Consider the following 52452-nt stretch of genomic DNA (forward strand, 5'->3'; position numbering starts at 1 on the left):
TGGCCCCAGAGCGCCAGATCGAGGCTTGCCTTGGCGAGGTCGGCGCCGGCCCAGTGGACCGGGAGGGTTGGAGCGGATGTTCCTCGAGTCATGAGACCTCCCATTCCAGCGGGAAAGGCCTATGCTGCAAACGTGCGCGCCTGACCATTCTTGCGCATTCGGCTCGAAACCGAGGTTGTCACCGGTCCTACGGCGCGGCACGGGAGGAGGGATGGGCTGAACCTTTGTGACGGCGATTCTCTCAGCGCCTCAACACAAACCAGCACCATCCCTCCGTTTGCCACACTGCCTCCGCTGGAGAATCTCCCCATCGACTAGACAGGGGGCGAGGGAAACATACAAGGACACGAAGGTGCCCTTCCGGGCACGAAAGGGCGCGAATGGGTCTCGACCCACCGGCACATCCCTTTGCGGGCGGCGGGCATGGCGGCCCTTGGAAGCCGCCCGGGGCCGCCGCCCGCAAAGCCGGTCGCGCGACGCGCGCCCGGGGGCCGAAGGCCCGGATGTCCTGGGCCGGATGCCGGGCCTGCCTTCGTGGCCTTGACCTGTTCCTTCGTGTCCTTCGTGGAGGCTTTTGAAGCCCCCGATCAAGCTGAGGCCCTCCGCTCTGAGACCTAACCGCGCCGCCGGGCTACGATCTCCAGCACCATGGGCGTGATCATGAGGGTCCTGGGGTCCGCTTCGGCGGTCCGCAGGGCTTGGCGCACGCGCTGGGTCCAGGCTTCGTCCACGCGGCCCAGTTCCAGCAGCCGCTGGAGGTTGATCTCCACGAACTCCGAGGGCCACTTCCAGATGAAGTCCGTGGGCGGGACGACGAAGACCTTGGGCTCGAGGTGTGTCACGGTGAGGCCCGCGTCTTCCAGCAGCGCGGGCAGGGAGAGGGCGATGTCCGGCTCGCCGCCGGAGGCCCGCCAGCTGGCCATGACCTCCGAGACGAAGGCCTCCAGGGGCGGGCAGGGGGGCGCCAGGCGCCAGGTCCGGTAGTCCAGGTACTCGTGGAAGATGGCCGCCCCGCCGGGCTTCAGGGCCCGGGCCACGGCACCCGCCAGCTTCGCGGGATCCGACACGAAGGAGGCCACCCAGCGGCACCAGGCGGCGTCCATGTGCGCCACCTCCAGAGGGCCTGCCATGAGGTCCTGCTCATGGAAGCGGACGTTCGCGAGGCCGCGCGCCTCGCAGGCTCTCCGCGCATGTTCGAGGAAGTTCCCCGAGCGCTCGACGGCGTGGACCTCGCCCGTCGGGCCCACGACCTCCGCCAGATCCAGGGTGGCGTAGCCGGGGCCGGCGCCGACATCCAGGACCCGGGAGCCCACGGTGATCCCCGCCCGGCGCCAGCACTCCAGCACCTGGGGGCGCCAGACGCGGTGCTGCAGCCCCAACCGCTCGATCTCCTCCCGATGCGTCCCCAGGACATAGTCGCGCTCGCCCGATCCGGCCACCCCAGCCTCCATGCCTGTCATGACGCCAGTCTAGCTGAGAGACCGGGAATTCCCGGAAAGTGGACTTGCAGGATTGATTGATGGATTCGAAATAAATCGTCAATTTACAATTGATTTTGTGTCTCATGGGCGTAATTTGAACGGATCATTCCAACGCGCCTCAGCCATGGGGCCCACCCCGGAGCACGGACATGGCCACCGATTCGCGCCCCGTGGCGCTCGTCCCACCCCACCGCCTCTACACCGTCGCCGCCTGGGCGGTGGCGGCCGTCGTGGTGCTGGGTTTTGCGAAGACCTACTACCTCAAGGCTGTCTTCGGCACGCCCACCCTGTCTCCCCTGCTGCACCTGCACGGGCTGGTGATGAGCCTCTGGTTCGGCCTGTTCGTGGTGCAGACGCGGCTGGTGGCGGTCCGCCGGCTGGACCTGCACCGGCAGCTCGGCCTGCTCGGCGCCTTCCTCGCCGCGGCGGTGCTGGTGCTCGGCACGGTGACGGCCATCACCGCCGCGCGCCTGGGGCGCTCTCCGGGGCCGCCGCCCCTGATCTTCCTGGTGGTGCCCCTGGGCGATATGGTGGTGTTCGGCAGCCTGGTGGGCACGGGGCTCGGCCTCCGCGCCCGGGGGGACTACCACAAGCGGCTCATGCTGCTCTCCTGCGTGGGGATCCTCGCGGCGGCCATCGCGCGGATCCCCCTGGACGCCATCGCCAAGGCCGGTCCCCTGGCCTACTTCGGGCTGACGGACCTGGCGGTGATCGGCTGCGCCCTCTACGACCGTCGCCGCACGGGCCGCCTGCATCCCGCCTTCCTGTGGGGCGGGCTGTTCGTCATCCTATCGCACTGGCTGCGCCTGGCCCTGGCCGGCACGGGGCTCTGGATGGCCTTCGCCACCTGGGTGACGCGGTAGCTCAGCTTGCGTTGGGGTGCCGTTCCAGCAGCTGGCGGAGGGGCGCGTTGCGCTTCACGGCGTCTTGGCGGCGCAGGTGGGCGATGAGCTGGGGCGGCGTGGCGCTCCAGCGGCCCAGGTTCTGGATGAGCAGGGTGGAGACGTAGGTGCGCCGGCAGAGCAGGGCGGTGGCGTGGCCGTCCAGCGTGAGACCCACCAGGGTCGCGAGGCACCGGCCCTCCGTGGAGAGGATGAGCTCGGCCTTCTCCTCGCCGGTGCGCTGGGTGAAGCTGGCGCGCAGCAGGTCCCGGGCCATGGCCCGCACCTGTTCCGGAGCCTCGCGGGAGATGGCCACCAGGTACTGCTCCGCCAGGCGCCGGGAGGACCAGAGCCGGCGGTAGAGGCTGGCCGGGAGCAGGGGATTCTGGAGGAGGGCCCGGCGCACGCCGGCGTCATTCGTGAAGGCCGCGCGGCCGCCCAGGGCCTCCAGGCCCGCGCTGGTGCGGTGGTGGGCGGCGATGAGGCGCGCCTGGACCGGCCCCACCCGCGGGTTCTCCAGCAGGGCGCGGATCACCTCTGCCGCGGGGTCGAAGCAGTAGGCGCTCAGCTCCGGCTCGACGGCCAGCCGGGCCTGCGCCGCCCGCTCGTCCTCGGGCCGGGCGTGCAGCTGGTGCTCGAAGAGCTGGCGGTGGGTTGCGGCGCGGGCAGCCGCCGCGGGGGCGTCTGCCGCGGAGGCATCGGCTTCGTCTCCGGCATTCTCCGCCGGAGGCTCCGGAGCGGAAGGGTCCGGCTCCACCGCCCCCAGGGCCACCAGGTCCCTCAGCATCCCCTCCAGTTCCGGCTCCTCCAGGCCCGTCAGCGAGGCGAGGGCCGGAATGTCCAGGGTGCCGTCCAGCCGGGACAGCAGGAAGCCCTGGCGGGCGTCGAGGGGGAGGGAGGCGTGGCCCTCACTTTCCCGGGGGCGGGGTCTCCAGGTCATAGAACGAGCCTACGTGCATCCGGGGCCGGAGGCACCTGGAGAATCCCTCCTTCCACTGGGCTCAAGGGGAAGGAGATGCGGTGCCGCCCGCCGGAGCCCCGTCCTGGCGACCCACCAGCCAGGGCGCCCAGCGCTTGAAGGCGGGCGTCCAGTAGGACCAGTCGTGCCCGCCCGGGCTGAGTTCCAGGCGCATGGGCCGGTGCCGCTCCGCGCAGACCCGCGCGAAGGTGCGGCAAGCCTCCGCCAGGCCATGGCCATCCTTGGTGCCGCAGCCGACGATGAGCTCCGCGGACCCGCCGAGGTGTTTCCAAGGATTCCAGGGGGCGAAGGCCGCGGGGTCCCGCGGGAAGACCTTCACCAGGCTGCGGCGGATGAACCAGTTCAATCCTTCGAAGGGCGCCTCCACCAGGGCCGGGGAAAGGGCCAGGCAGCGGGAGAAGGCGCCGGTCCGGGCGGCGAGGTTGAGGGCGCCGAAGCCGCCCATGCTGAGCCCCGTGACGGCCCTGGCTTGAGGACTGCCTCCGAAGCCCGGATGCTTTGCCTCCAGCAGCGGGATCAGCTCCTCCATGAGAAACCGTTCGTAGGGGAAGCTGCCGTCGGCGCGATCTGCGTACCAGCTCCGGTAATGGGTCACCGCCACCCAGAGGCTGGGCGGGAGCCGCTCCTGGGCCTCCTGCTCCGAGAGGAACGCATCCAGGCCCTCCCGGAGGAAGTCCCTGGGCCCGTCGTAGGCCCCCGGCAGGAACAGGACCAGGGTCATGGACCCGGGATGGGTGGCGGTCCAGCGCTGCACCACCGCAGGGGCTGGCACATGGAGCGCCACGGGCACATCGCGATGGAGGCGTTCCGAATGGATGGTTTCCGGCGCGCGGCCAAGGCCCGGGAGCGCCAAGGCCAGGCTGAAGGCGAGGAACCACCGTCGCTTCACACCGCCTCCGAAGGGTTGCTTCCTTGGATGCCCTCTGCAAGCGGGGCGTGCCCGGGAAGGGCGGCGCCTATTCCTCCACCACGCCCTTCAGCCAGGCCTTGCCGCGTAGGCGCTCGACGCTGGTCTCGGGGAACAGCTCCAGAGGGCTCCTGCCTTCCAGACCCAGGCGGGGCACGGCGGCGCAGGCGAAGCCCAGGCGGGCGCCCTCCTGCAGGCGCAGGGGGAGCTGGGCCACGGGGCGCACCTCCCCGGTCAGGCCCACCTCGCCCATGAACAGGCCCTTCTCGGCCAGCAGGCGGCCGGTGGCACTGCTGCACAGGGCGGCGATGACCGCCAGGTCCGCGGCGGGATCCTCGATCTCCAGACCCCCGGCGACGTTCACGTAGACGTCCCGGTCGTGGAGCTGCACGCCGCCGCGCCGCTCGGCCACGGCGCAGAGCATGGAGAGGCGCTGCCCGTCGATGCCGAGGGCCGTGCGGCGGGGGATGCCCAGGCCCGCGGCGGCCACCAGCGCCTGGATCTCCACCACCATGGGCCGGGTGCCGCTGAGCACCACGGTGGCGGCGCAGCCGGGCCGGGGCTCGGCATCGAGGAAGAAGGGGTTGCCCTCGGCGGGCACCAGGCCCTTCTCGGTCATGGCGAAGACGCCCAGCTCGAAGGCGGCGCCGAAGCGGTTCTTGAGGGCCCGCAGCAGGCGGTGGTGGTGGTGCCGGTCGCCCTCGAAGGCCAGCACCGTGTCCACCAGGTGCTCCAGCACCTTGGGGCCGGCCAGGCCGCCATCCTTGGTGACGTGGCCCACCAACACCAGAGGCGTGCCCGTGGTCTTGGCCCAGCGGGTGAGCATGGCGGCGCAGCCGCGCACCTGGCTCACGCTGCCGGCGCTGCTCTCGAAGTCCGGATCGAAGAGGGTCTGGATGCTGTCCACCAGCAGCAGGCCCGGCTTCATGCGCTCGGCCTCCTCGATGATGCGGCGCACGTCCGTCTCCGCCAGCAGGTGGATGGCGGGGTTCTCGGCGCCCAGGCGCTGGGCCCGCAGCTTGATCTGGCGCTCGCTCTCCTCGCCGCTGGCGTAGAGGACCGTGCCTTCAGTGGTCGCGGCGGCCCACTGGAGCAGGAGGGTGGATTTGCCGATGCCGGGCTCGCCGCCCAGCAGGGCCACCATGCCCGGCACCACGCCGCCGCCCAGCACGCGGTCCAGCTCGCTCAGTCCCGTGGGGCTGCGCTGGGTGTCGGTGACTTCCACGTCGGGCAGGGCCACGGGGCCCGTGTAATGGCTCTGGGAGTAGGCCGACCCGGCGCGCTGGAGGTCCCGCTTCAGGGACCCGCGCACCTCCTGCACGGTGTCCCAGGCGCCGCAGGCCGTGCACTTGCCCAGGGCCTTGGGATGGCGGGCGCCGCAGGCGGTGCACTCGTAGAGCGGGCTGGTCTTGGCCATCAGTCGCGGATTTCCTTCCGGATGAAGGCCACCACGTCGTCGGTGTTGGTGCCCGGCTGGAAGATCTCGCGGATGCCCAGGGCCTTGAGGCCGGCAATGTCCTCATCGGGAATGATGCCGCCGGCGAAGACCAGCACATCCTCGGCGCCCTGCTCCTTCAGCAGCCGCATGACCTCGGGGAAGATCTGGTTGTGGGCGCCGCTGAGGATGCTCAGGCCCAGCACCCGTGCATCCTCCTGCACCACCGCCGCCGCGATCTGCTGGGGCGTCTGGCGCAGGCCGGTGTAGATCACCTCCATGCCCGCGTCCCGCAGGGCCCGGGCCACGACCTTGGCGCCGCGGTCGTGTCCATCCAGACCGGGCTTGGCGATGACGACGCGGATCGGCGCTTGGCTCATAGGAACTCCGGATGGATTACCAGTTCTCAGTCTGCCTCAGCGCCTCGTAAAGGCCAATGGCCGCGGCCTGGGCCAGGTTCAGGCTGCGGTGGTGGTCGCCCAGCATGGGGATGCGCACCAGTTGGTCCTTGTGGGCGGCCAGCAGGTCGTCGGGCAGGCCCACGGTCTCCCGGCCGAACACCAGGCCATCCCCGTAGGCCCAGGGGATCTGGGTATGGCGCTTGGCCCCCTTGGTGCTGAAGAACCAGAGGCGCATGGCGGGGTTCCGGGCCTGGAAGTCCTCCCAGCTCTCGTAGTGGGTGGGCTCCAGCTTCTCCCAGTAGTCCAGGCCCGCCCGGCGCAGGTAGTAGTCGCTGGTGTCGAAGCCCAGGGGATGGATCAGGTGGAGCTTCGCCCCGTTGTTCACGCAGAGGCGCCCGATGCTTCCGGTATTCTGCGGGATCTCGGGCTGGTGGAGAATGAGGTTGAACATGGGAGGTCCTGGATGAGCGAGTGCCTGTTCTGCAAGATCGCGCGGAAGGAGATCCCCGCAGCCCTAGTGTACGAAGATGACAGCCTGCTCGCCTTCAAAGACATCGCGCCCCAGGCGCCGGTGCACCTGCTGATCATCCCGAAGGCGCACTGCGAAGGCCTGGCGGACATGACGCCGGAGATCGCCGCGGCCGTGGGCGGCCTCCCCCGGGTGGCCGCCCGCCTCGCCCAGGAGCAGGGCGTGGCCGCCAGCGGCTGGCGGCTCCTGAGCAACTGCGGCCCGGATTCGGGGCAGAGCGTGTACCACCTCCACTTCCACCTCCTGGGCGGCAAGCCCCTGGGAGGCCGGCTCTGCCTGTAGAAGCCTGAACATAGCAGGCAGGCACCCCAGCCACACGGTCCAGCGGAAATGGGATTGTCCGGGGTCCCCATTGATGCCATGGTCTTGGGCCATGAAGCTCCAGAGGTGGCCCCATGGATGCACGGAACGGAAGTCCTGATGCCGCCGGGGCCTATCGGGGCACGGACTGCCTCATCCTGGGCATCGTCCTGGCCGTCATCACCTTCTGGCTCTTCGCCCAGACGACCTTGAACGTCGCGCCCGCCATGCGGTCCGAGCTGCGCATCTCCGAGGGGATGAGCAACCTGGCCGTCAGCATCACGGCCCTCTTCTCCGGGATCTTCATCGTGGTGGCGGGCGGCCTGGCCGACCGCCTGGGCCGCGTGCGGCTGACCTGCGCGGGTCTGGCCCTCAGCATCGCCGGCTCGGCGCTGATCGCCCTGTCGCCCGCGGGGACCGCGGCCTTCCTCATGGCCGGGCGCGTCATCCAGGGCATGTCCGCCGCCTGCATCATGCCGGCGACCCTGGCCCTGATGAAGGCGTACTTCGAGGGCAGGGACCGCCAGCGGGCCCTGAGCTACTGGTCCATCGGATCCTGGGGCGGCTCGGGCCTCTGCGCGCTCTTCGGCGGGCTGGTGGCCTCCACCCTGGGGTGGCGGTGGATCTTCTGGATGTCGATCCTGGTGGCCGCGGCCGCCTTCCTCAAGGTCGAGACCAGCGGCGCGAACAGCTTCGTGGACCTGCGGCTCTTCGACAACCGGACCTACACCGGCGCCACCCTGTCCAACTTCCTCCTCAACGGCGCGGCGGGAACGCTGCTCGTGGCCCTCTCGCTCGTCCAGCAGGAGGCCGGGCTCTCCTCCCTGCAATCCGGGCTGATGACCACCGGGTACCTGGTCGCCATCCTCTCGACCATCCGGGTGGGCGAGAAGCTCCTCCAGCGCTGGGGCCCCCGGAAGCCCATGCTGCTCGGCTGCTGGATCACCACGGCGGGCATCCTGCTGACGACCTCCACCTTCCTGCTGGCGCGCACCTACGTCGCCACGGCCTTCGTGGGGTTCACCCTGTTCGGCATCGGCCTGGGGCTCTATGCGACGCCGTCCACAGACGCCGCCCTGTCCAACGTGCCCCAGGACAAGGCCGGATCCGCCTCGGGCATCTACAAGATGGCCTCGTCCCTGGGCGCCGCCTTCGGCGTGGCCCTGTCCGCGGCGATCTTCACGGGCCTGGGCCGCTCCGAAGGGCTGGTGCCCATGGCCGGCCTCTTCATGGGCCGCACGGACAACCTCGAAGCCCGCTTCGCCGCCGGCATGGCCCTGATGTTCAACGCCTTCATGGTCCTCGTCGCCATCGTCGCCATCCTGTGGACCGTCCCGAAGCGGGAGGCGGCCCCGTCGGGACTTTGATACGACCTCTAAGGCTCCGGTCCCCCGGAGGCCCGGTCGGGGTGCGGAGGCGGGCGGCCTACTTCAGCGCGGCAAGGAGCGTCTCGACGGGCAGGCGCTTCCTGTAGTCCGCGTCCACGTGCGAGAGGAGGACCGTCCCGTCGGGGCCGATGAGGTAGGTGCCCGGAATGGGCAGCTCGTGGCGCGTGTCTCCGTTGTGTTTCTCCAGATCGATGCCGAACTGCCTGTAGATCGGGACCACCTCATCCGGGACCTGGAACACCAACCCATATTCCCGTGCGACCTTGCCACCCACGTCGCTCAGGACGGGAAAGGTGAGCGCGTCCTTTTCCGCTGTCGAAAGGGTGTATTCAGGGATCTGGGGCGAGACGGCCACCAGTTCGGCCCCTTTTGCCCGGATCTCCGCCAGGTGGGCCTGGTAGCTCCTGAGCTGGAGGTTGCAGTAGGGGCACCAGCCACCCCGGTAGAAAGTGAGGATGACGGGCCCTTTCTTCAAGAGGCCGGACAGACGGACGACCTGGCCCTTGGCATCGGGCAACGTGAAGTCAGGGGCCTTCTGGCCCCGGTGGACGGCCCGTTCGGCTTGGCCTGACCTCATGAGGTCTTCGGTGGCCTTGGCGAGGACCGCCTTGGGGTCGGTGGCCTGAGCCCCGAGGGGGGCCGCGAGGATGGCCAGGGTCAAGGCAAGAAGGGGGATACGGGTCGAGCGCATGGGCATCTCCGGGTGAAGGGACTGCGCTTTGGTGTCGGGTGCCCCGTCCCTGTGACAGGCGATTGGGGATCAGGTCCAGTGAAATGGCGCGGGATCCGGCGATTCCGATTCGATGGAACGGACCGGGGACGGAATTCATCCATCCAGATACCGGCCCGCTGGGGGCCCACCGGATGGCAGCGGGTGACCTGAGGTCCCCGATCGACTCCGGGACGCCCCCTTCTCCGGGTCCACCGTTCCACCCAGGCCCCCCCCCGGGGGCTTATCCGCGGCGGATGCCGCATGGAGGTTTCATGATCAGCAAGATGACCCAGCTCGCCACGCTGTTCGCAGCCGGCTCTGTCCTGGCGGCCACCGCCACTCCGCTCGGGGCGAGCCCTTTGCGCACCGCGGCGGCCGCCGGCACCACCGCCGCCTTCGAGGCGTCGGGCTCCTGCGGCGCCGGCTCCTGCGGCGGCAAGGCCGAGAAGAAAGACGAGAAGAAGCCGGCCGACGCCAAGAAGGCCAAGAAGGCGAAGGCTGAGAAGGACGGCTCCTGCGGCGCCGGTTCCTGCGGGGGCAAGGCCGACAAGAAGGACGAGAAGAAGGCCGAAGAGGCCGAGAAGAAGTAGCCGTTCCATTCCGTGCCCGGGGGGCCACCCGGCTCCCCGGAGTTTCCAGGGGGAGGACCGCCATGTCTCCTGCCGTTCCGGATGCCGAAGAGGGGGAAGGGGCCGTGGCCGGGTCCTATTTCTCCGTCCAGATGCACCTGCTGCACGAGTGCAACCTGAAGTGCGCCCACTGCTACGACGCGCACCATCCGGCCCTCGGCATGCCGTCCACCACCGAGATCAAGCGGCGGCTGGACGCCATCTACGCCTTCGGGGCGGCCGAAGGGGTCGTCCCCGACATGCACCTGTCCGGGGGCGAGCCCACAGTGCGGAAGGACCTCGTGGAGATCGTGGACCACATCTTCGGTCCCAAGGGGGGAGACGCCCTCCTGTTCACCAACGGGACGCGATGGACGAAGCGCCTGGCCGCGGACCTCTACCTGGCCGGGCTCCGCTTCGTCCAGGTCAGCCTCGAAGGGCCGAGGGCGTTCACGGACGGCATCCGGGGAGCGGGCGTCTACGACCGGGCCATGGACACGCTCGGCATGCTCCGGGGCATGGGGTTCCGCCTCACGGTGAGTACCACGGTCACGGCCCTGAACTACCCCGTTCTCCAGGCCTTCGTGGAGGAACTCGACCCCCTGGGGATCCACTTCCATCTCCGCGAGGTCTTCCCCGTGGGAGCTGGCGCGGACCTCCTCCAGATCACCGCCGACCAGAGGCGGGCCTTCTCGCGCTGGGCGATCGCCTACGACGGGGCCTCCAGCATCGGAATCGAGGACCCGGTCCACTGTTCGGTGGACCCCCGCTACGCCGCGGACCGGCGGGGCTGCGTGGCGGCCCGGAACCACTTCGCCGTGGACGTGGACGGCTCGATCTTCCCCTGCCGGGTGCTGGCCCACCGGGTGGGCCACGTGAACTACCTGCGGGCGGCCTGGTACCACCCGGACATGGTCCGCATCCGGAACCGTGAGTTCACCGGACAGTGCGGACGCTGCGAGCTGAAGGCGAATTGCGGCGGCTGCCGGGTCCACGCCCGCCTGAACGGCGACCTCTTCGGCGAGGACACGAGGTGCTTCGCCCAGGAACAGGGACTGATCGGAGCGGAGGCGTCATGAGCGGCAAGGGCCTTTTCGGCGTGGGGCTGGGGCTCCGGCGCCCCCACATCCTGGAAGCCGCGGAGCGGGCGGACCTGCCCGTCCCCTTCTGGGAGGTCGCGCCCGAGAACATCATCGGAGAGGGCGGGAGGATCCACCGGGCCGCCATGGAGGTGCTGGCGCGCGATCCCGCCCTCAGCCACGGCCTGAGCCTTTCGCCGGGAGGGTACGACGGTTGGGACCTGGACTACCTCCGGGACCTGGGGGCCTTCCTCCAGGACATCCGGGCCCCCTGGCACTCCGAGCACCTCTGCTTCACCGTCGCGGGCGGCGTGAACACCCACGAGCTGCTGCCCATCCCCTTCACCCGGGCCGCGGCGGCGCATACGGTCCAGCGGGTGCGCGCGCTCCAGGACGCGCTGCCCGTTCCGCTCATCCTCGAGAACATCACCTACTACGCGGAGCTGGGCGCCGCCGAGATGGAGGAGGCGGACTTCATCACGGCGGTCCTGGAAGGCGCCGATTGCGGCTGGCTGCTGGACGTGAGCAACGTCTACGTGAACAGCCTCAACTTCGGGTTCGATCCCAGGGCCTGGATCGCGCGGATGCCGCTGGAGCGGGTCCGCCAGATCCACGTGGGGGGCTATGAACAGTCCGGCGAGGTGGTCATCGACACCCACGGCGCCACCATCTCTGATCCCGTGATCGCCCTGCTGCAGTGGACCCTGGCGCGGCTCGGGAGGAACGTCCCGGTCCTTCTGGAGCGGGACCACCAGCTGCCGGACCTGGACGTCCTCCTTGTGGAACGGACGAAGCTGCAGGACGCCTGTGACGAGGCCCTCCTTTCCGCTGGCACAGGGGGCTCCCATGCCTAGTGCGGTCCCCACCCAGGAACAGCGGCTCCAGGCTGCCTTGCTGGATCTCCTGCTGGAACCGGAGGCGGGCGTGGCCTTCGATGCGGACGCGGCGGGATTCGGGCGGGAGCGCGGCATCCTCCCCCCCCACGATGCCGCCCTGAATCGGTTCAAGGACCGCCTCCAGATCTACCGGAACGCGGCCAGGAACGACGTCCAGGACCTCCTGGAGACCTTCTTCCCCGTCACCGGGGCCCTGCTGGGGGCGCCCGCCTGGGAATCCTGCGTCTCGGAGTTCATCGCCAGCCGCGGCATCACGACCCCCTACTTCCGAGACATCATCCCCGGGTTCGTCGGCTGGCTGTCCACCTCGGGCTGGGGCCATGCGCCATGGCCCACCCTGCTGGCCGTGGCGCACTTCGAGCTGCTCGAGTTCCTGGTGGAGCGATGGCCCGATGCCCCCCGGCCGTCCGGGCTGGCGGCCCATCCGGCCCCGGGTGACCGGATCGTGCTGGACCCGGCGACCCGGATCGTCCAGTACGCCTGCGCCGCCCACCGCGCCACGATCGAACGGCCGCTGCCCGAGCCGGAGCCGGCCCACCTGCTGGCCTTCCGGGACGAAGAAGGGGCATTCCAGGCGCTCGAGCTCACGGCGGCCACCGCGGCCCTCCTGGTGATGGGGCAGGAAACCCCCCTCGAAGAGGCCGCCGCAGCGCTGCACCTCGACGGCCTGTCCGAGGCTCTGGCCCTCCTCCAGGACCTGTACGACCAGGGGGCCCTCTGGGGCTTCGAGCGGGCCAGGGCCTGACGCCGGGAGATGGGCAATCTCCTGGACGGGATTCCCTGGAACGGATCCTCCGTGAGGCACACCCCAGTCCCCATGCATCGCGCAGCGCCGCCAGGGCCGTTCGACTGGCCTCCGGCGGCCCTTCCAAGGAGATCGACCATGCGTCTGCCCGCCCTCTTCCTGTCCGCCCTCGTGCTCCTCTCGCCCTTGGCCGCAGGAACCAAGACCTTCGTGCCCGACACGAACCACTCCCTCTTCGGGTTCCGGGCCTCGACCCTCCTCTTCGAGGTTCCGGGGCGGTTCCAGAAGTACAAGCTGGACATCGCGGGCGATCCAGCGGACCTGTCCACCGTCAGCATCCGGGTTGAACTCGAGGCGAGGTCCATCAACACCGAGAACAAGATGCGGGACGACCATCTTCGTACCGCTGATTTCTTCGATGTCGCCCGGTATCCGAAGATCGTCTTCACATCCCGGAAGGCCTGGCGCGAGGGGGACAAGGTCCAGGTCCAGGGCCTCCTGACCATCCGCGGGATCGAGAAGCCCCTCCAGATCACCTTCACGGAAGCCACCGGCCTCAATGGGGCGGGGACCCAGACCTGGTCCTACAAGGCGACCCTGCCCATCAACCGGAAGGATTACGGGATCGGCGCCGACAGCGTGGCCGCGAAGATCAGCCTGAAGGATGACGTCGAGCTGAACCTGCTCCTCGTGGGGTTCTTCCATGATGCGCCGGCGGCGCCCGCCGCGAAGGCCGCCAGGAAGAAGTGATCGCATCGGACGCGGCCCGGGCCTGGGAGTTCTGGGCTTCAGGGATTGAACGGCGAAGCTTCCTGGAAGGTCCATCGGGGACTCCCTTCAGCGGGAGGTGTCGAGGACCAGCGTTCCAGATGGAACTCCAGGAAGCGTCCCGTGCCTCCGGTGCGGCCTTCAAGGTCTTCGGCGCCCCATAGGACGCGGGCGGTGCCGGACAGGTGGAGCAGGATTCCCGTGGTGAACGAGGGTATGAGGATGCCCATGCGGGCGTCCACGGCCAGGTTGCCGAAGGACTGGAAGAAGCTGTTGCCAGGGTAATCCGGCAGGCGCAAGGTGGTGCCGTCCAGCACCTCCAGGAAGCCCGGCTTGCCTCCTCGGTGGGAAGCGTCCGCACCCCGCTCCGGGTGCAGGGTGGCCAGGAAAAGGGTATCCGCCGCCTGGATCCAGGCTCGTTCCTCATCTCCGAGGGCTCGGCCCCGCCGGGGTTCGAGACCTGTGGCGGGCGCTTCCTGCACGCCGAGGAATGTACGCTTCTGGATGAACTTCGGGCAGTTGGGGAAGGACTCCCGCACAGCGAGCTGGAGCCTGTCCCTGGAGACGTCATCCACCTTGCCGTTGACCCGTAGCCTCTTTCGGCTGGCCAAGTCGATGAACAACCCACCCAGGGCCCCCCCGGGGGCAAGCGTGGCGAACAGCGGATTGGCCGGATGCACGGGGGCGCGGCGCAGATCGAAACGCACCGTCGCGCCGTCGGGATCCGGGTCGATGAACCCGCTTTCGCCGACCAAGGCCGAACACCACAACGCCCCTTCGGCATCGAGACCACCGAGAATGGCCCAGGGTTGTTTCGCCACGAAGGGCAAGGCCTGAGGCATGATCCACGGGGTGATCAGACGGCTGTTGAGGATGGCGTTGTGGCTCTCGCCCGCACGGTGCTGGACCGCGAGTTCGCCCTCGTGGAAGGCACTGGGGTCAGACATGGGGCCTCCGCATTCGAAAATTCATCCACCCGGCGGATCAGATCCGCCGGGTAGGAGCCTAGAAAGTGACGAGGGAATAGCCCTTGGCCAGGTAGTCGCCCAGACTGATGACGCCGTTGGTACCCGGAATCTTCAAGTCGCGGCCCACGGGGAGGCCAGTGGCCTCGACGTCGCTGGCGGAGCCGAACACATCCGCGCAGCCACCGCACACGCCCACCACCTTGTCCTGTACGGCGCGGAAAAGGGGGGCGGCAGGGTGATCGGCCTTGACGAGCTCGGTGGCCCAGCGGATGCCGGTCCCCTGGAAGATGAGGGCGACCTCCTCCTTGCGCTCCTTCAGGTCGTAGGTGAGGAACAGCGCGTTGAAGAGGCGTCCCAGGGCCTCCTCTGATCCTGCCTTGGGATCGGAGAAGAGGACGATGGCGGTCTTGCTCATGGTGAGGCTCCTCGTCTAGACCGAACGATCGGTCTAGACAAGGCTACGCCTTCCCCCGCTTGGGTCAACCTTTTTTAGACCGATCGTTCGGTGTATGGTCTGCCTATGGATGGAGAACGGTCGACTCGCGAAGGGCTTTTGGCGCCATTGCTTGAGGCATTCCGAACCTATGGGTTCGATGGAGTCTCCCTGAGCCGCCTCTCCAAGGAGACCGGGCTGGGGAAGGCGAGCCTCTACCACCACTTTCCGGGCGGCAAAGGAGAGATGGCCATGGCGGTCATGGCCCTCTCGAGCGCCTGGCTGGAGACGGAGGTTTTCAGCGTCCTCGAAGGCGCGGGCGACCCGGCCGCGCGCCTGGACCAGGTGTTGGAAGCCTTCCAGAGCTTCTACCAACGGGGGGGGAAGTCCTGTCTCCTGGATGTCATGCCCATCGGCGGTGGTCCAGACGTCCGGGCCATGGTGAAGGCCCTGATGCAGCGCTTGATCGCCGGATTCGAGCGGCTGGCCCTGGACGCAGGGATGGAACCCACGGAGGCGGTGTCCCGCGCGGAGTTGGCCCTCGTCTGCCTCCAAGGCAGCCTGGTGGTGTCGCGGGGACTGGGAGACGCCGCCCCCTTCCGCCATCAGATCGAATCACTGCGAAAGGGATTCCTCTCCGCCGAGGGCAACGGGAGGGCACCCAGGGAGTCCGGGCATTTCAGGCCCGGCTCGGGCCGGCGCGGCGGTTCCTGAGCCACGCCCGGGGGGAGGCGCCCACAAGGTCCCGGAAGGCGCGGGAGAGGGCCGTGGGACTGCCGTAACCCACCTCGAAGGCGGCCACCTTCAGGGGGACCCCGCGTACCAGGCGCTCCTGGGTCATGGCGATCCGGAGGCCCGCCAGATGCTCCCCCGGCGTCATGCCGAGCGTGTCCTTGAACAGCTTGGCGAAGCCGCTTCTCGACAGGCCCGCGGCGGCGGCCAGGTCATCCAGGGTCCAGCCGCGGGCAGGCTCCGCATGCATGGTCGTGATGGCCTTCCGGAGCTGAGGGTGCGCCAGGCCGGCCAGCAGGCCGGGCTCGGTCTGGCCCGCTGCCAGCGCCTGTCGGAGGAAGTGCACGAACACCACCTCGGACAGTCTGTCGATGACGGCCTGCCGCCCTTCAGCGGTCCCGAAGGCCTCCTGGAAGAGCAGCTCGGCCAGGGGACCGACCGCTGTGATGTCCAGCTGCATCATCTCCGGCAGCGCCATGGCGAGCTGGCGGCCGACGCCGCTTCCGAAGGTGAGGCTTGTGCAGACCACGTCCAGTCCAGGAGGCCCCTCGGGAACCAGGTAGTGGGGAAGGCCCTGCGGATAGAAGAGCAGGCAGGGGCCCTGGATCCGCAGGGAAGGGCGTCCATCCTGATAGCGGATCTCGCCCCGACCCTGGCGCACGAGGTGGAGATCCCCCTGGCCCTTGGGCTGGTCGAACCCGGCGACTGCGCACAGATTCCCGGCGAAGAAAGTCCGGGCCCGGAGGTGGACATGCTCGAACAGGGGCTGGAGGGTGTCACCGGCCATGCTGGACTCCGCGTCTGCTCATTCGGACTCCCGGTCACCTTCGAATGGGCCCGGGGTGCCACATTCAGACGATGCGCCGAGGCCTGCTCCATGCCCGGCCAGGCTGGACGGGCCCGTCCGAACGCCGCTCTCCTCCATCTTCTCATCGAAAGGAAACCGAATGCTGTCCGAATACAAGCTGACGCTGGCACCGAAGACCATCGAGAACGCCGATCCCAAGGCCCGCCCATTCCTGGAGAAGGCGCAGGCGCAGATGGGATTCGTGCCGAACATGTATCTGGGCATGGCCAATGCGCCGGGCCTGCTCGACACCTACCTGCATGGCTACGCGCTGTTCCGCCAGGGTTCCGGTTTCTCCGCCGTGGAGCAGGAGGTCGTGTTCCTCGTGATCAGCCGCCAGAACGGCTGCGAGTATTGCATGGCCGCGCACAGCCTCGTGGCGGATGCGATGTCCAAGGTCCCCGTGGAGGTCACGGATGCCATCCGTGACGGCCGGGCGATCCCCGATGCCAAGCTCGCCGCCCTGGCCGCCTTCGTGGCCGTGATGGTCGAGCGTCGTGGCCTACCCCGGCGCGCCGAGGTCGAGGCCTTCCTCGGCGCCGGCTATACGGAGCGCCAGATTCTCGAGGTGGTCCTGGCCCTGGCCGTGAAGACGATCAGCAACTATTCGAACCACCTGCTGCACACTCCCGTGGATGCGGCGTTCGCCGGGCGCGCCTGGAAGGGGTGACGCGGGCGGACCTGCCCAAGCGAAGGCCGAGGAACTAGAGGAAAGGAGCCGGGCGCGCCCGGCTCCTTCCATAACTGAGGCCCGGATGGGCCACCCCGGCATCCCCGGACCACTCAGCTTGGTGGAATCTCCTGGGCCTGGCGGGCCACGACCCGCTTCAGGTGATCGACCACCAGCGCGATCCGCGGAAGGCGGAGCCGGCCCCTGGGGCTCAGCACCCAGACTGGGACAGGATCGAACGCCCAGGAGGGCAGGGCTCGCTCAAGCTGGCCGGTCCGTTCCGCGTGCCTCACCTCGCTCGCTGGCCGGGCGCCGATCCCGTATCCCGCATAAAGCATGTCCCGCTGAAGCCGTGAGTCACTGCATTCGAAGGATCCGCCGATGAAAGCCTCGCAGCGGCATCCCTGACGGTCGGAGAGGACCCATACCCGCTCTGGCTCGCCTCCCAGCTTCCGGATACAGCGGTGGCGGGCCAGATCCGCTGGAGCCTTCGGACGCCCGAGCGTGTCCAAGTAGGCCGGGGTGGCTGCCAGGACGATGGGGATGGCCCCCAGGCGTGTGGCCACGAAAGAGCTGTCCTGGAGGGGGCCCACCTGCATCAGCAGATCGAATCCGCCTGCCAGGAGGTCCGCTCCTTCATCCATCACGGTCACCTGGAGGTTGAGCCCTGGAGCCGACTGCATCAGCTGTGAAAGCTCGGCGCCGAGTCCGAGCCCCACCACCGCGGACCGGACCACCATCCGGACCCGCCCCTCCCGGGCGCGGATGGACGCGACCGATGACTCGCAGCGGTCCGCAGCCTCCAGAAGGGCCTCCGCCGAGGCGAGGAAGCGCTCCCCTTCCTCGGTGAGCCGGAAGGTCCGGGTGGTGCGGATCGCCAGGCGCACACCCAGATCCTGCTCCAGCGCCGCAAGCCGCTGGCTGATCCGGTTCTTGCTGTCGCGCATGGCTCGGGCCGCCGCGCTGATGCCGCCGGAGGCCACCACTTGGCGGAAGAGCCTCACATCGTCCAGGGAATTGATCGCCATGCAGGATTGTACTTATTTTTAGTACAGTTCACACATAATCGCACGACTTATCGCGACAATCGTGATGCCCCACCTTTGGATCTGCGCCGTGTGGCGCAAGCCATCCATGAGGCAAACCATGACTGCTCCCCGTCAACCAGGGCTCCAGGCGCCGCCGGTCGGCCCCCTCCAGATCGAGCTCAGGTTCCTGCTGCACCTTCCGGCCGAGGAGGTCTTCGACCTCGTCGCCTTCCGCCTCCCCGAGTGGTTCGGGGAGATCCACGCCGTCGCCTGGGACCATGCACGATCCACCGCAGGCCCAGGACGGGCCGGCACATGCTCCGAGCGGGTGTGCCGCCTCGGAAGCAAGTCCCTGCGCGAGGAGATCATGAGCTTCGAGGCGGGGCGCCGGTACACCTATCGTGCCGACATGGCCCGGTCGGACATGAAGATGCCCCTGAGCGACCATCTCGGTTCCTTCGAGATCGAGACCACGGGCGATGGCAGCCGGGTCATCTGGCGGCAGCACTTCCGGCCGCGCTGGTTCATGCCCGGGTTCCTCCTCCGATGGCAGATGCGGGACCGGATGATGCGCCCTGCGGTCGACGCCTTGATCGCCCGGCATGGCGGGAAGTGGCTGGCGATCCGTCCCGCCGGGGCCTGAATGGCATCTCCGGGCATCCAGAGGGGAACGTCACAGTTGACAGAATATGCATATACATTAACTTGGTCCCATGGCCTCCCGGAAAGCTACCCCCGCACAGGTCCCGCATACCGCCGTCAGGGGGCCCAAGCAGATGCCCTGCTATTGCGCCTCCCTGCGGCAGGCCACCCGAGTCATCACGCAGATCTATGACGGCGCCCTCCGCCCGGCGGGACTCACCAGCACCCAGTTCAACCTGCTTGAGGCCGTGGAACTCGCTCCGGAGGCCCGGACCGGGGAGATCGCCCTGGCCCTGGCCATGGACTCCACCACGGTGACCAGATCATTAAGGTTGATCGAGGAGGCCGGACTGATCCGGCCCATCGGTGTCGAGGACCGCCGCGAGCGCAGGTGGAGCCTCACCGCCCGGGGGAGGGCGAGGCTCACCCAGGCCAGGCCCCTCTGGCAATCGGCCCAGGACCGGGTCGAGCAGGCCCTCGGGTCCGCGGACGCGGCCCGCCTTCAGGCATTGGGGTTCAAGCTGGTGCTGAACGTGGGAACCTGAATTTTTTTGGAACGAAAAATGTATATGCATCTATCTAACCCCATGGCCGAACCGATTCATTCCGATCCCCAGCCGAGGAGGCGACCTTGACCCATCCATCCATGCTTGTCGCGAACGCCAACGGGAAGATCGGCTTCCATTCAGCCCTGCTCCTGGCCCATGAAGGATTCAAGATCAGGGCGCTCGTCGGCCATCCTTCGGGACGGAGCCGCATCCTTGAGCAGGCGGGCGTGGAGGTCCTGGTGGGGTCTCTGGAGGATGTCGCCTTCCTCGACCGGGCCTTCGACGGGATCCAGCGCGCGTTCTTCTGCACCCCCTGGTCTCCGAGGGCCCTCAGCGTCAGCGCCCTGTTCGCCGCGATGGCCCAGGAACACCGGCTCGAGGTGGTGGTGACGCTGAGCCAGTGGCTCGCGGATCCCGCGAACCCCTCGAGCCACACCCGGGACACCTGGCTCGCGGACCGGGTCTTCTCCTGGATGCCGGATGTTGGGGCTGTGATCGTGAATCCGGGCTTCTTCGCTGACAACTACTTGGCAGGGATCGAGCCCATCGCCCAGTTCGGGATGTTCCTGATGCCCCTCGGCGAAGGGCTGAACGCTCCGCCCTCGAACGAGGATATTGCGCGGGTCGTGGCCGGAATCCTCCGGAACCCGAGGCCCCACCTGGGAAAGACCTACCGGCCCACGGGCCCGGCGCTTCTCTCGCCGCATGACCTCGCCAGTGTCTTCGCGAAGGTGCTCGAACGGCGGGTGATCTACAAGGATGTGCCGTGGTACCTGCTGGCGAAAGTCGGGAAGGCCATCGGCCTGCCGGCTTATCAGCTTGAGCAGCTTCGCTGGTACGTGAGGGAATATCAGCAGAACGCCTTCGCAGTCGGAGGCCCCACCGATGCGGTGGAGACCATCGGGGGCCGCCCTCCCGAGGACTTCGAGACCATCCTCCGCCGCCATATTCTCCAGTCCCCCTACGTGCGGCGAACTCCGTCGTCCATGCTCCGGGCCATGGCGGGTCTGGCCCGGGCCATGCTGACGCCCCTGGTGGATCTGGAGGGTCAGGCCCGCGTCCTTCAGCTTCCGACCTTGCCGGAGGCGCCCTTGGCGGTCCAATCTCCCCGGTGGCTGCGGGGCCATGGACCATCGGCGAAGGTGGCGGCGGAGGTTCCCCCGGCTCTGGAACGGAGACAGGCATGATGCCGGCGATCAGCCCCCTTTCCCCTCCGGCAGCCTCTCCGCTGGTCACCTACGGCATCGGCGGGCTGGCTGTGGGGATGGCGCTCGCGATGAGCGGCCTGGCCTCGTGGATCTCCAGGCGCTCCGGGATCCGGTTGGGAATCGCGGTCGCCCTGGTCATGGCCGCGCAGTTCGGGCTGGCACACTCCGGCGTCCTCCAGGCCTGGTCGAAGGTCCCGCCCCCCTTCATGCTGATGCTCGTCCCCACCCTGGTCCTGACCACCCGGCTGGCGTTCTCGGGCCTGGGAACCTCCCTCGCCCGGAGGCTCCCCTGGGCCATGCTGATCGGGCTCCAGGCCTTCAGGCTGCCGCTGGAGCTGCTGATGCACCGCGCGGTCCGCGAAGGCGTGATGCCGGTCCAGTTGTCCTACTCAGGCTGGAATTTCGACATCCTTACGGGGGCCAGCGCCCTGGTCGTGGCGTTCCTCTCCCTCAAGGGAAAGGTGGGCCGGCCTCTCGTCACCGCCTGGAACCTGATGGGCTCCCTCTTTCTGGCCACCGTGGTCGGGATCGCCCTGGTCTCCATGCCCATCCTGCAGGCCTTCGGGCCGGATCGGATGAACACCTGGATCACCTTCCCGCCGTTCGTCTGGCTGCCCGGCGTCCTGGTGCCCACGGCGCTCTTCCTGCATCTGGTGGCGTGGCGGAAGCTCCGGATCCCTCCCGGAGGTGAAGGGACGGCAGGGACCGATCGAAGCCCGGGCCACCCAGGAAAGGGGATGAAGCGATGAACCTGGTCGGATCGGATCGGGCCGGAGCCATCGCTGTGGAGGCCCTGCGGGAGGCCTGCCTGAGCGCGGGTGCGGACGACGCGGGGTTCGCCACCATCGACAGCCCCCAGCTCGGCGGGGAAGGGCGGGAGATCCTGAATCGCTTCCCCTTCGCCCGCACGCTCATCAGCCTGGTGTTCAAGCTGAACCGGGAGAACATCCGCACGCCCCACCGCTCCATCGCCAACCTGGAGTTCCATCAGACGACGGAGCGCGCCAACGAGACCGCCCGGCACCTCGTCCGGCATCTGGAAAGCCAGGGCTTCCGGGCGGTCAATCCCGCTGCGGGATTCCCGATGGAGATGGAGGCCTGGCCGGGGCGCCTTTGGACGGTCTCCCACAAGCCTGTGGCCGTGGCGGCGGGCATGGGGCGGATGGGGCTGAACCGTCTGGTACTCCATCCGGTGCACGGCGCCTTCATCACCCTGGCGACGATCGTCACCGATGCTCTCGTGGCTGAGTACGGCCGTTCCCTGGACCATGATCCCTGCCTGGAATGCAAACTCTGCGTCGCGGCGTGCCCGACGGGAGCCATCTCCGGGGATGGCGCCTTCGATTTCAGCGCCTGCTACACCCACAACTACCGCGAGTTCATGGGCGGTTTCGTGGATTGGGCCGAGACAGTGGCCACCAGCGGGAGCGCCCGCAAGCTCCGGGCAAAGATCAGCGATGCTGAATCGGTCTCGATGTGGCAGAGCCTTTCCTTCGGCCCCAACTACAAGGCGGCCTACTGCATGTCCGTCTGTCCGGCGGGTGAGGATGTGATCGGCGCGTACCGGGACCATCGAGGCGAGTTCGTGAAGGAGGTGGTGAAGCCGCTCACGGAGAAAGTGGAGACGCTGTACGTCATCAAGGGCTCGGATGCCGAGCGGCACGCGGCCAAGCGGTTCCCGCACAAGCGGCGGAAGACGGTGCGGAACACCCTGCGTCCAAACTCGATCCAGAGCTTCCTGACGGGGCTTCCCCGGACTTTTCAGCGAGGTGCTTCCGAAGGCCTCGCGGCCGTCTACCACTTCGAGTTCCGTGGAGAGGAGACCGAACGGGCCACCGTCACCATCTCGGGCGGAAAGCTGGACGTGAAACCGGGGCTCGTGGGCCGTCCGGACCTGGTACTGCGGGCTGATTCGAAAACCTGGATCCGGTTCCTCGCCAAGGAGATCTGGCTCCCTTGGGCCCTGCTGCGAGGCGGGATCCGCCTCCAGGGCGACCCGAGGCTGCTGGTGGCCTTCGGCCGGTGCTTCCCCGGGTGATCTCTCTCGGGCCTACCCCGCCGCAGGCCCTTCCGCCCCTGTATTCCCTTGGAGGATGAGCCATGATTCCTGGAAATCTCCGATCTGTCGTCCTTGATCAGGCCACACCCGGAAGGCTGAAACACATCCGACCCGTGGGACGGAAGGAAGCCCGGGGGCTGGTCTCCCTGGTGTATCGGCAAGTCGAAGCCGAGTACCAGCTCGTTCCGCCCTTGACGCTCCACTCCGCCGTGCCCGAGCTCATGGCCGCGGTTTGGGGCGTCACACGCGAATCCTTCCTGGCCGGGGACACGAGCCGGGTGGCCCGGGAGGCTGTGGCGGCAGCCGTGTCCAGCCGAAACGCATGCCCATTCTGCGTGGAGGCGCATGCCATGAGCCTTCATGGGGCGGGAAGGCACGATCTGGCCGATGCGCTGGCCTCCGGGCGTCCGGTGTCCGACCCTGCCCTCCAGCCACTCCTCCAATGGGCGGCGGCCACCCGCGATCCCGGTTCACCCCTGCTCAAAGCGCTGCCCTGCGAACCTTCGGACCGGCCCCGCTTCATCGGGACCGCCCTTCTGTTCCACTACATCAACCGCATGGTGCACGTCTTCCTGGGAGATTCACCCCTTCCCGGGCTTCCGGGAATGGGTCTGGCGCGAGACGCGGTCCGGAGAGCCGCAGGGAAGCTGTTCATGAGCGGCCTGGCATCCCGGCCTGTGAAGCCAGGCCTGGCCGAAGGGCTCCGGCTCCCGGTGCGCCAGGATGGGCCCGGACCGGAAGCCATCGCCTGGGCTGCGGGTGATCCTCATGTCCACCGGGCCTGGTGGAATTTCCACCGGATCGCGCTGGGCCTGGGCGAGCGCCATGTGCCGGTCCAGACCCGGATCCTGATCGCCGACGCGCTGGAGGCGTGGACCGGAGGGGATATGGGGCTCAGCCGGGGATGGGCCTTCGAGGCCACGCGCAGCCTGCCGCAGGAGCAGCAGCCCCTCGCCCGGTTCGCCCTGCTGGTGGCGCTGGCCTCATATCAGGTCGATGACCAGGTGGTCCGGGATTTCCTTGCCGTTGAAGGCGCTGGACAGCGGCTGGTCCCGGCGGCGGCATGGGCAAGCGCCATGGCTACCTTCCGAATCGCCAGATGGCTTTCTCATCATCCGGAGGAGGGTTTCCCGGGGGGAATTTAGGGCTCGTAACAAAACCCCACGGCCGCATCGTCGTGTTGTCTTGTGAGCTCTTAGGCAGAGACCATTCATCATAAGTGGTGATGATAGTTACCAGATTAGTGCCGATTGTGGGAGAGTCGCCTGGATGCCAGATTGATCGCATCAGGCTTCCCACGGGGATACCATGCGATTCTCCACACCGGCGGCGGTCTTTGCTTCTCCGCCGGATACAGATGCCATTCCCATCGTGGACCTCCATTTCGGGAGCTGGAGGCTTGTTCTAGAACGGAAGCCGCTGTCCCGGAAGGGGCTGGCGCGCGCGTATTCCCGGGTGGCCCCTCGCTGGGACCGCATGCTCTCGCGGATCGGCTTCGAGGCGGGCTACCGGGCCTTGCTGCGCGCACATCGCATCAAAGGCGAGCGGGTGCTTGAGGCGGGTGCAGGCACGGGCGCGTTCGCCGCGGCACTGGCCGCGCTATGGGGACCGTGCTTCGCGGTGGATGGGGCCGATATCTCGGAAGCCATGTTGCGCAGGGCCGTGGAGCGATGGCATGGCCTCGGGTTGAATGCTTCGGGAAGGCTCACGGATATCCGCGCACTGCCCTTTCCGGATCAGACCTTCGATCTCGTGTTGGCAGGGCATGTTCTCGAGCACCTCTCCGACCCGAAAGAAGCCATTCTGGAACTTTGGCGAGTGCTCCGGCCCGGAGGCGTTCTGGTGGCGGTTGTCACGCGGAAGAGCCCACTCGGCCGGTACATTCAATGGCGTTGGCGCGTTCGCTGTTTCGATGCCGACGACTTGAGATCGCTATTCTCCTTCGGGGATGAAGTCGAGGTCGTCCCACTCCCAGGCCCCATGCTTTGTGGGTGGATGAGCCTGGCATGCCTGGTGCGGCGGCTCTGAGCGGCACCTTTCCCCTACCCCGTACCCGCATAGGCTGAGGGCGCCGGCCCCAGTACAAGGCGTGCTGGGGCAACGGAAGCGCAGGTTCCTCCCCGCACAGGAGGGAAGCCAAAAAACATTTGGAACGATCGTTTCATAATCATCACCCCAGTCCCTGCGCCTCCGTCATGGCGCTGGGAGGGATCATGACCCGCTTCACCATCCACACCCTCGAATCGGCTCCCGAGGGTTCCAGGGACATCCTGGAAAAGGCCAGGAAAGGCATGGGCTTCCTGCCGAACCTGTACGGCATCCTGGCCGAGTCGCCCGCCGCCCTCAGGGCCTACACCTCGTTCGCGGAAGTCCTTCAGGGCACGGATTTCACCCTGGCGGAGCGCAACCTGATCTGGCTCACCGTGTCGAGGGCGAACGGCTGCGCCTACTGCGTGGCCGCCCACTCGGCCGCGTCGGCCATGGGCAAGGTGCCGGAGGCGGACATCCAGGCCATCCGGGACGGCCTTCCGCTGGTGGATCCCAGGCTCCAGGCCCTCCGCCACTTCACGGAAGTTCTGGTCGAGCGCCAGGGCAGGGCGCCCGAATCCGAGGTCGAGGCCTTCCGCGCGGCGGGGTACAGCCCGCGCCAGATCATCGAGGTCGTGGCGTTCGTCTCCCACAAGACCCTCAGCAACTACCTGAACCACCTCGCGGAAACGCCGCTGGACGCGGCCTTCGCCCCCCTGGCCTGGACCGGCGCGGTCCGGGCCTGATTCCCCCAACCCCTTCAAGGAGACCCCATGAAGATCCTCCGCATCCTCGCACTGCCCCTGTTCGCCCTGGCCCTCCAGGCTGGAACGCCGGGAGGCGCCATCACCCTCACCGAGCACAACGGCTACTTCTCGGCCAAGGAGACTCTGGCGGGTCTGTCGGCCGGCGAGTTCTCCGTCACCGTGGAGAACAAGTCCGGGAAGCTGGCGGGCTTCCAGCTCCAGTCCGTAGCCACGGGCAAGACCCTGGAGAAGTTCCCGCTCAAGCCGGGCGAGCGCCGGACCATCAAGCTCGCGCTGGAACCCGGCGACTACCGCTACCGCTGCCCCATCAATCCCACACCCTGGTATGAATTCAGCGTCGAATAGGCGCGGCTAGGATGGACATGAGCCCCCGGCGCGATCCGTCGCGCCCGGGGGCGTCTGGAACAGCCATGGCCCGCGAACTCCAATTCGACCGTGAAACGGCCCTCGACCTGGCCCTGGACCAGTTCTGGAGCCACGGATTCAACGATACGTCCATGCGAGACCTGGCGGCGCGGCTGGGGGTCTCCCTCAGCAGCCTCTACAACACCTTCGGGGACAAGCGGACGATGTTCCTGGCCGCCCTGGAGCGGTACGACACGCAGATCCTCGGCCGCCGCCTCGATGACCTCGAGCGGAACCACCCGCCCTTGGAGGCGGTCCGGTGCCTCTTCGAATCCATGGCTGCGGATTGTGCGGCGGATCCCGTCCGCCGGGGCTGTTTCCTCGTCAACACTGCGCTGGAGATGAGCCCCCATGACCCCGACATCGAGCGGGAGGTACGGGCCAAGCTGGGCTCCATCGAGCAGTTCTTTCTCCGGACTCTGGGAACCGCCCTGTCCCGGGGGGACCTGTCCCGGGATCGTGACCCCAAGGTGATGGCGGCCCAGCTGCTGGCTGCCCTGCTCGGGATCCGCGTCCTCGCCCGGGCCAACCCCGACCCGGAGACCCTCGACCAGGTCGTCCGGGGAGCGTTGGCGCTTCTGTGACAGCCACCGGCAGAGGGCCTGGAACGGCCCCCCGCCGGTGGATGATCCGAGCCTAGTGGTTGAACGGATCGAGCGGATGTTTGAAGACGTAGTCGGCGCCGATGGTCGACGTCTTGGCGAGGGAATGGCAGCCGTTGCACATGCCGCTCATGAGATCCGCGCCCCGGGCCATGATGCCGGTGGTGGCGGGATCGAGCGTGAACCATTCCCAGCCGTTGTTGGCGCTGTTGAAGGTCCCGCCGCGCTTCACCATGGCGGTGATCTCCGTGACGGCGCCGTTCTGCTGGATCTCCTTGACGACGATCGTGCCGACGGGATAGCCCGCCTGGGCGGTGTCCGGGTTGGCAAGGAGCTGCTTCTTGTAGATCCGCCGGACGGCGGTCGAGTCCGAGCTCTTGTGGGCGCCGCCCAGGTAGGGGCTCACGGTGGTGGTGTCCTGGATGAGGCTCCAGTTCCGGTAATTGGCGAAATCCGTGGCGGCGGCCGCGTACTCGAAGGGGTGGGGGAACACGAAATCCGAGCCCCCGGTCTGGGCCGCGGCCGAGGTATGGCAGGCATTGCACATGCCGCTCATCATGTCCGCCCCGCCCCGGGCCATGATCTGGGATCCGTCGTTCGACAGCGCGAGCCACTCCCAGCCGCCCCCCTGTGGGTTGAAGGTCCCGCCGCGCTTGGCCATGGCGAAGACGCCCCCCGTGGCCGGGAAGGTCTTCACGCCGTTCTGCCAGGTGAAGGTCTCCTTGACGAGGATGCTCCCCACGGGATACCCGGAGCTGGAAGGCACCGCGGAGGCGCTCTTGAAGATCCGCCGCGAGAAGGCATTGTCGGGTCCCATGTGGGCGCTGCCCAGCGCGGGATTCGTGCCCCCGATGCTGTAGTCCACCGCGCTCCAAGTGCCGTACTTGGCCACGTCCTGGGCGGAGGCGATGAATTCGGTCCCGCTGTTGGTTCCACCTCCACCGGTATTTCCGGCGGGGCTGGCAGGCGCGCTGCCGCTCCCTCCTCCGCACGCCACGAGGGCCATCATCCCGAACGCGAGCGCGACCGGGGGAAGCGGAGGCTTGGTCGATAAAAGTCCGTGCAAGGCCATGGGCCCTCCTTTGCTGATGGGAACGCCGTTCCCGGGTTGGATGCCCAGACCGGTCCCAGGCCCCAGGAGGTCTAGGCCGCTGAGGCTGCGGTGGTCAGGTATGGATGGAGGTGGCCGGCGGCACGGACGTATGCCATCGAATCACGGCGCGGCGCCCAGCTTTGATCTGCGTCAAAACTTCCATCCTGGTGTGACGCCGCAGGGAGCGCCGCGGAGGGATCACCTCGAGCCCCGCGGCCCGCATGGCCCGATGGTCTGGTGAAGCCGCTCGCGAAGGGTTTCTCCCGGGATCTGGGGTGGCCCGGTTCCTCCCGCCGTGACATGGGATTGGACGGAATCCTTCCGGGGCTCCGAGGCCGGGGTTCCCTGCCTGGCCTCGCGCCGCCTGTCGCGGGGCCCGGAAAGCGGGAAGGGACGAGCCCCGCGTCGGCGGGCCCGGATCGCCCTGTCACGCGGCGGGCCGTGGGCGCGCGCATCCAAATTCCATCGCATTCGCCCAGGAGGCCCCATGACGACATCCGTGCCGTGGCACCGCTCGCTTGCCACCCGGTTCTTCCTGCGGACGGCCCTCACCGTGCTGGGGCTCGTGGGCGTGGTGCTCTGGGTGGCCCGCTCACAGAGCCGCAAACAGGCCCTGGAGAGCGCGGAGAGCGGCATCATGGTCAGCGCCCAGATCATGGAGGGCAGCTTCGAGAACCGAGGGCGGATCCTGGAGGCCGGCCTGGATGTGTTCACGGCCTACAACCGGAACATGACCGGGATCGAGCACCAGGACTTCGCCACGGTCCGGGAGAGCCTGCTGAGCAACCTGGCCATCCTGAAGTCCGACGTGGCCATGGTCATCCGGCCCACGGGGGCCCTGCTGAGCTGCACCACGGACGGGTTCAAGCAGGACTACACGGACGTGGGGATCGTGGAGAAGGCCATGCACGCCGAGGAGGTTCCCGGCCGCGACCGGGAGAGCCAGACCTACCGGGGCTTCTTCAAGATCGATGGGGGCTCCTATCAGGGCTCGTACCTGGGGGTCGCCCGCCGGCTCAGGGGCCATGACGGCGAGTTCCTCGGCGTCATGGTGGTGGCCAACCGGCTGGATGACCAGGCCGCCACCCTGCTGCAGCGGCAGTCCATGGTGCGCCTTCGCCCCTCGGATCCCGCCTCCCACGCGACCTTGATCGCCGGTGGGGAGATCGTGGGCACCACGGCGCCTCCTGGAGCCCAGAAGGAGGCCCTGGCCGCCTGGCTCCACGGGGCCGCAGGCCAATCGGCCCTGCGGGCGGGCCTTGCCGAAGGGCGTTCCAGGCCCATCCCGCTGATGCTGGAGGGCAGGCCGCAGCTCGCCATGGTCGTGGGAATGAAGGGGATCGGCGCGGACGCCCTGGGGGTGGCCAAGCTCATCATCATTCCCCTCGATCCTTTCCTCCGGCCCTTCCAGAACCTGCAACGCGTCATCCTGGCCGTCGGTCTCGCCGCCCTGGCCATGGCCCTCCTGCTGACCCTGAGCACGGCGCGCAGCGTGACTGCTCCGCTGGCCCGGCTGACCGCGGCGGTGGGAACGCTTGCGGAGGGGGGGCGTCCGGACCTCCCCCATCCCGTGCGCCAGGATGAAGTCGGCGCGTTGGCCAAGGGTTTCCGGGTGCTCCTGTCCGAGCTCAAGGCGAAGGAAGACTTGCTCTCAGCCCTGGAGGGGCTGCGCAAGACCCAATCCAGCCAGGGTGTTCTCGGCTCCACGGAGGCGACCCCGACCGGACAGGACGCCACGGAGCAGATCCGGCGTGCTCCAGGGGGTGAAACGGGTCCCTTGAAGCGACCGGCCGGGTCCAGGAAGCTCGACCTCCAGGTCGGGGATACGCTCTCGAACCGGTACCGCATCGACCGGATCGTCGCCGCCGGCGGCATGGGCCTGGTGATGAAGGCCCATGACATGGATCTGGATGAGGATGTCGCCTTGAAGGTCATCCGCCCCGAGCTTGTGGGCGACCCCGCGTTCCTGGAACAGCTCAAACGGGAGATCAAGCTGGCGCGGCGGATCAGCCACAGGCACGTCCTCCGGACCCATGATTTCGGAGAGTCCGAGGGGATCCCCTTCGTGACCATGGAGTACCTGAAGGGCACCACGCTCCGCCAGCTCCTGGATGACCGGAAGCGCCTCCCCCTGTCCCTGGTCCTTCGCATCGGCCGCCAGGCCGCCGAAGGCCTCCAGGCCGCCCATGCCGAGGGAGTGGTCCACCGCGACATCAAGCCCTCCAACATCATGTTCGACGCCCAGGGCGAGGTGAAGCTCATGGACTTCGGTCTCGCCGCTCCGGTGAGCGGCCGGGGGACCGACGCGGAGGGGCAGATCTTCGGAACCCCAGGCTACATGGCTCCTGAGCAGGTGCTGGGGGATCAGGTGGATCCGAGAACGGATCTGTATGCGCTGGGTGTGGTGATGTACGAACTCGCCACGGGCATGGCCCCCTTCCAGGCGGAGGACCGGATCGGCCTGCTCCGCCTTCACATGGAGATGGACCCCCCGGATGCGAGGGAGGCCAACCCCCGCCTGCCGGCTGAGTTCGCGGTCCTGGTCCGGGCCCTGATGGCGAGGGCGAAGGAGAGCAGGCCGGCGACCGCTCAAGAGGTGATCTCACTGCTTCATCAAGTCGCCGCCCATGCCTGACCGGCCCCCGGGGAGATCCCATCTCGCCCGCCCGGGGACCCGCGGTCATGCTGGAACCCCAGGGCGGGCAGCCCCGGGAGCAGGGAGGATCCCATGAGTCCATCCTCGGCCTTTCAGGGCGTGTCTGCGTGCGTGTTCGACGCCTACGGAACCCTGTTCGAGGTGGACAGCGTGGCGCGGGGCGCCCAGGCGGCCCTCGGGGAGCGCTGGCGGGCGCTCTCGGACCTCTGGCGCACCAAGCAGCTGCAGTACACCTGGCTGCGCGGACTCGCTGGGCATCATGCGGATTTCTGGCAGGTCACCGGCGAGGCGCTGGACTATGCCATGGCCACCCTGGGCATCGGGGACGAGGGGCTCCATCAGCGCCTGATGGACCTCTACCTGGGCATCTCGGCCTACCCGGAAGTGCCCGCCACGCTGGCCCGGCTCAAAGCGAAGGGCCTGAAGCTCGCCATCCTTTCCAACGGCACCCCGTCCATGCTGGCCGCGGCGACGGCCAACGCGGGGATCGGGGCCTATTTCGACGCGGTGTTGTCCGTGGAGGAAGTCGGGGTCTATAAACCTCATCCGAAGGTCTATGGCCTGGCCTGCGACCGCCTGGGGGTTCCTGCCCGGGCGATCTGCTTCCTGTCCTCCAACAGCTGGGACGCCTGGTCTGCCAAGGCCTTCGGGCTCACCACCCTCTGGTGCAACCGGTTCGGCCAGCCCCCGGAGCGCATCCCCATGCCGCCGGATGGCGAGATCCGCGATCTGTCCTCCCTGCCGGACCTCCTCGGAATCTGACAGGAAGGCGCCCCGGCGGGCGGAACTCCGACCGCCGCCCGACAACCCTCAGCCAGAAGCGCGCCATCTGAGGCATACTTGCCCCATCATGGCCGAACAGCAAACCATCGAGGGATCGGAGACCCTTATCCAGAGGGCTGCGGGCGGGGACCATGCAGCCTTCCATGACCTCGTGGCTCCCCACCTGTCCATGTTCCATTTCGCCATCCTCAGGATCGTCAAGGACCCGGCGGACACGCAGGATGCCCTCCAGGACGGGCTGCTGTCCATCTACCAGGACCTGCCCCGGTTCGAGGGGCGCAGCCAGTTCAGTTCCTGGGCCTACCGGATCTGCGTGAACGCCGCGCTCCAGACCCTCCGGACCCGGCGGCGGCTGCGGGAGCAGTTCATGGAGGATATGGTGTCACAAGGGGAGGACAATGGTCGCCCCATGGATGCGGAGGCCCTTCCGGAATGGAGCGTGGAGCCGGACGCGCCGCTGCAACTCGAGCGGGAAGAGATCCGCGCGCGCATGACGAGGACCCTTGACCTGCTGCCAGACACGCTCAGGGTGGTATTTGTGCTGAAAGACATCGAAGACATGGATACGCAGGACATCGCCGCCCTGCTCGAAATCACTCCCACGGTGGTCCGCCAGCGGCTCCACCGGGCGCGCATGTTCTTGCAGGCCCGCCTCAAGCCCGTGCTCACCGGGAGGGTCTCATGATGGGCCTTCCCACCTGCGCTGAAGTCGCCTCCTCCATGACGGACTACATGGAGGGGACCCTCCCGTACCGGAAGCGCCTGGGCATCCGGGTCCACATGGCCATGTGCGACGCCTGCACGGGGCTGCATCAGCGCCTGCTGAAGCTGTCCAGGTTGGCGAAAGAACTGATCGCCCCCCCGGCTGCGGCCCCTCCCGAGGCCCGGGCGGCCCTGGATCACGTGCTGACGGCCCTCAAAAAGGACCAGGGCCCGGATCGCTGAACCCGTCGATCCAGGGGAAGAGGCGGGTTCCATAGGCCGGAAAGCCCCGGGGAGATGCTGGGGCGAAAGGCCGTGGCAGCAGTGCCTTCTATCGGAATGGCCCCCTACGCCTCGATTCGGGACCTCTTCATGGACTGTCTTCGTCTGGCCGATTCTGGCGCGTGAATCTCTGCACGGCCATGGTGAAGGCTCAAGAGAGGGGATGGGATCCCCTCCCTTGAGCCTTGGAGCCCTCTCGATCGAGTGGATCCGGAGGTCAGGTCTTGGACCCGGAGGCCGCGAACTGGCGCAGGATCGGGAGGAAGACTCCGGGATCTGGGCGGACACGGTAATTGTCCGTCTGATCGAGCCAGCGGATGGTCCCCTTCGGGTCCAGAACGATGGCTGTGGGGAATACCGTATCCGGCCCGTAGCCAAGGAGGCCCATGCCCATGGGGAGCCCATTCTTCATCTCGATGTCGAGCGCCTGGGCGACGCGGTTGCCTTCATCGGTCAGGAACTCGAAGGGGACCTCGAACCGTCTGGCCAATGCCCGGGTGTTCTCATGCGGCTGGGGGCTGATGAGGACCACCCTGGCGCCTGTGGCGGCGATCGCCTTGTACTGCTGCACGACCTCGTTGATCTGAGCCATGCAGAGAGGGCACCAGTTCCCCCTGAAGAAAAAGATCAGGGCAGGGTCGCCAAGCAGTTCACGGGTGTGGAAAGTCGAACCATCGGTTTTTCTCAATCCGAAATCCGGGAACACGTTCCCGACTTGGAATTTGCGGGTTGGTTTCCGGCCAAGCCGGGAATACCAGAGACTGTACAAGGCGAAGGTGGCGGCCCCGATGCTGGCGAGGAACAGGGGAACGAACCGCTCATCCGATCCGCTCCTCCAGCCGGAGTAGCCGGCCAACAGGACGCCGAGGAGCGCGAGAGCGTTGTATCCCGGGAACGTTCCACTGGTCCGGGCGACATTCTTGAACATCATGATCCGGGAAAGGAATGCCATGAAAGGCAAGGTGGTCATCAGGGGCCCGGTCCACAGGAGGGCCTCCCCGGTGTGATAGGCCTTCCATCCGGCATAGCCGGCGATTCCCATGGCCGCCATCGGGTAGATCCCGATGAACATCGACTTCAAGCGGTTCACTGCGCCTCCTTCCTGGGGATGGCGAAGTACATCGAGGTCTCGGCCATGTTGTGGATCCGGTCCCGGTACGGTACCAGCGCCTGGTAATCCGGATCCTGCATCACCTTCCCAAGGGACTCGGGAGACGTGAGCGACCAGATATTCACGCTCAAAGAGCTCTCGGAGCCCGGACCAAGCTGCTTGAGCACCCGATAGGCCTTGATCAGCTTCATCCCGTGCCGGGAAGTGATGGCCTCGAGGGTCTTCTCGTAGCTGGCGTGGTCGGCGAAATCGAAGCCGGGATTCATCGCGATGATCCCCACGAGGACCACTCCGCCCTTGGCTGGCGTCGACGCGACGTACTCCTCTTTGACGAGGTACATCTTGCTCGCCTGCATGTCATGGAGACGGTCCCGGAGAGGAACCTCCGCGGCGTAGCCGGCGTCCGACATGACCGCCGGCAGGCTGGCGGGTGTTTCCAGGGACCACACCCCGAAGGTGGATGCCTTGGCCGGTCCGCTCCCGCCCAGGAACTTCTCGAGGGTGAACGCCCCTTCCCGGAGCATGCCGTGGGACGCAGCGATCGGGGCGATCCGGCGCTCGTAGCCGTCATGGTCCGCCGGCCCGAAGCCGGAATTCATCGACAGGAAGGCCACCAGCTTGGTATCCCCCGCAGGAGCCGGGATGGAACCCTGCGGTGCGAGGGTGGGAGCCGTGGCGGCCAGGGGGCCCGCCAGGGCGGACAGGAAAGCGGCCAAAGCGGTGGCTGCCAGCCTTGGGGTTCGGGTGAGGGTAGAGCGCATGTGCGGCCTCCTTGGGCTCGTGTGAAGTCCAAAGTCTGGGTTTGCGTTATTGCCATTACAATCGTTGGCAATTGTTAAATACTCATCATCAAATTTGGTGGATCATATGGCCCTCTCCAACTTCGAAGAACTCCTGACCTATGTGACGATCGTCGAATCGGGCAGTCTGGCCGCGGCTGCGGCACGCCTCGGCCTGACGCCGAACGCCATCAGCCGGCGGCTGGCCGTCTTGGAAGCTCGCTTGGGGCGGCGGCTGATCCACCGCACCACCCGGCGCCTGTCGGTGACCGATGAAGGGCACCTGTTCCATACCCGGTGCCGCCGCATCCTCGATGAGCTGGAAGAGGCGGAGCGCGAGCTTTCCGGCGAGGACGATTTCGCCGGGACGCTGCGGATCGCCATCCACCACGACATGGTCTGTCCCAGGTTGATCGAGCTGCTTCAAGGCATGCTGTCAGATCATCTCGGCCTGCGGCTCCAGCTGCGGGTGGCTGACGGGTTCCTCGATCCGGTCCGATGGAACCTGGACTTCGCCGTCTTCCTCGGCGACCCGCCGGCCAGCACCCTGGTGTCGGTCCCGCTGGGGCCCCTCCGCTGGGGGTTGGCCGCCGCTCCCAGCTACCTGGAGCGGCATGGGCGCCCGCAGGTTCCCGAGGACCTGGTCCACCATGAGTGCCTCCGGGTCCTGCGCGACAGGCCGGAAACCCACTGGGCCTTGCAGAGGTCCGGAGGCAGGCCGAAGCGGTACCCCATCGGGGGCCGGTTTGAAACCAGCGATAGCAGCGTCCTGGTCCAAGCCACCTTCGCCGGAGCCGGCATCGGCATCCAGTTGATGTCAGCGCTCAGCGCCGCTGTCCAATCTGGAACCCTCGAACGGGTGCTTCCTGGCTGGCATTGGGGATCCACTCCCATCCACGCCCTGCTCCCCAAGGGCCGCAACCGGATTCCAAGGGTCAAAGCCGCCCTGGACATCATCCGCAAGGCCATGGCGAGCCTGGGCTGACGGTTCGCCCCTGCTTCCCGGGAGAAGAGTGGCCTCACCGAGCCTGTGGCCCCAGCGATCAGGCGGCCAGGCTCTGCGTGCCGACGGCCCTCAAAAAGGACAAGGGCCCGGATCGCTGAACCCGTCGATCCAGGGGAAGAGGCGCCGGTGGAAGGCCAGATCCTCCAGTGTGTCCAGATCCCGGAGCGGAGGCAGCAGCGCGCTTTCCAGCCCCAGCCGCGAAGCCGATTCCAGGAGGCGGGCCCCGGTGAGGGGGCTGCTCCAGGGCAGGGCCGGCAACCGGGGCAGCAGGGCACGGGCTTCTGGGGTCAGGGTGAGCGCGTAGAAACCGCCGTCATCCGCGGGCCCCAGGGCCAAGGGGCGGCTCCGGCAGGCCTCGAAGCCTTGGGCCAGGTGCCTCATCGAAAGCCCTGGGCAGTCGGAACCGATCACGGTGACGGCCTTGGCCCCGGAATCCAGCGCGAATCCGCAGCCCTCTGCGATCCTGTCTCCCAGGTTCCCGGCGGCCTGGGGAAGGTAGGCGTCCGCCCGCGGGAGCCAGGCTCGCATCGCCACGGCACTCCCGGGAGGGTCGAATGCGAGGCCGAGGCGGAACCCTTCCTCTGCCTTGGCCGTGAGCAGCATGGTCCACAACCGCTCGGCCATCCGCCGGTAGATCCGCGTGGCCGCAGCCTCGCCCACCTGAGAGGCCAGCCGGGTCTTGACCCGGCCATGAACCGGGGCCTTGGCGAACACGATCACCCAGCGGGACTGCGGCACGGGATCCCTCCACGACTGGGATGCCCGGTCCGGATTTGATGTAACACCTTTCTTCCAGCCGTCACCCCATCTCGATCCAAGGAGATCCGGATGAACACTCCCGCGCTCGGCAGCCTCGAGGTGGAAGATTCCGTCAAACAGCGCTACAGCGCGGGCGCGCAGGCGCGGGAAGAGGCCCTCTGCTGCCCCGTGGACTACGACCCCACCTTCCTGAAGGTCATCCCGCAGGAGGTGCTCGATCGGGACTACGGGTGCGGCGATCCCTCGCGCCATGTGCGTGAAGGCGAGGTCGTGCTGGATCTCGGCTCGGGCGGAGGGAAGATCGCCTTCATCGCCGCGCAGATCGTGGGCGCTTCCGGCCACGTCATCGGCATCGACATGAACGACGACATGCTGGCCCTGGCGCGCCAGGCCCAGGGCGAGGTCGCCGGCGCCATCGGATACGCGAATGTCGAGTTCCGCAAGGGGCGGATCCAGGACCTTGAGCTCGATCTGACGGAAGTCGAGGCCTGGCTTGCCGCGCATCCCGTGCGGGGCCTCAACTCCCTCGAGCGCTTCCACGAAGAAGTGCGGCGCCTGCGGCGGGAGCGCCCCCTCGTCGCCTCTGAATCCGTGGATGTGGTGGTGTCGAACTGCGTGCTGAACCTGGTGGGCCAGGGCGAGAAAGCGAAGCTGTTCGAAGAAATCCATCGGGTGCTCAAGCGGGGTGGCCGGGCGGTCATCTCGGACATCGTCTCCAGCCGGGAGGTGCCCGAGACCCTGCGTCGGGATCCCGAGCTCTGGAGCGGCTGCATCTCCGGCGCCTTCCAGGAGGAGGCCTTCCTCGCCGCCTTCGAGCGGGCCGGGTTCCACGGGATCACCCTGGAGAAGCGGGACGCCACCCCCTGGCGGGAGGTGGATGGCATCGAGTTCCGCTCCGTCACGGTCATCGCCCACAAGGGCAAGAGCGGGCCTTGCCGGGACGAGGGGCAGGCCCTGATCTACCGCGGCCCTTTCAGGCAGATCACCGATGACGATGGGCATGTGTTCGACCGGGGCGTGCCCACCGCGGTCTGTGGCAAGACCTTCCGGCTCCTGACCCGGGCCCCCTACCAGGACGCCTTCCACCGCCTGGAGCCGGTCGAAACGATCGATCCCGAGACGGCCCCGCCCTTCGCCTGTCATGGCGGCTCCACCCGCCGGAGCGCAGAGGGACTCGTGGGGTCCGGTTCCGACCCTTGCGCTTCCGGTTGCTGCTGAGGAGGCTCCCGTGTCCCACACCCTGATGAACCCCTCCTTCGAGGGGCGGCTGGAGGCTGCCGGTCTTTCCGGACTCCGGCGCGACCGCCTCGAGACCGCCCAGATCAACCTGGGCCGCTATTGCAACCAGGCCTGCCTGCACTGCCATGTGGAGGCCGGGCCCCTCCGCACCGAGCGGATGGAGCCTCGGACGGCGGAGCGCATCCTGGAGCTGCTGGCGCAGAGCCCGGCCATCCGCGCCGTGGATCTCACCGGGGGCGCCCCGGAGCTGCACGAGGTCTTCCGGCCCCTGGTGCTCGGGGCCAGGTCCCTGGGCCTCGAGGTGATCGATCGCTGCAACCTGACCTGCCTCTTCGTGGCGGGGCAGGAGGATCTTGCGGACTTCCTCCGCGACCACCAGGTCCGCGTGGTCGCCTCGCTCCCCTGCTACACCCAGGCGAACGTGGACCGGCAGCGGGGCACGGGCGTCTTTGACCAGAGCCTTCGCGGCCTGTTCATGCTCAACGCCCTGGGCTACGGGCAGGAGGGCTCCGGGCTGGAACTGGATCTGGTCTTCAACCCGCTGGGGCCCTCCCTGCCGCCGCCCCAGGCCGCCCTGGAGGCGGAGTACAAGCGCCGCCTGAAGGACGACTTCGGCATCGAGTTCAACCGTCTGCTGACGGTGACCAACATGCCGATCAAGCGGTTCAGCGAGCAGCTCCGCCGCGTCGGCCGAGAGGAGACCTACTGGACGCTCCTGGAGGATGCCTTCAACCCGGAGGCGGTGCCGCACCTCATGTGCCAGAACCTGGTGAGCATCGGCTACGACGGGCGGATCTACGACTGCGACTTCAACCAGATGCTGGACCTCCCGGCCGAAGGCGCGCCGGATGTCTGGTCCATCCGGAGCTTCGAAGACCTCGCCAAGGCCCGGATCACGACGGGCCGCCACTGCTTCGGCTGCACCGCGGGGTGCGGGTCGAGCTGCGGCGGGAGCCTGCTATGAGTCTTCTGCTCGGATTCCTGTTCGTGGGTGGCGCAGGCCTGGCCATCGCGAATGGCGCGAACGACAACGGGAAGCCCGTGGCCACCCTGATCGGCAGCGGCGTGCTCACCCAGCGTCAGGGGCTTGGCCTGGCCTTCTGGACCACCCTGGCGGGAGCCCTGGCGGCGGCCCTGTGGAGCGGGGCGCTCCTGCGCGCCTTCAGCGGCCAGGGGCTCGTCAGCGCCCAGGTGACGGCCCATCCGGCCTTCCTGCCCGCGGTGGGCATGGCCGCCCTGGGCACGGTGGCCTTGGCCACCCGGCTACGGCTCCCGGTCTCCACCACGCACGCGCTGGTGGGTGCGCTGGTGGGAGCAGGGCTCGTCCTGGGCCATGGAACCCTCATGTGGAAGGTCCTGGCCATCAAGCTGGCGGGCCCCATGCTGCTGAGTCCGGTGGTGGCCATGGGGGCGGCGTGGCTCCTGGCCCACCTGTCCCGGGCGATGGTCCCCGCCAGGACCTCAGAGACCTGCGTCTGCGCGCAGCCAGGCGTCGAACTCGGCGCCGGCGGCGAGGCGGCCCTGGGCCAGGCCGCCCTCCAGACGGGAACGGTCGAGAGGTGCGAGGGGAGCGGAAGCGTCGTCCTGGCCTCGTCCACGAAGCTGCTTCGGGGCCTTCATCTGGTCTCGGCGGGGGCGGTGAGCTTCTCGCGGGGTCTGAACGACACCCCGAAGATCGCGGCCCTGCTCCTGCCGCTCTCCCTGCTCACGGGGTCGGCGCCGGTGGTGGTGGTCGCCCTGGCCATGGCTCTGGGCGGATGGTTCCTCGCCCAGGGCGTGACCCGGACCATGAGCCAGGAGATCGTGGATCTGGACCACCGGGAGCCGGAGGCCGCGGGCGGCAACCTCACGACGGCCTTTCTGGTCCTGTTGGCCTCCCGCTGGGGGCTTCCCGTCTCCACGACCCATGTAGCCACCGGCGCCATGGTGGGTGCGGGATTGAGCCATGGCGAGTTCCGCCTGGCCACCCTGCGGAACATCCTCCTCGCCTGGACCGCCACCTTGCCGTTGGCCGCGCTGCTGGCTGCGGCCGCCGTCCTGGCGATGAAGGCCCTGGCATGAAGCGGTCGAAGGTCCTCCTCGCCCTGGCGGTGGGTCTGCTGGTGCTCCTGGCCGGGCGGATCCTCCCGATCACCGAGTGGCTGAGGGCCTTCACGCACTGGGTCCAGGGCGCGGGGTGGCTGGGGGCGGCGGCTTTTGGGCTGCTCTATGTGCTGGTGACGATCCTGGGCCTTCCCGCGCTTCCCCTGACCCTCGCCGCCGGCGTGGTGTACGGTCCGCTGGGCGGGACGCTCCTGGTGTCGCCCGCGAGCGTGGCGGGGGCGTCCCTTGCCTTCATTCTGGGGCGCACCCTGCTGCGGGGCTGGGTGCGGACCCGGACGGAGGGGAGCGCCCGATTCCGGGCCCTGGACCAGGCCATCGGGAGTGAAGGCTGGCGGCTCGTGGCGCTGCTGCGGCTGTCACCGGTCTTTCCCTTCAGCCTGCTCAACTACGCCCTGGGGGCCACGGGCATCGGGCTGGGGCCCTACGCGCTGGCCTCCTGGCTCGCCATGCTGCCGGGGACCTTCCTGTATGTCAGTGCCGGCGCCGCGGCCGGTGCCGCCGCCGGGCTCGCGCCTGGACAATCGGTGGCGCCCTGGCTGCTGTACCTCGGCCTCGCGGCGACCCTGCTGGTCACGCTGCGCGTCAGCTGGATCGCCCGCCGGGCGTTGGCGGCGTCCCTTCCGGTTCCAGTGGAAGCCCACCCCATCTCAGAGGAACCCCATGAGCTTTGAAGGCCTGCTTCCCGACAGCGTCCATGACCAGGCCTTGCGGAAGCTCGTGGCGCCGCCGGACTGGGTGAACCCCGCACCCAAGGCCAAGTACGACCTGGTGGTCCTGGGGGGCGGTCCCGCCGGCCTGGTGGCCGCGGCCGGGGCCGCGGGACTGGGCGCGCGGGTGGCCCTCGTCGAGAAGGGCCTGCTGGGGGGTGACTGCCTCAATGCGGGCTGTGTGCCCAGCAAGGCGCTGCTCGCGGCCGCCTCCCGGGTCCGGCAGATTCACGAATCGGCCTCCCTGGGCGTCCAGGGCCAGGCCACCGTGGACTTCCCGCGGCTGATGGCGCGCATGCGGGAGAAGCGCGCGTCCCTGGCCCACCATGATTCGGCCGAGCGGTTCCGGGACCTGGGCGTGGATGTGTTCCTCGGCACAGGCGCCTTCCACGGGCCGGAGGCGATCCAGGTGGGGGAGACGATCCTCCGCTTCCGGAAGGCGCTCATCACCACCGGGGCCCGGGCCGTCGTGCCGCCCATCCCCGGGCTCCGCGAGGCCGGGTTTCACACCAACGAAACGATCTTCTCGCTGATGGAGCTGCCCCGGCGTCTGCTGGTCATCGGCGGCGGTCCCATCGGCTGTGAGCTGGCCCAGGCCTTCCGGCAGTTTGGCGCGGAGGTGAGCGTGGTGGACCAGGGCGTCCTGGCCCCGCGGGACGAGGACGCCGCGCGGGAGGCCCTGCGCGCCGCCTTCCAGCGCGACGGCATCCAGGTCCACGAACGGGCGAGGATCCTCCAGGTGTCCCGGCGCGGGGAGGAGCGGATCATCGCCCTGGAAGACGGCCGTGGCGCCGTCGAGCTGCGCGGGGACGCGATCCTGGTGGCGGCCGGACGGGCCCTCAACCTGGAGGGCCTGGGCCTGGAGGCCGCCGGCATCCGGATGGAGGGCCGGCGGCTGGAGGTGGATGCCCGGCTCCGCACGACGAACCCCCGGGTCTTCGTGGCGGGGGATGCGGCGGGGGGGCCCCAGTTCACGCACACCGCGGATGCCCAGGCACGCCTGGTCCTGCGCAACGCCTTCTTCTTCGGGCACGGGAAGGTCGCCGATCAGGTGGTCCCCTGGTGCACCTATACCCATCCGGAGCTCGCCCAGGTCGGGCTGACGGAGGCCATGGCCCGGGAGCAGGGCATCGAGACCGAAGCCTTGAAGGTCGAGTTCTCCGATCTGGATCGCGGAGTGCTCGGAGACGAAGCGGGCTTCGTCCAGGCCCGTGTGTTGAAGGGTACCGACCGGGTGGTGGGGATCACGGTGGTCGGTTCCCATGCGGGCGACCTCCTGGGCGAGGCGGCCCTTCTGCTCGGCACCACCCGGCGCCTGTCCACGCTCTCGACCATCATCCACCCCTATCCGACGCTGGGAGAGGCCTTCAAGCGGTTGGGCGACCTCGCCCTCAAGCGGCGGTTCACGCCGAGGGCACAGCAGCTCTTCCGGCTCTGGTTCCGGCTATGGCGCTGATCTCGGTCATCATCCCCACGCTCGACGAAGCGACGCAGATCGGCCCCTGCCTGGACCAGTTCGCCGCGCAGCTCGGGGACTGGGAACTGGTCGTGGTGGACGGTGGCAGCCGGGACGGCACCGTCGCCCTGGCGGAGGCGCGCGGGGCGAGGGTGATCCAGGCCTCCGGTGGCCGGGGGCCCCAGATGAACGCGGGCGCCGCGGCGGCGGAAGGGTGGATCCTCCTCTTCCTCCACGCCGATGGCCGGCTTCCCCCCCATGCGAGCCGGCTCATCCACCGGATCCTGGCCTGTCCCGGAATCGCGGCGGGGGCCTTCCGGGTCCGCCACCAGCCCCATCGCTGGACGGGCACCTGGAAGGCCCGGCTCCTGCGGCTGGCGGACCTCCGCTCCCGCTACACCCGCCGGCCCTACGGGGACCAGGGCCTGTTCATGAACCGGAGCATCTTCCAGGCGGCCGGTGGGTTCCCGCCCCGTCCCCTGATGGAGGACCTGGCCATGGCCCGCCGTCTGGCCAGGCTGGGGCGGGTCCACACGGTCCGCGAGGAGGTCCGCACCTCGGGCCGCCGGTTCGAATCCGCCCCGATCCGGGCCTTCCTATGCATGAACACCTTTCCCGTCTTGGATCGCCTGGGGGTCTCCCCGGAGCGGCTGAAGCGCTGGTACGGAAATCCGCGGTGAATGGAGGAGGCCCCATGTCCCGTCCCATCGGCATCATCGGCGGCAGTGGGCTGTACGCCATGGAGGGGCTCCAGGTCACGGAGCGCTCAGAGCTGGCGACGCCCTTCGGGCCTCCGAGCGGCCCCCTGGTGCTCGGTGCCATGGAGGGTGTTCCCGTGGCCTTCCTGGCCCGCCACGGGGAGGGGCACCGGCTCCTGCCCCACGAGGTGCCCTACCGGGCGAACCTCTGGGCGCTGAAGCAGGCAGGGGCCAAGGCGGTGATCTCCTTCAGCGCCGTGGGCAGCCTGCAGGCGACCCATCCGCCCGGCAGCCTGAGGCTTCCGGACCAGTTCGTGGATCGGACCACCCGGCGCGAGGCCACCTTCTTCGGCGGCGGGATCGTGGCCCACGTCGGGTTTGCCGATCCCACCAGCGCCTGGCTGAGGGGCCACCTCCTGGCGGCGGGCCGGGAGCTGGGCCTGCCCATCGGGGATGGCGGCACCTACCTCACCATGGAGGGTCCCCAGTTTTCCACCCGCGCCGAGAGCCGGATGCACCAGGCCCTGGGCCTGGACTTCGTGGGCATGACCCAGGGGACCGAGGCCAAGCTGGCCCGGGAGGCGGAGCTGGCCTACGCCACCGTGGCCCTGGTGACGGACTATGACGCCTGGCGCGACCGGGAGCCGGGCGCTGATGCGCAGGACATCCTGATCACGCTGGCGACCCACATCGAATCCTCCCATCACCTGCTCCGGCGGGTCCTCGGCCGGATCGCCGAGGGCCCGCCGCCAGAGGAGCCCGCCCTGACGGCGCTGAAATCGGCCGTGGTCACGCCCCCGGAGCGAGTCCCGGAAGACACCAAGATCAAGCTCAGGCTGCTCATCGGGAAGTACGGGTATTGACTGGGAGGCGCCGTGGCCGAGATGGACAAGCAGAAGGGCGGATGGTTCCAGGGGCTCACCGCGCCGGGCATCCTCTGGAACGCCGTCAAGGTGAGCCTGGTGGTGGGAACGGTCCTGAACCTGGTCAACCAGGGCCCGCAGCTCCTGGCGGGGCAGGGGCTCCAGGTCGGCCGGGCCCTGCTCAACCACCTGGTGCCCTTCTGCGTGGCAGCCTACAGCGGGGCCCGGGCCGTGACCGTGCGTGGTCCCTCGGGCAGGGATGTTCCCGGGGATGAGAACCTCGAGACCCGGGCGTCCGTCAGTGACCGGGTCCGTTCCAGCGGTTGAGGGTCGAGGGGTTGCAGGAGCATGGCCAGGAGCGAGTGCTCCTGGTTGTCCCCCAACCCAATGGCCAAGGGACCTTCATCCGCTGATGGAGCCCGGTACGTGCAGAACATTCGGTCCCACGCGGAGAGGAAGAAGCCGTAGTTGGATCGCTGGTCATGAACGTGCACGGAGTGGTGGATGGCATGGATCCGCGGCGTCACCAGCACCCATCGCAGGATCTGATCGACCGAGGCCGGCAGGCGGATGTTGGCGTGCTCGAAGAGGTTTCCGGCCTGGAGCAGCGCCTCGAACACCAGCACGCCGATCGTCGGCCCGCCCAGCAGCAGCACCGCGAAGGCCTTCCAGACCAGCGACACACCCAGCTCCATGGGGTGGAACCGGAAGGCCGTACTCAGGTCCAAGGCCCGATCGCCGTGATGGACCCGGTGGAGGCGCCAGAGCCAGGGCCACGAGTGACTGGCCCGGTGCTGCGCCCAGACGGCCAGATCCAGGACCGGCACCATGAGGACTGCGGCCCAAGGCGAGGGCAGGCCGGACAGGAGACCGATTCCCCGGGATCTGCCCCAGGCGGACGCCGCGAGGAGCGTCGCCCCCGGGATGGCGTGTGTGAACAGGATGCCGATGCCACCCACCGCGACGTTCCGGGTCCAGCGTCGCAGCACGCCCGTGGGTCGTCTGTGGTCAGGGGCCAAGGCCTCCCAGACCGAGAGCAGGGACAGGACCACGAGGGAGATCACGGCTTGCGCCTCGCCGGTCGAAGTGCCCACGAAATGAATTCCTCCCCTGCAATCCGGTGGCGCGGACGAGGGGAGTGTTCCATCGCTTTGTTGGAATACCTGGGTGCCTTCTGGACCCGAATCCAAGAACCCATCACCACCTGGGAGCGCCCATGAACCCACCAGGGAAGGCCCGGCCGATGATCACCTGGCTTCTGGTCCTCACGTTGCAGGCGGTGGGCCAGGCGGCCCCGCAGGCCCGCGGCAAGGGGGGCGCGACTCGGGCCTGGTCCATCCACATCCTGAGGGACACCTTCCATGTGACGGCGGACACGCCGTCCGAGGTTCCCCTGGAGCGGCTCGTCCAGGGCTGCCCGCGGCGGGACTGCATCCCATCCATCGACCGGCCCCGGTTCGTGGCCGCCGCCGAGGCCACCTATCTGAAAGACACCGACCAGGTGCTGGCCTTGTCCGTGGAAGGCGTGCACCGCGCCTATCCCACGTCGATCCTGGCACGCCACGAGATCGTGAACGACACCCTGGGAACGCAGCCGGTGGCGATCACCTTCTGTCCTCTGTGCGGCTCGGGCATGGCCTACTCCCGCGTGGTGGAGGGGAAGGTGACGACCTTCGGCGTGTCGGGGCTGCTGTACGACAGCGACCTGGTGATGTACGACCGGGCCACCGAGACCCTGTGGCCCCAGATCCTGGGACGGGGCATCCTGGGGCGCCTGAAGGGGCGGACGCTCACCTCGATCCCCGTGACGCAGGTGGACTGGAAGACCTGGCGCGAGCAGCACCCAGATACCCAGGTGCTGTCCATCGAAACGGGCTTCCCGTTCACCTACGGGGGAGATCCCTATGGGAACTACGCCAGCCAGGCGGGGACCATGTTCCCCATCGCCCATGAGGACACTCGTGCGCACGCGAAGACGGTGGTCTTCGGGGTGAGCCTGGATGGGGAGGCCGTGGCTTTGACGGAGGCCTTCCTGAAGGCCCATCCGGCCACGGAAGTGGAGCTGGCTGGCCGGAAGGTCTCCATCCAGCGGCAGCGGGATGGGCAGGTGGTCGCCCGGGACCTGGCTCATGGGAGGGCCTTGGATGTCCACCGCCTCTTCTGGTTCGCCTGGGCCACCACCCACCCGGGGACCCGCTTGCAAACCCTGCCAGATGCGGGAAAGTGACAGCCATGAGCCATCCGACCATGCCAAACGACCCCGACCGCCATCCCTTTCCGCCCCTGGTCGATCCGGCCACCACATCCGGCGACCTTCGCGAAGCGCTGGAGACTGTCCAGGGTGCGAGGGGTCAGGTGGCCGACATCTGGCGGTCCATGGCCTACCATGCGCCGCTGATCCGCGCCCACCTGGCGATCTACCAGGCCCTCATCTTCGACCGTTGGGGCCTCGACCGCCGCCAGTGCGAGCTGCTCGGGACGGTGACCAGCGCCGTGAACGGCTGCCGCTACTGCAGCATGCACCACGGCGCCCCGCTGCTCCAGGAGGGGCAGGATCCCGCCGAGGTGGCGGCCCTCAAGGCGGATCCCGAGGGCGCTCCCCTGCGGAACCCCGGAGATGATGCGTTGCGGCGGCTGGCGGTGAAGCTGACGCGGACGCCTTCCGAGGACCACCGGCCCGAGATGGGCCGCCTCGCCGAGCTCGGGTTCACCGAAGCCCAGCGCCTCCAGGCGGTCTCTGTGGTGGCCTATTTCGCCATGATGAACCGCATCGCCGATGGCCTCGACCTGCCCCTGGAGCCGGACTACCTCGGTTCGACCCGGTAGGGGTTGGGTTCCAGGGGAGGGAACGCTACCTCCCCTTCCGCTGGATCTCCTTCCCCTCGAACCCCAGATCCTTCTTCCAGGTGGCCAGGGTCGCGTCCACGGCGGCGCCGGGCTGGAAGACGATGCGGGTCTCGCGCTGGTCGAAGTCCATCTGGACGGAGGCCACACCCGGGGTGGCTGCCAGCGTCTTGGGGAGCTCGCCCGCGCAGGGGGCGCAGTCGAACTGGGGGGTGGCGAGCACCAGGAGGGTGCCTCCGGCCTGCGGAGCCGCCGCGAGGGTGGTGCTCTTCCCTTCGTGCAGCAGCCTCGGGGTGGCCCAGGCCAGGGTGAACGAGCCCGCGAGGATCGCCACCGCCAGGGTCGGGAAGCGGGGGACCGCCACGCAACAATCCGCCCCCTTGGCCGGGAGGAAGCGCCGGCGCGCCCACCACCCCAGCACCCCCAGCAGCAGGATCAGAAGGGTGCCCAGGGCCCAGGGACGGATCCAGGTGATCCGGGCGCCCAGAGTGCCCGTGGCCACGCCCAGGCCCGCCAGGGCGAGGGGCAGCCAGCAGCAGGCGGAGGCGAGCACCCCCAGGCCGATGGAGGCCCAGAGGGTCCGCGGGTCCTTCACCCCGGCGCGGGCGGAAGGAAGGGCGCAGCCGCCCTGCGGGTCCGTGGGGGCTCTCGAAGGGGAAGGCGTGCAGCAGTCGTGCGTCTGTTCGGTCATGGGCGGGTTCCTCGTCTCAGCAGCAGGATGGTTTGGACGGCGCGCAGCAATCGTCGGTCTCGGCGGGCGCCGGGGATGTCGAGGTCAGCGCCTTCACTTCCTTGATGACGTCTCCCAGGCAGCAGCCGCCGGCGGGGTTGGTGACCTCGCACCGGCAGCCCCCGGCCTTCAGCTCGGCCTTGATGGCTTCGACCACCGTGGTATTCCCTGTCCGGGTCCATTCCTCCTGGATGCTCTCCGCGCTGTGGCCGAAGCAGTAGCACAGGGGGCGGGGGCTGCTCCGCTCCTTCAATCCCACCCGCACTGTGAGGTCCTGGCGGGTGAAACGCGCCCCGTTCGCGCCGTGGTAGACCAGGTCGCAGTCGGGGCTGGGGCAGAACCGGTAGGTTTCCTCGTCCCGCACCCGGGGACGCAGAGGAGGCTGGAGCAGCGAGCGGAGCGTGAGGGGCCTCACGGGCCTTCCGCTGGTCCCGCAGACCGGGCAGGCGCTGGCTTCTTTGGACGCGGCAGGGATGGAGCAGGTCTCGGGGTTCATGATTCACCTCTGGAAGGGCGTCTTCCGGCGCGCAGGGTTGGGATCCGATGGGGCGCACTGGGGGCCGCAGAGCTTCAGGAAGGCCGGGCACAGGGGGCCCGGCTCGCCGTCGCAGGCCTGGCGCAGGCTCTGGAGGACGTCCCTCATATCCGCCAGTTCCTTCATGCGCTCAGAGAGGGCCTGGATCTTCCGGTCCAGCAGGTCCTTCATGGACGCGCAGGTCAGCTCATCCTGGAGGTCCAGGTGGAGGAGGGCCTTGATGTCCTCCAGGCTGAATCCACTCCGCTGAGCCTGCTTGATGAAGCGGAGCCTCTCCACGGACTCGGCGTCGTACAGGCGGTAGCCCTTCGCCGTCCGGCCCACGGGCTTCAGGAGGCCCATGCGCTCGTAGAGCCTGGCCGCCTGGTCGCTGACGTGGCAGGCCCGGGTGAGTTCGCCCATCTTCAGGTGGCTTTGGCGCATCTTTGCTCCCGGCAACAGGATGGAGTCTGTACTCAGATACAGAGTCAAGGACGGAAGTGACGTTTCATTGCCCCCTTGAGTCTCCACCCGGATCGATGCCGACCCTTGAGACGGACACCGGCCCGACGGCCCTTGCTCGGGGAGCCAGAAGCCGCCCTGGCGCGCTTCGTTTCCGCTGGATCACCCGGGAATCCCCTGCATCCAACAGGCAGGAGATTCCTCTCGGAGGCCCCCCGGGATTCAAGCGGGCGGAGTTGCACAAGGTGGAGGTGAGGCGATGGGGGGAATGGAATTGAGGATCGGCGACCTTTCCCGGAGGACTGGCCTGGCGGTGGGTACCCTCCGCTACTACGCCGATCAGGGCCTGTTCGGGAAGCTGTCCCGTACGGGGAAGGACTACCGGCTCTTTCCCGAAGAGGCCGTGGAGTGGGTGCGCCTGCTGCAGGCGGCCCAGGCCGCCGGATTCAGCCTCCCGGAGATCCGCGCCATGCTGGGCGCCCTGCGCCAGGGCGGCATCTGCTGCCAGCGCATGCGCCAGGCCCTCTCGGGACGGCTGGCCTCGGTGCGGGCCCAGATCCGGGAACTGGAGGTCCTTGAGAAGCGCATCGCCTCGACGCTGGAAATACCCGACGGCACGGAGGGTCCGCTTCCCTGCAGCCTCGCCTCGCGGCTCATGGCCGGCTAGCGGGCGGATCCCCGGTCAGAACTGGAACCGCGCACTCAGGTACAAGGTCTTGTCTCCTCTCAGACCCTGGCCCCGGAGCCGCTGGTGGACCGGGTACTGCCAGGCGGTTTCGAGGACCGCACGACGGCCCACCCACTGGAGGCCTGGGGCGAGGTAGAGGCTCCTCCCGCCGGAATCGGGATCGGCGATCCCGCGCTGCCGGTTCGCGCCGCGCCAGACGGCGTTGGATTCCAGGACCGCGTAGAGGTACGAAGGCACCCCGTCCTGGCCGGGACCCCGCCAGACCCGCTTCTGGAAGGAACCCTCCAGGCGCCCCTCATCCCCGGCCCGGAAGCCTTCGGCGGCGTTCCGGCGCTGGTAGGTGCCCGAGACATCCCATTCCCACTCCAGGGTCTGCCAGCTGAAGACGAGCCCGGCCATGGGATCCCAGGACCCGGTGCCCGGCTGCATGGAAGGCGGCAGAGGGCCGGAGCCGTCGCCTTTGCGGCGGGCGCCCGTGGGCAGCTTCAGACCCGTCAGGCTCGCCAGCCGCAGGGTTTCTCCCGGCCGGTCGATCTGGAGTTCTGTGTGGCGCAGGAAGAGGGACAGGTCACCGGCGCCCTGGACCTCCCTGCGGCCCATGGCGGAATCCATACGGAGGTCCACCAGGGGCAGGGCCCCCATGAGCGTCCAGCGGGCATCGAGTCCGTAGATCATCACAGTGGGCGCCACGAGGGCCCGGAGGTCCCGGCTCATGGGCCCCGGGTCGCCGCCGGCCCGCGTCCGCCCCAGCTCCTGGCGGAGGATCAGCTGGCCCGAGGCCACGGGCAGGGCCGTGTTGAAGGTGATGGGGCCCGCCATGAGCGGCCCCCCCAAGCCCAGGGCGAGCGCGCGGATCCAGGGCCGCATGTCACACCCATCCCAGGCGTTCCGCCAGCGGGAAGGCCAGGTAGGCCATGGTGGCTCCGATGAGGAAGAGGACGGTGGAGACCCAGAGCGCCATCCGGCTGAAGCGGCCGGCGGTTTCGCAGGCGGAGGCGCCTCCATCCGCTGGGCAGGCCGGGGCGGGGCGCCGGAATTCCAGGGCCCAGTTCAGGCCGAGGAGCAGGCCCGCCGTGAGAAACACCCAGGTCTTGTGCCGGGTGAGGGCCGCCAGGCCGGGCACGGACGAAACCGCCCCCGCCACGACGGCGCCGAGGCCCAGGGCCACCAGCAGCGTGGGGAGGGCGCAGCACAACAGGGTTCCCGAAGACGTGAAGAGCGACAATGCGGCCAGGGCCTTGGATCTCACGGCTGCGCCTCTTCGATGCCCTCCACGCTGAGCCGCCAGCCGCCGCCGGCCCCCCGGCTGGCCCGGCCCTTCAGGACCACGGCGCGCGTCCCCCCCGCCACGAAGGCCTGGAGGCGGCGGAACTCGGGCCCGCCCGCCAGGGTCAGCGCCTCGCCCGTCCCGAGCAGGAGGCTCGGGTGCTCCGCCGGCCCCTGGAGGGTTCCCCGGAGGTCCATGTGGATGGCCCGGGGGCTGAAGCCCGCATCCCGGACCGCCTTATCCAGGGATTCGGGCGGGAAGGCCGCCCTGGATTCCAGGCGGGCCAGCCCCGTGGCCAGGTCGACATGGACGTTGGAAGCGCCCGGAAGGGCCTGGAGTTTCTTTTCGAGCCCTCGCACGCAGAAGGGGCAGGACATGCCGTCCACCTGGATTTCATAGCGGGCCATCCTCCGCGGGGCCCCGGGCTCGGCGTGGGCGGGGAGGGTGAAGAGGGCCAGCAGGGCCGCCGGGATGAGACAGGTCTTCTTCATGGGGATCCTCCTGATACCCCACGTTCGATCTCGACCCCGGTCGAGGGTCAAGGCGAGAACAAGGTACGTCTATTTCGCTTTTATTTCTTCTTGTTGCATTCAGAGGTCTTTCTAGACTTTGAAGTGGTTCTCAGTGGAGAAAAGTGGTCTGAAGTGGATCAAAGTGGTTCCTTCACTCTACCCGGTATCTCCTGGGGCCGCAGTTGAAAGGCGATGCCGGTGCTGCGACTCCGCGGTAATTCACCGGCCACGGTGGACGAGAAGGGACGGCTGAAACTCCCCTCCTCCTTCAAGGCCGAGCTCGAATCCTTCGCCCAGGGCGAGGGGGCTCAGGCTCTGCGCGAAGGCGCCGGCGCCCTGCGGCACTACCTGACCTCGCTGGACGGCCGCTCCGCGCGTCTCTACCCCCTGCCGGTCTGGGAAGCCATCGAGGCCCGCCTGGCCGCGCTGCCCTCCACCAGCCCCGCCAAGCGCAAGTTCCTGGAGACCACCGCCTACTTCGGCAGCGAGGTGGAGCCGGACGCCCAGGGGCGCTTCGTCATCCCGCCCATCCTGCGGGAGGCCGCCCAGCTCACGGGTGAGGTGGCCGTGCTGGGGCAGATGGACCACCTGGCCCTGTGGAACAAGGCCGGCTTCGAGCGCCGCCTGGCGGCCGAACCCCTGGGCGCCGATGACCTGGCCCAGCTCGCGGATCTGGGGATCTGATGATGACGATCCCCGTTCACGTCCCCGTGCTGCTCCAGGAGGTGCTGGAGGCCCTCGTGCTGCCCCCGGCGGCCCGGATCCTCGACCTCACCCTCGGCCTCGGCGGCCACGCGGAGGCCCTGCTGGCCCGCTGCGACAAGGCCTCCCGCTACCTGGGCGTGGACCGCGATCCCGAGGCCCGCTACCAGGCCCGCCGTCGGCTGGGGGACGATGCCCGCCTGGAGATCCTGGCCAGCGCCTACGAGGACCTCTGGGAGGACCCCCGCTTCCTGGCCTGGAAGGCCGAGCATGCCCCGGGCGGCTTCGACGCCATCCTCGCGGACCTCGGCGTCTCCACCCTCCAGCTCCGCACCCCGGACCGCGGCTTCAGCTTCCGGGATGAAGGTCCCCTCGACATGCGCATGGACACCACCTCCGGCCCCACCGCCGTGGAGTGGATCGCGGCACAGACCGACGAAAGCCTGGCCGACGCGATCTACCAGTACGGCGAAGAACGTGCCAGCCGGCCCATCGCCCGCGCCATCCTCCGGGCGCACCGCGAAGGCCGGCTGGCCACCACCAGGGACCTGGCCGAGGCCGTCTACACCGTCATCCCCCGCGAGCCTGCCAAGCGCAAGGGGCAGAGCGATCCGGCCACCCGCACCTTCCAGGCCATCCGCATCGCCGTGAACGGCGAGCTGGCCCGCCTGGCCGCCTCCCTCGAGGCCGCCGCCGGAAGCCTGCGCCCGGGCGGGCGCCTGGCGGTCATCAGCTTCCACAGCCTGGAGGACCGCATCGTCAAGCAGACGCTGCGCCGCCTCGCGGGCATCTACGACGGCCCGGGCCGCGCGGCCCCGGCCGCCCTCCCCAAGACGCTCAAGCTCATCCATCCCGGCGGCCTCGCGCCCAGCGAGGCGGAAGCCGCCGCCAATCCCCCCTCCCGCTCCGCCCGCCTCCGCGTGGCCGAGCGCCTCCCCTGACCGAGGTCCCCATGGCTGCCGGAACCCTGCCGAGCCCCACCCCTCCCGCCCGCACGGTCGAGAGCGAGGGCATCCTGCGCGTGCTGCTCCTGGTGCTGGCCCTGGCCATGCCCCTGGGCGTCCTCGCCTACCTGAAGGTCCAGAGCACCCGCCTGAGCTACGCCATGAGCGACCTCAAGGAGCGGATCAAGAAGGAGGAGGAGCTCCAGCGCAAGCTCCTGCTGGAGCGCAGCCGCTACCAGCGGGACGAGGAGGTCCAGGGCTACGCCCAGAAGGCGGGGCTCCAGCCCCGCAAGCAGGGCCACCTCATCCGCCGGGCCTTCACGCCGGAGGACCAGCGCATCGCCAAGCTCCGCCCGGTCTCGTCCGAGGGGCTGTAGTCTGTAGGAAGAGGGCCGCAGCCCTCGTTCCCGCTCCATCCAGCCCCCGGCCTCCCCGTGTCCTTCCGCTTCGCCACCGAGCCCCGAACCACCCGCCGCCTCCTGGGCAGGCAGGATCCCCAGGACCTGCTGAGCCAGCGCCTGCCTTGGATCATGGGTGGCATGGCCTTCTGGGCCCTGTGCATCCTGCTGCGGCTGCTCTGGCTCCAGGGGGTGGAGCACCGGAAATACCGCGCCCGGGCGGACCAGCAGCACACCACCATCGTGCCGATCCCGCCCATCCGAGGTGAGCTGCGCGACCGCCGGGGCGAGCCCCTGGCCATCTCCATCAAGGTCGAGAGCCTCTTCGCGGATCCCCGCGTGTTCTACCCGGACTACAAGCCGGGCAAGGGGGAGGAGCGCCAGTGGGGCGAGCCCGACCGCAAGGCCGCCGCGGCGGTGGCCGCCAAGCTGGCGCCCATCCTGGAGCAGACCCGGGGGCAGGTGCTGGAGAAGCTCCTCCGCAAGAAGCCCTTCGTCTACCTGGAGCGGCACCTGCCGCCGGCGAAGTCCGCCGCCATCCGCGCCCTGAACCTGGACGGCATCGAGTTCCAGCCCGAGAGCCAGCGCTTCTACCCCCGGGGCAGCCTCGCGGCCCAGATCATCGGCTTCACCAACATCGACGGCCTGGGCCAGCTGGGCATCGAGCAGACCTACGACAAGCAGCTGGCGGGCGTGAAGGGCGAGCTGGTCGCCCCCAAGGATGCCCACGGCAAGCTGCTCATCCTCCAGGAGAACTACAGCAAGATCCCGGTGAATGGCGCTTCGCTGCAGCTCAGCATCGACGCCTCCATCCAGCACATCGTCGAGGACGCCCTGGAGGAGGGCGTGCGCCTCTCCCGGCCCCGCACGGCCTACGCCGTGGTGGTGGATCCCAACACGGGCGAGATCCTGGCCATGGCAGGCACGCCCAGCTTCGACCCGAACCACATCCTGCCCCGCAAGTTCCGCAACCGCGGGGATGCCGAGCTCTCGGCGGCAGAGCGCGACGAGTTGCGGCGCGAGCTGGAGCGCCAGAAGGCGGCCCGCAAGGTGCATCCCGTGGAGGATGTGTACGAGCCCGGCTCGACCATGAAGATCTTCACGGCCG

The 52452-nt window shown here is 68.6% G+C and carries 62 protein-coding genes and 1 pseudogene (1 of these 63 only partly in view); 41 read left to right on the forward strand and 22 right to left on the reverse strand.

Translation table 11 applies throughout. The features are described from left to right. Positions 1-614 precede the first annotated feature (614 nt). A complete protein-coding gene (locus G398_RS17745) occupies positions 615-1439 on the reverse strand; it encodes a class I SAM-dependent methyltransferase (RefSeq protein WP_052571812.1) in 825 nt (274 codons plus the stop codon). Between the two features lie 191 nt (positions 1440-1630). On the opposite strand from G398_RS17745, the gene G398_RS17750 reads away from it, so the two are divergent. Continuing rightward, on the forward strand, positions 1631-2344 hold the full coding sequence (locus G398_RS17750) for a hypothetical protein (protein ID WP_052571813.1): 714 nt from the start codon (positions 1631-1633) through the stop codon (positions 2342-2344). Between the two features lies 1 nt (position 2345). Here G398_RS17750 and G398_RS0110455 read toward each other — a convergent pair whose 3' ends face one another. The 5 genes from G398_RS0110455 to G398_RS0110475 form a co-directional block, all read right to left on the reverse strand. After that, complete coding sequence (locus tag G398_RS0110455) at positions 2346-3302, reverse strand: hypothetical protein (protein ID WP_026853548.1); 957 nt, start codon at positions 3300-3302, stop codon at positions 2346-2348. 61 nt (positions 3303-3363) lie between these two features. Beyond that, the gene (locus G398_RS0110460) at positions 3364-4230 is read right to left on the reverse strand and encodes an alpha/beta hydrolase (protein ID WP_026853549.1); all 867 of its coding nucleotides are present in this window, start codon (positions 4228-4230) and stop codon (positions 3364-3366) included. A gap of 67 nt (positions 4231-4297) precedes the next feature. Further along, positions 4298-5665: a DNA repair protein RadA gene (gene radA / locus G398_RS0110465; protein ID WP_026853550.1), complete on the reverse strand. Its 1368-nt coding sequence runs from the start codon at positions 5663-5665 to the stop codon at positions 4298-4300. After that, positions 5665-6063, reverse strand: a complete 399-nt coding sequence (locus G398_RS0110470; protein WP_026853551.1) for a cobalamin B12-binding domain-containing protein — start codon at positions 6061-6063, stop codon at positions 5665-5667. Before G398_RS0110470 ends, radA begins: the two co-directional genes overlap by 1 nt. A 16-nt stretch (positions 6064-6079) precedes the next feature. Further along, positions 6080-6535: a tRNA (cytidine(34)-2'-O)-methyltransferase gene (locus G398_RS0110475; RefSeq protein ID WP_026853552.1), complete on the reverse strand. Its 456-nt coding sequence runs from the start codon at positions 6533-6535 to the stop codon at positions 6080-6082. Positions 6536-6547: 12 nt separating this feature from the next. Between G398_RS0110475 and G398_RS0110480 the strand changes: the two genes are divergently transcribed. Both G398_RS0110480 and G398_RS0110485 read left to right on the forward strand, forming a co-directional pair. Then, positions 6548-6895, forward strand: a complete 348-nt coding sequence (locus G398_RS0110480) for a histidine triad nucleotide-binding protein (RefSeq protein WP_026853553.1) — start codon at positions 6548-6550, stop codon at positions 6893-6895. Between the two features lie 113 nt (positions 6896-7008). Beyond that, the gene (locus G398_RS0110485; protein WP_026853554.1) at positions 7009-8280 is read left to right on the forward strand and encodes an MFS transporter; all 1272 of its coding nucleotides are present in this window, start codon (positions 7009-7011) and stop codon (positions 8278-8280) included. 58 nt (positions 8281-8338) lie between these two features. On the opposite strand, the gene G398_RS0110490 is transcribed toward G398_RS0110485, so the two are convergent. Beyond that, positions 8339-8992 carry a peroxiredoxin-like family protein gene (locus G398_RS0110490; RefSeq protein WP_043484825.1) on the reverse strand — a complete coding sequence of 218 codons (654 nt, stop codon included), beginning with the start codon at positions 8990-8992 and terminating at the stop codon, positions 8339-8341. Positions 8993-9285: 293 nt separating this feature from the next. Here G398_RS0110490 and G398_RS19735 point away from each other — a divergent pair, with 293 nt between their 5' ends. The 5 genes from G398_RS19735 to G398_RS17765 all read left to right on the forward strand — a co-directional run bounded on the left by G398_RS19735 (position 9286) and on the right by G398_RS17765 (position 13091). Further along, complete coding sequence (locus G398_RS19735) at positions 9286-9603, forward strand: hypothetical protein (RefSeq protein ID WP_052571814.1); 318 nt, start codon at positions 9286-9288, stop codon at positions 9601-9603. A gap of 62 nt (positions 9604-9665) precedes the next feature. Then, positions 9666-10700: a radical SAM/SPASM domain-containing protein gene (locus tag G398_RS0110500; RefSeq protein WP_026853556.1), complete on the forward strand. Its 1035-nt coding sequence runs from the start codon at positions 9666-9668 to the stop codon at positions 10698-10700. Continuing rightward, complete coding sequence (locus G398_RS17760) at positions 10697-11554, forward strand: MbnB/TglH/ChrH family RiPP precursor modification enzyme (protein ID WP_043484826.1); 858 nt, start codon at positions 10697-10699, stop codon at positions 11552-11554. The genes G398_RS0110500 and G398_RS17760 overlap by 4 nt, the downstream gene beginning before the upstream one ends. Next, positions 11547-12341 carry an HvfC/BufC family peptide modification chaperone gene (locus tag G398_RS0110510; RefSeq protein WP_084512467.1) on the forward strand — a complete coding sequence of 265 codons (795 nt, stop codon included), beginning with the start codon at positions 11547-11549 and terminating at the stop codon, positions 12339-12341. The genes G398_RS17760 and G398_RS0110510 overlap by 8 nt, the downstream gene beginning before the upstream one ends. A gap of 138 nt (positions 12342-12479) precedes the next feature. Further along, on the forward strand, positions 12480-13091 hold the full coding sequence (locus G398_RS17765; protein ID WP_052571815.1) for a YceI family protein: 612 nt from the start codon (positions 12480-12482) through the stop codon (positions 13089-13091). Positions 13092-13129: 38 nt separating this feature from the next. Here G398_RS17765 and G398_RS0110520 read toward each other — a convergent pair whose 3' ends face one another. Both G398_RS0110520 and G398_RS0110525 read right to left on the reverse strand, forming a co-directional pair. Continuing rightward, positions 13130-14056 carry a pyridoxamine 5'-phosphate oxidase family protein gene (locus G398_RS0110520; protein ID WP_026853558.1) on the reverse strand — a complete coding sequence of 309 codons (927 nt, stop codon included), beginning with the start codon at positions 14054-14056 and terminating at the stop codon, positions 13130-13132. A gap of 58 nt (positions 14057-14114) precedes the next feature. Continuing rightward, a complete protein-coding gene (locus G398_RS0110525) occupies positions 14115-14492 on the reverse strand; it encodes a DsrE family protein (protein ID WP_026853559.1) in 378 nt (125 codons plus the stop codon). 105 nt (positions 14493-14597) lie between these two features. On the opposite strand from G398_RS0110525, the pseudogene G398_RS22170 reads away from it, so the two are divergent. Beyond that, positions 14598-14747 (forward strand): annotated as a pseudogene (locus G398_RS22170) (TetR/AcrR family transcriptional regulator); the annotation flags it as partial. Between the two features lie 9 nt (positions 14748-14756). Then, entirely contained in the window at positions 14757-15224 is a 468-nt protein-coding gene (locus G398_RS17770; protein ID WP_245576301.1) for a hypothetical protein, read from the forward strand. Here the strand turns inward: G398_RS17770 and G398_RS17775 are convergent. After that, entirely contained in the window at positions 15190-16029 is an 840-nt protein-coding gene (locus G398_RS17775) for an AraC family transcriptional regulator (protein WP_043484830.1), read from the reverse strand. The genes G398_RS17770 and G398_RS17775 overlap by 35 nt on opposite strands. Positions 16030-16189: 160 nt before the next feature. On the opposite strand from G398_RS17775, the gene G398_RS0110540 reads away from it, so the two are divergent. Further along, a complete protein-coding gene (locus G398_RS0110540) occupies positions 16190-16759 on the forward strand; it encodes a carboxymuconolactone decarboxylase family protein (protein ID WP_026853560.1) in 570 nt (189 codons plus the stop codon). 113 nt (positions 16760-16872) lie between these two features. Here the strand turns inward: G398_RS0110540 and G398_RS19740 are convergent, their stop codons facing one another. Continuing rightward, positions 16873-17787, reverse strand: a complete 915-nt coding sequence (locus tag G398_RS19740; RefSeq protein ID WP_052571817.1) for a LysR family transcriptional regulator — start codon at positions 17785-17787, stop codon at positions 16873-16875. Positions 17788-17905: 118 nt separating this feature from the next. Here G398_RS19740 and G398_RS0110555 point away from each other — a divergent pair, with 118 nt between their 5' ends. From G398_RS0110555 to G398_RS0110600, 10 genes are all read left to right on the forward strand, one after another. Beyond that, positions 17906-18430 carry an SRPBCC family protein gene (locus G398_RS0110555; RefSeq protein WP_026853561.1) on the forward strand — a complete coding sequence of 175 codons (525 nt, stop codon included), beginning with the start codon at positions 17906-17908 and terminating at the stop codon, positions 18428-18430. Between the two features lie 133 nt (positions 18431-18563). Next, on the forward strand, positions 18564-18974 hold the full coding sequence (locus tag G398_RS17785) for a MarR family winged helix-turn-helix transcriptional regulator (protein ID WP_043485034.1): 411 nt from the start codon (positions 18564-18566) through the stop codon (positions 18972-18974). Between the two features lie 86 nt (positions 18975-19060). Then, positions 19061-20164, forward strand: a complete 1104-nt coding sequence (locus tag G398_RS17790) for an NmrA family NAD(P)-binding protein (protein WP_052571819.1) — start codon at positions 19061-19063, stop codon at positions 20162-20164. After that, positions 20161-20934: a hypothetical protein gene (locus G398_RS0110570; RefSeq protein ID WP_026853562.1), complete on the forward strand. Its 774-nt coding sequence runs from the start codon at positions 20161-20163 to the stop codon at positions 20932-20934. The genes G398_RS17790 and G398_RS0110570 overlap by 4 nt, the downstream gene beginning before the upstream one ends. Beyond that, complete coding sequence (locus G398_RS17795) at positions 20931-22223, forward strand: SCP2 sterol-binding domain-containing protein (RefSeq protein ID WP_052571820.1); 1293 nt, start codon at positions 20931-20933, stop codon at positions 22221-22223. The genes G398_RS0110570 and G398_RS17795 overlap by 4 nt, the downstream gene beginning before the upstream one ends. A gap of 242 nt (positions 22224-22465) precedes the next feature. Beyond that, positions 22466-23389: a carboxymuconolactone decarboxylase family protein gene (locus tag G398_RS17800; protein WP_245576307.1), complete on the forward strand. Its 924-nt coding sequence runs from the start codon at positions 22466-22468 to the stop codon at positions 23387-23389. Positions 23390-23552: 163 nt separating this feature from the next. Continuing rightward, the gene (locus tag G398_RS19745) at positions 23553-24272 is read left to right on the forward strand and encodes a class I SAM-dependent methyltransferase (RefSeq protein WP_084512480.1); all 720 of its coding nucleotides are present in this window, start codon (positions 23553-23555) and stop codon (positions 24270-24272) included. Positions 24273-24457: 185 nt separating this feature from the next. Next, positions 24458-25018 (forward strand): carboxymuconolactone decarboxylase family protein, encoded by a 561-nt coding sequence (locus tag G398_RS0110590; protein WP_043484834.1) that lies wholly within the window; start codon positions 24458-24460, stop codon positions 25016-25018. Between the two features lie 27 nt (positions 25019-25045). Then, positions 25046-25384 carry a hypothetical protein gene (locus G398_RS0110595; RefSeq protein ID WP_026853564.1) on the forward strand — a complete coding sequence of 113 codons (339 nt, stop codon included), beginning with the start codon at positions 25046-25048 and terminating at the stop codon, positions 25382-25384. Positions 25385-25449: 65 nt separating this feature from the next. Then, positions 25450-26028 (forward strand): TetR/AcrR family transcriptional regulator, encoded by a 579-nt coding sequence (locus tag G398_RS0110600; RefSeq protein WP_026853565.1) that lies wholly within the window; start codon positions 25450-25452, stop codon positions 26026-26028. 52 nt (positions 26029-26080) lie between these two features. Here G398_RS0110600 and G398_RS0110605 read toward each other — a convergent pair whose 3' ends face one another. Beyond that, positions 26081-27052 (reverse strand): cytochrome P460 family protein, encoded by a 972-nt coding sequence (locus G398_RS0110605; RefSeq protein WP_169720652.1) that lies wholly within the window; start codon positions 27050-27052, stop codon positions 26081-26083. 574 nt (positions 27053-27626) lie between these two features. Between G398_RS0110605 and G398_RS19750 the strand changes: the two genes are divergently transcribed. From G398_RS19750 to G398_RS0110625, 4 genes are all read left to right on the forward strand, one after another. Further along, the gene (locus G398_RS19750; RefSeq protein ID WP_052571823.1) at positions 27627-29774 is read left to right on the forward strand and encodes a serine/threonine-protein kinase; all 2148 of its coding nucleotides are present in this window, start codon (positions 27627-27629) and stop codon (positions 29772-29774) included. Positions 29775-29867: 93 nt separating this feature from the next. Next, positions 29868-30557: a haloacid dehalogenase type II gene (locus G398_RS0110615; RefSeq protein ID WP_026853567.1), complete on the forward strand. Its 690-nt coding sequence runs from the start codon at positions 29868-29870 to the stop codon at positions 30555-30557. Between the two features lie 88 nt (positions 30558-30645). Beyond that, a complete protein-coding gene (locus tag G398_RS17815) occupies positions 30646-31263 on the forward strand; it encodes an RNA polymerase sigma factor (RefSeq protein WP_052571824.1) in 618 nt (205 codons plus the stop codon). After that, positions 31260-31523: a zf-HC2 domain-containing protein gene (locus G398_RS0110625; protein ID WP_026853568.1), complete on the forward strand. Its 264-nt coding sequence runs from the start codon at positions 31260-31262 to the stop codon at positions 31521-31523. Before G398_RS17815 ends, G398_RS0110625 begins: the two co-directional genes overlap by 4 nt. Before the next feature lie 256 nt (positions 31524-31779). Here the strand turns inward: G398_RS0110625 and G398_RS0110630 are convergent, their stop codons facing one another. Together G398_RS0110630 and G398_RS0110635 are read right to left on the reverse strand one after the other, a co-directional pair. Beyond that, positions 31780-32652, reverse strand: a complete 873-nt coding sequence (locus tag G398_RS0110630) for a peroxiredoxin family protein (protein ID WP_026853569.1) — start codon at positions 32650-32652, stop codon at positions 31780-31782. After that, positions 32649-33434 carry a hypothetical protein gene (locus G398_RS0110635; RefSeq protein ID WP_026853570.1) on the reverse strand — a complete coding sequence of 262 codons (786 nt, stop codon included), beginning with the start codon at positions 33432-33434 and terminating at the stop codon, positions 32649-32651. The genes G398_RS0110630 and G398_RS0110635 overlap by 4 nt, the downstream gene beginning before the upstream one ends. Before the next feature lie 106 nt (positions 33435-33540). Between G398_RS0110635 and G398_RS0110640 the strand changes: the two genes are divergently transcribed. Continuing rightward, positions 33541-34437: a LysR family transcriptional regulator gene (locus G398_RS0110640; RefSeq protein ID WP_026853571.1), complete on the forward strand. Its 897-nt coding sequence runs from the start codon at positions 33541-33543 to the stop codon at positions 34435-34437. Positions 34438-34527: 90 nt separating this feature from the next. Here the strand turns inward: G398_RS0110640 and G398_RS0110645 are convergent, their stop codons facing one another. Next, positions 34528-35196, reverse strand: a complete 669-nt coding sequence (locus tag G398_RS0110645; RefSeq protein WP_026853572.1) for a TIGR04282 family arsenosugar biosynthesis glycosyltransferase — start codon at positions 35194-35196, stop codon at positions 34528-34530. 90 nt (positions 35197-35286) lie between these two features. Here G398_RS0110645 and G398_RS17820 point away from each other — a divergent pair, with 90 nt between their 5' ends. The 8 genes from G398_RS17820 to nrtS are packed head-to-tail and all read left to right on the forward strand — an operon-like array spanning position 35287 to position 42610. Further along, positions 35287-36435: a methyltransferase domain-containing protein gene (locus tag G398_RS17820; protein WP_043484838.1), complete on the forward strand. Its 1149-nt coding sequence runs from the start codon at positions 35287-35289 to the stop codon at positions 36433-36435. Positions 36436-36460: 25 nt separating this feature from the next. Then, positions 36461-37420, forward strand: coding sequence for an arsenosugar biosynthesis radical SAM (seleno)protein ArsS (arsS, locus tag G398_RS0110655; protein WP_026853573.1), 960 nt, complete (start codon positions 36461-36463; stop codon positions 37418-37420). Then, positions 37417-38517 carry an inorganic phosphate transporter gene (locus G398_RS0110660; protein WP_026853574.1) on the forward strand — a complete coding sequence of 367 codons (1101 nt, stop codon included), beginning with the start codon at positions 37417-37419 and terminating at the stop codon, positions 38515-38517. The genes arsS and G398_RS0110660 overlap by 4 nt, the downstream gene beginning before the upstream one ends. Then, positions 38514-39230, forward strand: a complete 717-nt coding sequence (locus G398_RS17825; protein ID WP_052571825.1) for a TVP38/TMEM64 family protein — start codon at positions 38514-38516, stop codon at positions 39228-39230. Before G398_RS0110660 ends, G398_RS17825 begins: the two co-directional genes overlap by 4 nt. Beyond that, on the forward strand, positions 39220-40722 hold the full coding sequence (locus G398_RS0110670; protein WP_026853575.1) for an FAD-dependent oxidoreductase: 1503 nt from the start codon (positions 39220-39222) through the stop codon (positions 40720-40722). Before G398_RS17825 ends, G398_RS0110670 begins: the two co-directional genes overlap by 11 nt. Then, complete coding sequence (locus G398_RS0110675) at positions 40713-41402, forward strand: TIGR04283 family arsenosugar biosynthesis glycosyltransferase (RefSeq protein ID WP_043484841.1); 690 nt, start codon at positions 40713-40715, stop codon at positions 41400-41402. Before G398_RS0110670 ends, G398_RS0110675 begins: the two co-directional genes overlap by 10 nt. Before the next feature lie 14 nt (positions 41403-41416). After that, positions 41417-42283 carry an S-methyl-5'-thioadenosine phosphorylase gene (gene mtnP, locus G398_RS0110680; protein WP_026853576.1) on the forward strand — a complete coding sequence of 289 codons (867 nt, stop codon included), beginning with the start codon at positions 41417-41419 and terminating at the stop codon, positions 42281-42283. Between the two features lie 21 nt (positions 42284-42304). Then, positions 42305-42610, forward strand: coding sequence for a nitrate/nitrite transporter NrtS (nrtS, locus tag G398_RS20440; protein WP_169720674.1), 306 nt, complete (start codon positions 42305-42307; stop codon positions 42608-42610). Here nrtS and G398_RS17830 read toward each other — a convergent pair. Beyond that, the gene (locus G398_RS17830; protein WP_052571826.1) at positions 42496-43377 is read right to left on the reverse strand and encodes a sterol desaturase family protein; all 882 of its coding nucleotides are present in this window, start codon (positions 43375-43377) and stop codon (positions 42496-42498) included. The genes nrtS and G398_RS17830 overlap by 115 nt on opposite strands. Before the next feature lie 122 nt (positions 43378-43499). On the opposite strand from G398_RS17830, the gene G398_RS17835 reads away from it, so the two are divergent. Both G398_RS17835 and G398_RS17840 read left to right on the forward strand, forming a co-directional pair. Beyond that, a complete protein-coding gene (locus G398_RS17835; RefSeq protein WP_084512488.1) occupies positions 43500-44510 on the forward strand; it encodes a DUF3179 domain-containing protein in 1011 nt (336 codons plus the stop codon). Positions 44511-44530: 20 nt separating this feature from the next. Continuing rightward, complete coding sequence (locus G398_RS17840; RefSeq protein ID WP_169720654.1) at positions 44531-45109, forward strand: peroxidase-related enzyme; 579 nt, start codon at positions 44531-44533, stop codon at positions 45107-45109. Between the two features lie 25 nt (positions 45110-45134). Here the strand turns inward: G398_RS17840 and G398_RS19755 are convergent, their stop codons facing one another. From G398_RS19755 to G398_RS17855, 3 genes are read right to left on the reverse strand one after another with little or no spacing between them, the layout of a single operon-like run. Continuing rightward, positions 45135-45818, reverse strand: a complete 684-nt coding sequence (locus G398_RS19755; protein WP_052571828.1) for a heavy metal-associated domain-containing protein — start codon at positions 45816-45818, stop codon at positions 45135-45137. A gap of 16 nt (positions 45819-45834) precedes the next feature. Further along, complete coding sequence (locus tag G398_RS17850) at positions 45835-46353, reverse strand: putative iron-sulfur cluster-binding metallochaperone (RefSeq protein ID WP_157492384.1); 519 nt, start codon at positions 46351-46353, stop codon at positions 45835-45837. 3 nt (positions 46354-46356) lie between these two features. Continuing rightward, positions 46357-46815, reverse strand: a complete 459-nt coding sequence (locus tag G398_RS17855; protein WP_052571830.1) for a heavy metal-responsive transcriptional regulator — start codon at positions 46813-46815, stop codon at positions 46357-46359. Between the two features lie 286 nt (positions 46816-47101). On the opposite strand from G398_RS17855, the gene G398_RS17860 reads away from it, so the two are divergent. Next, positions 47102-47500, forward strand: coding sequence for a MerR family transcriptional regulator (locus G398_RS17860; RefSeq protein ID WP_052571831.1), 399 nt, complete (start codon positions 47102-47104; stop codon positions 47498-47500). A gap of 15 nt (positions 47501-47515) precedes the next feature. Here G398_RS17860 and G398_RS0110725 read toward each other — a convergent pair whose 3' ends face one another. From G398_RS0110725 to G398_RS21990, 3 genes are read right to left on the reverse strand one after another with little or no spacing between them, the layout of a single operon-like run. Beyond that, positions 47516-48388, reverse strand: a complete 873-nt coding sequence (locus G398_RS0110725) for a transporter family protein (RefSeq protein WP_052571832.1) — start codon at positions 48386-48388, stop codon at positions 47516-47518. A gap of 1 nt (position 48389) precedes the next feature. Continuing rightward, positions 48390-48770 carry a hypothetical protein gene (locus tag G398_RS0110730; protein WP_043484845.1) on the reverse strand — a complete coding sequence of 127 codons (381 nt, stop codon included), beginning with the start codon at positions 48768-48770 and terminating at the stop codon, positions 48390-48392. After that, entirely contained in the window at positions 48767-49279 is a 513-nt protein-coding gene (locus G398_RS21990) for a heavy-metal-associated domain-containing protein (RefSeq protein WP_052571834.1), read from the reverse strand. The genes G398_RS0110730 and G398_RS21990 overlap by 4 nt, the downstream gene beginning before the upstream one ends. A 213-nt stretch (positions 49280-49492) precedes the next feature. Here G398_RS21990 and G398_RS0110740 point away from each other — a divergent pair, with 213 nt between their 5' ends. The 4 genes in view from G398_RS0110740 to G398_RS0110755 are tightly spaced (at most 57 nt apart) and all read left to right on the forward strand, a layout consistent with a single transcriptional unit that may run on beyond the window. Continuing rightward, positions 49493-49984 carry a division/cell wall cluster transcriptional repressor MraZ gene (locus G398_RS0110740; protein ID WP_026853581.1) on the forward strand — a complete coding sequence of 164 codons (492 nt, stop codon included), beginning with the start codon at positions 49493-49495 and terminating at the stop codon, positions 49982-49984. A 2-nt stretch (positions 49985-49986) separates the two neighbouring features. Continuing rightward, positions 49987-50943 (forward strand): 16S rRNA (cytosine(1402)-N(4))-methyltransferase RsmH, encoded by a 957-nt coding sequence (gene rsmH, locus G398_RS0110745; protein WP_052571835.1) that lies wholly within the window; start codon positions 49987-49989, stop codon positions 50941-50943. 11 nt (positions 50944-50954) lie between these two features. Further along, positions 50955-51323 (forward strand): hypothetical protein, encoded by a 369-nt coding sequence (locus G398_RS0110750; RefSeq protein ID WP_026853583.1) that lies wholly within the window; start codon positions 50955-50957, stop codon positions 51321-51323. Positions 51324-51380: 57 nt separating this feature from the next. Then, on the forward strand, positions 51381-52452 hold the 5' portion of the coding sequence (locus G398_RS0110755) for a penicillin-binding transpeptidase domain-containing protein (protein ID WP_026853584.1). It continues 1070 nt past the right edge of the window; the window shows 1072 of its 2142 coding nt (coding positions 1-1072); its start codon is at positions 51381-51383; its stop codon lies off the right edge, out of view.

Source organism: Geothrix fermentans DSM 14018 (assembly GCF_000428885.1).
Classification (GTDB): Bacteria; Acidobacteriota; Holophagae; order Holophagales; family Holophagaceae; genus Geothrix; species Geothrix fermentans.

Excerpts from the sequence above, each read along its gene's own strand:
- G398_RS17750 (WP_052571813.1), top strand. The coding sequence starts at position 1,631 with ATGGCCACCGATTCGCGCCCCGTGGCGCTCGTCCCACCCCACCGCCTC.
- G398_RS0110455 (WP_026853548.1), bottom strand. The coding sequence starts at position 3,302 with ATGACCTGGAGACCCCGCCCCCGGGAAAGTGAGGGCCACGCCTCCCTC.
- radA (WP_026853550.1), bottom strand. The coding sequence starts at position 5,665 with ATGGCCAAGACCAGCCCGCTCTACGAGTGCACCGCCTGCGGCGCCCGC.
- G398_RS0110470 (WP_026853551.1), bottom strand. The coding sequence starts at position 6,063 with ATGAGCCAAGCGCCGATCCGCGTCGTCATCGCCAAGCCCGGTCTGGAT.
- G398_RS0110475 (WP_026853552.1), bottom strand. The coding sequence starts at position 6,535 with ATGTTCAACCTCATTCTCCACCAGCCCGAGATCCCGCAGAATACCGGA.
- G398_RS0110480 (WP_026853553.1), top strand. The coding sequence starts at position 6,548 with ATGAGCGAGTGCCTGTTCTGCAAGATCGCGCGGAAGGAGATCCCCGCA.
- G398_RS0110485 (WP_026853554.1), top strand. The coding sequence starts at position 7,009 with ATGGATGCACGGAACGGAAGTCCTGATGCCGCCGGGGCCTATCGGGGC.
- G398_RS0110490 (WP_043484825.1), bottom strand. The coding sequence starts at position 8,992 with ATGCGCTCGACCCGTATCCCCCTTCTTGCCTTGACCCTGGCCATCCTC.
- G398_RS19735 (WP_052571814.1), top strand. The coding sequence starts at position 9,286 with ATGATCAGCAAGATGACCCAGCTCGCCACGCTGTTCGCAGCCGGCTCT.
- G398_RS0110500 (WP_026853556.1), top strand. The coding sequence starts at position 9,666 with ATGTCTCCTGCCGTTCCGGATGCCGAAGAGGGGGAAGGGGCCGTGGCC.
- G398_RS17760 (WP_043484826.1), top strand. The coding sequence starts at position 10,697 with ATGAGCGGCAAGGGCCTTTTCGGCGTGGGGCTGGGGCTCCGGCGCCCC.
- G398_RS0110510 (WP_084512467.1), top strand. The coding sequence starts at position 11,547 with ATGCCTAGTGCGGTCCCCACCCAGGAACAGCGGCTCCAGGCTGCCTTG.
- G398_RS17765 (WP_052571815.1), top strand. The coding sequence starts at position 12,480 with ATGCGTCTGCCCGCCCTCTTCCTGTCCGCCCTCGTGCTCCTCTCGCCC.
- G398_RS0110520 (WP_026853558.1), bottom strand. The coding sequence starts at position 14,056 with ATGTCTGACCCCAGTGCCTTCCACGAGGGCGAACTCGCGGTCCAGCAC.
- G398_RS0110525 (WP_026853559.1), bottom strand. The coding sequence starts at position 14,492 with ATGAGCAAGACCGCCATCGTCCTCTTCTCCGATCCCAAGGCAGGATCA.
- G398_RS17770 (WP_245576301.1), top strand. The coding sequence starts at position 14,757 with ATGGCCATGGCGGTCATGGCCCTCTCGAGCGCCTGGCTGGAGACGGAG.
- G398_RS17775 (WP_043484830.1), bottom strand. The coding sequence starts at position 16,029 with ATGGCCGGTGACACCCTCCAGCCCCTGTTCGAGCATGTCCACCTCCGG.
- G398_RS0110540 (WP_026853560.1), top strand. The coding sequence starts at position 16,190 with ATGCTGTCCGAATACAAGCTGACGCTGGCACCGAAGACCATCGAGAAC.
- G398_RS19740 (WP_052571817.1), bottom strand. The coding sequence starts at position 17,787 with ATGGCGATCAATTCCCTGGACGATGTGAGGCTCTTCCGCCAAGTGGTG.
- G398_RS0110555 (WP_026853561.1), top strand. The coding sequence starts at position 17,906 with ATGACTGCTCCCCGTCAACCAGGGCTCCAGGCGCCGCCGGTCGGCCCC.
- G398_RS17785 (WP_043485034.1), top strand. The coding sequence starts at position 18,564 with ATGCCCTGCTATTGCGCCTCCCTGCGGCAGGCCACCCGAGTCATCACG.
- G398_RS0110570 (WP_026853562.1), top strand. The coding sequence starts at position 20,161 with ATGATGCCGGCGATCAGCCCCCTTTCCCCTCCGGCAGCCTCTCCGCTG.
- G398_RS17795 (WP_052571820.1), top strand. The coding sequence starts at position 20,931 with ATGAACCTGGTCGGATCGGATCGGGCCGGAGCCATCGCTGTGGAGGCC.
- G398_RS17800 (WP_245576307.1), top strand. The coding sequence starts at position 22,466 with ATGGCCGCGGTTTGGGGCGTCACACGCGAATCCTTCCTGGCCGGGGAC.
- G398_RS19745 (WP_084512480.1), top strand. The coding sequence starts at position 23,553 with ATGCGATTCTCCACACCGGCGGCGGTCTTTGCTTCTCCGCCGGATACA.
- G398_RS0110590 (WP_043484834.1), top strand. The coding sequence starts at position 24,458 with ATGACCCGCTTCACCATCCACACCCTCGAATCGGCTCCCGAGGGTTCC.
- G398_RS0110595 (WP_026853564.1), top strand. The coding sequence starts at position 25,046 with ATGAAGATCCTCCGCATCCTCGCACTGCCCCTGTTCGCCCTGGCCCTC.
- G398_RS0110600 (WP_026853565.1), top strand. The coding sequence starts at position 25,450 with ATGGCCCGCGAACTCCAATTCGACCGTGAAACGGCCCTCGACCTGGCC.
- G398_RS0110605 (WP_169720652.1), bottom strand. The coding sequence starts at position 27,052 with ATGGCCCTCGTGGCGTGCGGAGGAGGGAGCGGCAGCGCGCCTGCCAGC.
- G398_RS19750 (WP_052571823.1), top strand. The coding sequence starts at position 27,627 with ATGACGACATCCGTGCCGTGGCACCGCTCGCTTGCCACCCGGTTCTTC.
- G398_RS0110615 (WP_026853567.1), top strand. The coding sequence starts at position 29,868 with ATGAGTCCATCCTCGGCCTTTCAGGGCGTGTCTGCGTGCGTGTTCGAC.
- G398_RS17815 (WP_052571824.1), top strand. The coding sequence starts at position 30,646 with ATGGCCGAACAGCAAACCATCGAGGGATCGGAGACCCTTATCCAGAGG.
- G398_RS0110625 (WP_026853568.1), top strand. The coding sequence starts at position 31,260 with ATGATGGGCCTTCCCACCTGCGCTGAAGTCGCCTCCTCCATGACGGAC.
- G398_RS0110635 (WP_026853570.1), bottom strand. The coding sequence starts at position 33,434 with ATGCGCTCTACCCTCACCCGAACCCCAAGGCTGGCAGCCACCGCTTTG.
- G398_RS0110640 (WP_026853571.1), top strand. The coding sequence starts at position 33,541 with ATGGCCCTCTCCAACTTCGAAGAACTCCTGACCTATGTGACGATCGTC.
- G398_RS17820 (WP_043484838.1), top strand. The coding sequence starts at position 35,287 with ATGAACACTCCCGCGCTCGGCAGCCTCGAGGTGGAAGATTCCGTCAAA.
- arsS (WP_026853573.1), top strand. The coding sequence starts at position 36,461 with ATGAACCCCTCCTTCGAGGGGCGGCTGGAGGCTGCCGGTCTTTCCGGA.
- G398_RS0110660 (WP_026853574.1), top strand. The coding sequence starts at position 37,417 with ATGAGTCTTCTGCTCGGATTCCTGTTCGTGGGTGGCGCAGGCCTGGCC.
- G398_RS17825 (WP_052571825.1), top strand. The coding sequence starts at position 38,514 with ATGAAGCGGTCGAAGGTCCTCCTCGCCCTGGCGGTGGGTCTGCTGGTG.
- G398_RS0110670 (WP_026853575.1), top strand. The coding sequence starts at position 39,220 with ATGAGCTTTGAAGGCCTGCTTCCCGACAGCGTCCATGACCAGGCCTTG.
- G398_RS0110675 (WP_043484841.1), top strand. The coding sequence starts at position 40,713 with ATGGCGCTGATCTCGGTCATCATCCCCACGCTCGACGAAGCGACGCAG.
- mtnP (WP_026853576.1), top strand. The coding sequence starts at position 41,417 with ATGTCCCGTCCCATCGGCATCATCGGCGGCAGTGGGCTGTACGCCATG.
- nrtS (WP_169720674.1), top strand. The coding sequence starts at position 42,305 with ATGGACAAGCAGAAGGGCGGATGGTTCCAGGGGCTCACCGCGCCGGGC.
- G398_RS17835 (WP_084512488.1), top strand. The coding sequence starts at position 43,500 with ATGAACCCACCAGGGAAGGCCCGGCCGATGATCACCTGGCTTCTGGTC.
- G398_RS17840 (WP_169720654.1), top strand. The coding sequence starts at position 44,531 with ATGCCAAACGACCCCGACCGCCATCCCTTTCCGCCCCTGGTCGATCCG.
- G398_RS19755 (WP_052571828.1), bottom strand. The coding sequence starts at position 45,818 with ATGACCGAACAGACGCACGACTGCTGCACGCCTTCCCCTTCGAGAGCC.
- G398_RS17850 (WP_157492384.1), bottom strand. The coding sequence starts at position 46,353 with ATGAACCCCGAGACCTGCTCCATCCCTGCCGCGTCCAAAGAAGCCAGC.
- G398_RS17855 (WP_052571830.1), bottom strand. The coding sequence starts at position 46,815 with ATGCGCCAAAGCCACCTGAAGATGGGCGAACTCACCCGGGCCTGCCAC.
- G398_RS17860 (WP_052571831.1), top strand. The coding sequence starts at position 47,102 with ATGGAATTGAGGATCGGCGACCTTTCCCGGAGGACTGGCCTGGCGGTG.
- G398_RS0110725 (WP_052571832.1), bottom strand. The coding sequence starts at position 48,388 with ATGCGGCCCTGGATCCGCGCGCTCGCCCTGGGCTTGGGGGGGCCGCTC.
- G398_RS21990 (WP_052571834.1), bottom strand. The coding sequence starts at position 49,279 with ATGAAGAAGACCTGTCTCATCCCGGCGGCCCTGCTGGCCCTCTTCACC.
- G398_RS0110740 (WP_026853581.1), top strand. The coding sequence starts at position 49,493 with ATGCCGGTGCTGCGACTCCGCGGTAATTCACCGGCCACGGTGGACGAG.
- rsmH (WP_052571835.1), top strand. The coding sequence starts at position 49,987 with ATGACGATCCCCGTTCACGTCCCCGTGCTGCTCCAGGAGGTGCTGGAG.
- G398_RS0110750 (WP_026853583.1), top strand. The coding sequence starts at position 50,955 with ATGGCTGCCGGAACCCTGCCGAGCCCCACCCCTCCCGCCCGCACGGTC.